The organism is Chryseobacterium sp. Leaf201 (assembly GCF_001421435.1).
In the GTDB taxonomy this organism is placed as follows: domain Bacteria; phylum Bacteroidota; class Bacteroidia; order Flavobacteriales; family Weeksellaceae; genus Chryseobacterium.
In genome coordinates this window covers 1-57,671 of the sequence record NZ_LMKA01000112.1, presented here as the reverse complement: position 1 = coordinate 57,671, position 57,671 = coordinate 1, and the positions used below count along the sequence as shown (strand labels likewise).

Genomic DNA, 57,671 nt, shown 5'->3' with positions numbered 1-57,671 from the left:
TAAATAAATCAATATGAACACTTTAACAGGTACAAAAGAGTTTTTTACAGGTATTGAAAAAATTCAGTTTGAAGGAAAAGAAAGCAGAAACCCGATGGCCTTCCGCTATTACGATGCAGAAAAAATCATCATGGGAAAACCGATGAAAGAATGGACCCGTTTTGCAATGGCCTGGTGGCATACCTTATGCGCAGACGGAAGTGATCCTTTCGGCGGACCTACCATCCATCACCCTTGGGATACCGGAAATGATGCTGTGACCAGAGCCATGCACAAGTTGGATGCCGGTTTCGAGTTTATGTCTAAAATGGGCTTCGGATATTACTGTTTCCACGATATTGATCTGGTAGAGCCTGCTGACAACTGGAAAGCGTATGAGAAAAACCTTCAGGCTGTTGTAGAATATGCAAAACAGAAACAGGCAGAAACGGGAATTAAGCTTTTATGGGGTACAGCCAATGTATTCACCCACGAAAGATACATGAACGGAGCTTCCACAAACCCGAACTTTGACGTACTGGCATGCGCCGGTACCCAGGTTAAGAATTCTATTGACGCAACCATTGCATTGGGAGGTGAGAACTATGTATTCTGGGGAGGCAGAGAAGGGTATATGAGCCTTCTGAACACCGATATGAAACGTGAAAAAGACCATCTGGCTCGCTTCCTTTCCATGTCCAGGGATTACGCCCGCCAGCAGGGTTTCAAAGGAACTTTCCTGATTGAGCCTAAACCGATGGAGCCTACCAAACATCAGTATGATTATGATTCTGAAACGGTAATCGGGTTCCTGAGACATTACGGACTGGATAAAGATTTTAAACTTAATATTGAAGTAAACCATGCAACACTGGCAGGCCATACTTTTGAACATGAGCTTCAGGTAGCCGTAGACGCAGGGTTATTGGGAAGCATTGATGCGAACAGGGGAGACCACCAGAACGGATGGGATACAGACCAGTTCCCGGTAGATTACTATGACATGGTTCAGGCGTGGCTGGTTCTTCTTCCTGCAGGAGGCCTGGGAACAGGCGGTGTTAATTTTGATGCCAAAATCAGAAGGAATTCTATTGATCCTGAAGATTTATTCATCTCTCATATCTCCGGAATGGATGTATTTGCAAAAGGCCTTCTGGCAGCAGCAGATATTCTTGAGCATTCAGATTATAAAAAACTGAGAACAGACCGTTATGCCTCTTTTGACAGCGGAAACGGAAAAGCATTTGAAGAAGGCACCCTTTCCCTCGAGGATCTTCGGAAAATAGCACATGAAATCGGTGAGCCTCAGCCAAAAAGCGGAAAACAGGAACTGTTCGAAGCTATCGTAAACATGTATATCTAATACAATAAAAAGGCTGCAGAATAAACACTGAGGATTTTACAATGTAATTATTAACAGCCTTTTTTATTCAATCCTAATATTTAAAAATAATAATTATGAACCGATTTCATTTTGCTAAAACCAATAAGGCTGCAATATTCTTTGCCATGGCTTTATTGCCTTCGGGCATGGCTTATTCCCAGGTTAAAAAAGATACGGTAACAAAAGAGAAGAAGATCGATGAAGTGGTTGTTATTGGATATGGTACCCAGAGAAAAGAATCTGTAACGGGTTCCGTAGCTACCGTAAAAGGAGACATGCTGCGTGAAGTACCTTCGGCAAACATTACGCAGGCTCTGCAGGGCAGGGCAGCAGGTGTAGATATTACCCAGACCTCCACAAAACCGGGAGCTGCCATGCAGATCCGTATCCGTGGAACGAGATCATTAACCGGAAGCAATGATCCCCTTGTTGTGCTTGATGGTATTCCGTTCGCTGGATCACTGAGCGACATAAGCTCAAGTGACATTAAAAGTCTTGATATCCTTAAAGATGCTTCTGCAACGGCAATCTACGGTTCCAGAGGAGCAAACGGAGTGATCCTGGTAACAACCAACCGAGGTTCAAAAGGACAGAAAGCAAGATTTACCTATAATACTTTTACCGGAGTGCAGACACTCTTTTCCCGATATCCTATGATGGACGGAGAGAAATTTGCCAGACTTAGGGCGTATGCTGTTCCGGCTGGTACCACTACACCATTATATAACAATGGGGTAGATGAAAGCAATAACATAAATACAGACTGGCAGGATTTATATTACAAACCGGCAATGATGACGAGTCATGATGTTGGAATTTCAGCCGGTACGGAAGGCGGAAACTATAATGTAGGACTTTCTTACTTCAAGCAGGATGCATTAATCCCGATCCAGAGCTATGAAAGGTTTGCTTTAAGGATGGCTATTGACCAGCAAATAGGTAAAGTATTCAAATTTGGTTTTACAACCAACACGAATTATTCTGTATCAGATGGAAACGGTTTGAATCCCGGAGCTATTTTAGGATACTCACCATTGGCAAATCCTTATAATGCTGACGGAAGTCTGAAAAGAACCATGACGACAGCAGGAGGGATAGATCAAACCTGGATTTATACACGCGAAGGGATAAACAGCTTAGGAGACAAATATATTGACGAAAGCAAATCTTTTGCATCTTATAATAATATGTACGGTGAGCTTAGCATTATAAATGGCCTTAAATACAGGTTAAATGTCGGGTTGGATTACCGCACATCCAACAGCGGGAATTATGCAGGAGTAGGTGTATTTAATACCAATCCATTAGGTCCCTCATCTGCCGGTAAAGGAAACAACCAGACCTATCACTGGGTATTGGAAAACCTTTTAACGTATGACCGTACATTTGGGAAGCATAAAATCAATGCTGTAGGATTATATTCAGCAGAAGGAAACAGGTTTGTCAGTTCTTATATGAGCGCAAGAAATGTTCCGGCCGACTTTTTTCAGTATTATAATCTGGGACAGGCTCCTCAGGCAGATATTTCTGTGAAACCTGAAGATCAGCAGTATATCCAGAACGGCCTTCTTTCCGCTATGGGAAGAGTGATGTATACTTTTGACAATAAGTATATGTTAACGGCTACTTTGCGTGCAGACGGTTCTTCAAGGCTGGCTCCCGGAAATAAATGGCATACTTATCCTGCAATATCCTTAGGATGGAATATTACCAATGAATCTTTCATGCAAAATGTAAAATTCATTAATCTTTTAAAGCTGAGAGCAGGCTGGGGGCAGACCTCCAATCAGGCAGTTGCTGAATATTCTACATTGGGTAGACTGGGAGTTGTACCGTATAATTTTGGCAATACAAATAGCACAGGTGTTTACGTAACTGAAGCACCGAATACCAATCTTGGCTGGGAATATTCTAAAACACAGAATTATGGTTTGGACTTTGCATTTTTCAGTAACAGGCTTACCGGAAGTGCCGAATACTACCGTACCCATACAGTAGATCTTTTAACCAGAAAGTCGCTTCCTATCTCATCAGGTATTGGATCTCAGACCGCAAATGTTGCTGAATCTGAGAATAAAGGAGTAGAATTTTCCTTAAACGGTATTATTTTCGATAATCCAGATGGGTTTACATGGGAAGCAGGCGTAAATTTTTACACCAATAAAAACAAAATCCTTTCACTGGCCTCAGGAACTGAGAAAGATGAAAATAATTTATGGTTTGTCGGACATAATATCAATGCTATTTACGATTATCAATATATCGGACTCTGGCAGGCAGGTGACCCTTACCAAAATATCCTTGAGCCGGGAACACCAGCTGACGTAATAGGTTCTATAAAAGTATTATATACAGGAGGATATAATGCAGATGGTACACCGGTCCGTGCGATAGGTCCTGCAGACAGACAGATCTTTGATACGGCTCCTAAATTTCAGGGAGGATTCAATATGCGTTTCGCATACAAAAACTTTGACTTAAGCACTGTTGGAGCATTTCAGCATGGGGGCATACTGATCAGCTCACTATATGGTTCCGCAAGTTATCTTAACAGACTGACAGGCAGAGGTAACAACGTAGATGTAGATTACTGGACTGAAGATAATACAGATGCATATTTCCCACGCCCGGGCCGCCATTTAAGTGGTGATAATCCTAAATATTCTTCCACCTTAGCTATGTTTGATGCTTCATACCTGAAATTGCGTACCATTACTTTGGGGTATAACGTAAATAAGGAATTCTTAAAAGATTTGAAAATCAATAGCTTTAGAATTTATTTCACGGTGACCAACCCTGTAGTATTGTTCTCTGCATATCATAAATTATCAGGAATGGATCCGGAACCTAACTCTGTAGGTAACCAGAATCAGGCAGTAAGCGGATATCAGGCACGCCAACTGATTATAGGAACAAATAATCCTTCCACAAGAAATTATTTAATGGGACTTAATTTAACTTTTTAACATTCTACAATCATGATACATTTCAATAAAAAATTGGTATTAGGAGCCATCTTTCTATCATTAACATTCACAGGATGTAATGAAATATTAGACGAAGAGCCGAGATCAAATTATACTGTTGAGTATTTTAATACCGAACAGGGAGTGAGTCAGGGTCTTACTTCATTATACAGGAATTTAAGGCTGTTGTATGGAAACGGATACTTTATGAGTAACTGCCAGACTGGTACGGATGAGTCTACCTGGGCACAAAGTGCAGACGGAAATTTCAGGGATCTGGATATGTCCGGAAACGGAAATATCAATTCTGCCACTTTTCCTACAGGCATGGTTTGGGGAGCTGTTTTCCCCTATATTAATACAGCCAATGGGATTATAGAAAAAGGACCGAATTTTGGAATTGCTGAATCTCTCATTTCAGAAGCCAGATTTTTCAGGGGATTTAATTATTTTATGCTGGCACAGACCTATGGAGGAGTACCTTTGGATCTGGGTTCGGGAGAGCTTGCTTTCAATACATCTGCAGCAACTACTTCTGTAAGAAATACAGTTCCGGAAGTATATACAAAAGCCGTATTTCCTGACCTTAAAAAAGCAGTTGATAATTTACCGGTTTCTCCAAGGGTAACAGGAGGAGTGACTAAAAATGTAGCAAGACTGTTCTTAGCCAAAGCTTATCTTACTTATGGATGGTGGCTGGAAAATCCAAACAGTATCCCAACCTATCCTGAAGCACCCAGAACAGATCCTGACGGGCATAACGCGCAATGGTATTTCCAGCAGGCCTATGATATAGCCATGGCCGGTATCAGTTCTCCGGCTCCTTACAGTTTACAGCCTACTTTTTATGATGTTAATGCAGGGCCTAATGATCGTAACAGCGAATGTATGTTATATGCAGATCACACGCAGGCAAGTGCATTCTATAATGAAAGTGACCCTGTAGGATTCGGTTCCGGATGGTCACCGGATAATTTTGCAGCCTGGATGCAGACCTGGAACTATACTGCCATAAGAAGCAGTACTTCCGCCTCATCATTTGCAGGAATAAGTTCTGTACAGCGTGCAGCAACACAATCTCTGGGACGCCCTTGGGTACGGATGGCTCCCACAATCGGAGTCATTAAAAATACATTTGCAGATAAAACCAATGACTCAAGATATGACGGGACGTTTGTAACAACTTATAGAGGAAATTGGGATAAAGCAGGGGTTTCCAATGCCGTATTATACAATGCCAACAGTCTGCCGGTACAACCGGGAGGAGCTATCCTTACATTCCTGAATGACGATACCCAGACACCTGCATATCCGTCAGGCTCAGGGCAGAACGGAGTAGGAGCCGGAACTTTACCGGGGAGGGCAGACTGGGTAGTTGCTCCCAATGGGATCAGCAGGATTGTATATCCGGGTCTGTGGAAAATCGGGACTTACCGTACTGATGATCCGAACGGATTAGGCTATCCGAATGCCGGTTTAACAAGACCTTTTAATGTAGCTAAGTTTTCTGAGTTTTATTTCATTGCCGCAGAAGCAGCCGTAAAAGGAGCTTCAGGAACTATGACAGCCAGAGATTTAATCAACGTTATCCGTGCAAGAGCCGGAAAATGGAAATTCAATAATGCTCAGAATGTAACCTATATAGCAGATAACAGTGCAGCCATGACTGCAGCTACGCCGGCAGCCATTACCATTGATTATATCCTTGCAGAAAGATCAAGAGAGTACTATGGAGAATTTTACAGATGGTACGATCTGGTACGTACCCAGAAGTGGGCAGAATATGCAGCAACTTATCAGATCGGCGGAGCTTCTTATGGAGCCCATACCCCTCAGACGGTATCCCGTAATATTCAGAAATTCCATTATCTGAGACCAATTCCTCAGGCACAGCTGGATGCAATGGAAGTTTCTGCAGATATCAAAGCCAAATATCAGAATCCGGGATATTAAATTTAAAACACATTTATATTCATATCAACACAAAGTAGGTGTCACAGGCACCTGCTTTGTTTAATGAAACATTTTAGATTATGGAAAAAACATGGCGTTGGTTCGGTAAAAAAGATAAAATACAGTTGGATATGCTACGCCAGATTGGTGTTGAAGGTATTGTTTCTGCCCTTCATGATATCCCAAACGGACAGGTGTGGCCTTCAGAAGCCATTACTGAATATAAAAAATACATAGAAAGTCACGGTCTTCGCTGGTCGGTAGTGGAAAGCCTTCCCGTAAGCGAAGCAATCAAGTACGGCGGTGAAGACCGGGACTCTTTAATAGAAAATTATATTCAGAGCCTGGAAAATTTAGGGAAAGCAGGCGTTACAACCGTATGTTACAATTTTATGCCGGTACTGGACTGGGCGCGTACCGATCTGTATTATCAGTGGGAAGACGGCGCTTCGTCGCTTTATTTTGATAAGGCAAAATTTGCCTATTTCGAAATCCACATCCTGAAAAGAGAAGGAGCAGAAAAAGATTATAATGAAGCTGTTCTTACCAAAGTAGAAGCCTTAAAAAACACCATTACCGAAGAAGCAGAGCAGGATCTTATTGATTCCATTATCGTTAAAACCCAGGGATTTGTTAATGGGAATATCAAAGAAGGAGATGAGCATCCAGTAGCTAAATTTAAAAGTTTACTGGCTCTGTATGACGGGATCGATAAAGACCAGCTCCGCCGGAACATGAAATACTTTCTGGAAAAAATTATGCCGGTATGCGAACAGTGGGACATCCAGATGTGTGTACACCCGGACGATCCGCCGTTTTCACTGCTGGGACTGCCAAGAATTGTGACCTGTGAAGAAGATATCGACTGGTTTTTAAGTGCCGTTGATAATCCGCATAACGGACTCACGTTTTGTGCAGGCTCACTGAGCGCCGGTCTTCATAATAATGTGCCGGAACTCGCTAAGAAATATGCTTCAAGAACAAAATTTGTCCATTTAAGAAGCACCAATGTCTTTGAAAACGGAGATTTTATCGAAGCGATGCATTTATCCGGCAGAGGGCAGCTTATTGAGGTGATCCGTGTATTTGAAAAAGAAAACCCGTCACTGCCCATGAGAGTGGACCACGGAAGACTTTTAACGGACGATATCGACAAGGGATACCATCCCGGATATTCATTTTTGGGAAGAATGCTCGCTTTAGGACAGATTGAAGGCGTCATGGCAGCTGTACAAAACGAAATGTCAAAACAGTAACATCAGAACCCGAAGGGCTCAACAACAATAGCCGCAGGTATTACCTGCGGGATTTATTATCATTGATCAATTATAAATCATGAACGAAATATTCAGCATAAAAGATAAAGTAGCCGTCATTACAGGTGCATCCGGCGTTTTGGGAGGAAGCCTGGCAAAGAGTTTTACAGAAGCCGGAGCCACGGTTGTTGCTTTAGGAAGAAACCAGGAAACGCTGGACAGCAGGGTAAAAGAACTGAAAGATCTCGGAGGGGAAGCCCTGGCCGTAGAAGCCAATGTAATGGATATTCAGAGCCTTGAAAAAGCCGCAGAAAAAATTAAGGAACAATATGGCAGGATTGATATTCTGCTGAACATTGCAGGAGGGAATATTCCTGCCGCCACTTTATCTCCGGAACAGTCGTTTTTTGATATGAAAATAGAAGGCTGGAATGAAGTTACCGACCTCAACATCAATGGTACCGTTTACCCGAGTTACGTTTTTGGGAAACTTATGGCAGAGCAGGGAAGCGGAAGTATCGTCAATATTTCTTCCATGGCAGCTTATTCAGCCATTACCCGCGTTGCAGGATATTCTGCAGCAAAAGCGGCCATTACCAATTTTACCCAGTGGCTTGCTTCGGATGTCGCTTTAAAATACGGAGATAAAATAAGAGTGAATGCCGTAGCACCCGGATTTTTTATCGGAGACCAGAACCGTGCTATTCTGCTGAACCCTGACGGTTCTTTAACCGATAGGAGCAGGAAAGTTATGGCCAAAACACCGATGCAGCGATTCGGGGAAGTGGAAGAGCTCAATGGTGCCGTGCAGTTTCTCTGTTCTGATGCCGCAAGCTTTATTACCGGGGCTTTACTGCCTGTAGACGGAGGCTTCAGTGCTTTCAGCGGAGTTTAACTAAACGGTTGTTGTATGTCATTTTCTTGATTAATAAGGGTTTAAAACTTTCTGTCTGCAAATAGAACTGACTTACGATTGACCTACACCAGCATACATCCGTAACAAAATCAAGATCATTACGCTTTAATTTTTTTAACTGAATCATGACGAACGCCATTAAAAATAAAGAAGTTTTCGGAGAATCGTTTTTGCTTGAATCATCAAAAGCAGAAAACCTGTATTTCGGGTACGCGAAAGACATGCCGGTTATTGATTATCACAATCACCTTGAGCCGGATGTTATCTCAAAAAACGAGCACTTCCTTTCCCCGACAGCAATCTGGCTTGACGGCGACCATTACAAATGGAGGGCCATGAGGAATTTCGGAATAGAGGAAAAATTTATCTCCGGAAATGCCGGTGACGAGGAAAAGTTCAGGAAATGGGCAGAAACAGTGCCTTACACCCTCCGGAATCCCTTGTTTCACTGGACCCATCTGGAGCTTAAAAATCCGTTCGGAATTACAGAATACCTTTCCGGGAAAAATTCGGAAACAGTTTATGCCGAAATGAATAATGCGCTACAGTCCGATGCTTTCCGTCCGCAGCAATTGCTGCAGCAGTTTAACGTAGAGGCACTTTGTACTACAGATGACCCTGCAGACAGTCTGGAATTTCATCAGGCATTAAAAAAATCAGGCTGTACCACCGGAGTATTCCCGGCATTCAGGCCTGATGCCTACATTGCTTTTACAGATGCTGAGGCGTACCGTAAAAACATTCGGAAACTCGAAAAAGCTGTGGGCACCGGCATCAGTTCAGCACCTGATCTGTTGGATGCTTTACAGTCAAGAATCAATTATTTTCATGAGCACGGAGCCCGGATTTCAGATCATGGTTTTGAGTCTTTTCCTGATACCACCAGATGGAACACGACATTAGATCATGAGTTCAGGGAATTCCTGAGCGGGGACAGGACCGGATTTTCAGATCCTGAAGCCTTAACCGGCTATCTGCTGAAACAACTCTGTAAAATGTATGCTGCAAAAGGCTGGGTTCAGCAGTTCCATATAGGTGCCACCCGCAACAACAATTCCAGAATGCTTCACAGGATCGGTGCCAATACAGGCTATGATGCGATTGGCGAATCCTATTTTGCCCAAAGGATGAGTGTGATGTTTGATGCGCTTAATGCTGAAGACAGGCTGGCTAAATCAGTGATTTACACCCTTAACCCTACCCTTAACGAAGTGCTGGCAACAATGGCCGGAAACTTTAATGAAGAAGGGATCAAAGGAAAAATACAGTTCGGTGCCGCATGGTGGTTTCTTGATCAGCTGGACGGTATGGAAAAACAGATGAATGCCGTTTCCAATCTCGGACTGATCAGTACTTTTATCGGAATGCTGACCGACTCCAGAAGTTTCCTGTCATTTTCAAGACATGAATATTTCAGAAGGCTGCTTTGCAATATGTTCGGCAATGAAATGGAAAAAGGGCTTCTTCCCAACGATGAAGAATGGATAGGCAGGATCATACAGGATATCTGCTATCACAATACAAAAAATTATTTCGGCTTTTAAAATTCACTTTAAAAACGTTTGAAATAAATCTAGTGAAAGGAGTTGTCGTGCAGGAGTCTTTACTAAAAAACTCCTGCAGATAACAAAAGTAAACTGAATCAATCAGGACTTAAAAGAGAAAACAGAAACAAGGCAGTACACCATATGACAGCTTCAAAAAAAATACTTTGCTTCGGGGAGCTCCTTCTCCATTTTGCTCCGGATTCAGATGGAAACTGGCTCAGTGAGCAGGCTCTCAGGGTTTTCGTGGGTGGTGCAGAATATAACGTTGCTTCAGCTCTTGCACAATGGAAAAACCCGGTAAAGCTTCTCTCCGCTTTGCCCGGAAATTTTGTGGGAAACCAACTGCAGTCTCAATTGAGAAATAAAGGAATTGAAATTCTCGCAGAAAAAAATAACGGCAGAATCGGGACTTTTTACCTCTCTTCGGATGGTGATATGCAGAATACATCGGTGGTTTATGACCGCTTTCCATCGGTTTTTACACAGTCGGATTTTAATGATTTCAGTCTGGATGAGGTATTTTCAGAAGTACAATGGCTGCATATCAGCACCATTACACCGGCTTTGAGTGAAAATGCCTGTCAGAAATGTTTGGAGTTAATGAAGGAAGCAGCTTCAAGAAACATCAAGGTTTCTCTTGACCTGAATTACCGCGCCGCACTTTGGCAGGGCAGGAACCCTTCAGATAAAATAAAATCTCTGATGCCTTTTGTGAATGTCTTGATGGGAAATATCTGGTCCGTTCAGCAATTCCTGAATATTCCTGTTGAATACGAATTGAATGGAGATTATGATGATAAAAACCTTTTAAAACAGGCAGAACAGTCAGCATCAGAAATTCAGAACATCTATCCCCGTGTTGAAATGATCGCGAATACATTCCGCTTCACGAGCGGGCAGGAAGTTAATTATTTTGCAACCTTATATGCTGATGAAAAACTTCTGGTTTCGCAGCAGTACCGGTCGGATAAAATTGAGGAAAGAGTAGGCAGCGGTGACGCATTTATGGCAGCACTCATCCACGGAACTTTAAAAACAAATCCTCTGCAACAGATTTTAGAAGATGCCACAAAAGTGGCTTTCAGAAAACTTTTTATAAAAGGCGATACCATTAATGACCGTATTAATATTGAAGAATTATGAATGCAATCATCCGGAAAATAAAAGAACAGAAAATCATTCCGCTATTTTACCACGAATCTTTTGAAGTTTCAAAAAATACAATAAAAGCTTTGTACGATGGAGGGATCCGTATAATCGAGTATACCAACCGTGGAGGCAAGGCACTGGAAAACTTTACCCGGCTGAAAGAAATTTCTTCCACAGAATTCCCTGGACTTTTATTAGGGATCGGAACTGTAAAAAATACAAAAGAAATGGATGATTATGCTGCTGCAAAAGCAGATTTTATTATTACACCGGTCATCAGCGAAGAACTTGCAGAACATGCTGCTGAAAAAAATATCAGTTTAATTCCGGGATGTTTCACGCCTTCTGAGGTCAATTCAGCTTATCAGAACGGGCTTCGGTTGGTGAAGGTTTTCCCGGCAGATGCCTTGGGTAAAAATTATATAAAATCCATTCAGCCGGTTTTCCCGGAGATGAATTTTATGCCGACCGGAGGCATCAGTGCTGATTTTGATGATATTACAGACTGGCTAGAAGGCGGTGCCATTGCGGTCGGTTTGGGAAGTTCTCTTATCAAAACAGATTTTACAGCAGGTCAGCTTACAGAAAAAGTTCAGAATTTACTACAACAACTTAATCAAAACTAATGCAGGCTCCTAAAAACCGCAACATCAGATGGTTTATGCTGTCTCTGGTCTTTCTCGCGACCACCATCAATTATCTAGACCGGCAGGTTATGGGATTACTGAAGCCTGTTCTTGAAAAAGAGTTCAGCTGGGACGAAAAAGACTACAGTTATATCGTGATGGCTTTTACCACCACCTATGCAATCGGATATCTTGCGATGGGAAGGTTTATCGACAGGGTAGGAACCAAAATCGGGTATGCCGTTTCGTTGATTGTCTGGAGTTTAGCTTCGATAGGACATGGTTTCGTGAAAAGTACGGTTGGATTTTTAATTGCAAGAAGTACACTCGGAATCAGCGAAGCCGGAAATTTTCCGGCAGCCATAAAATCGGTAGCAGAATGGTTTCCGAAAAAAGAAAGAGCCCTGGCGACAGGGATATTCAACTCCGGTGCCACGGTCGGAGCCATTTTGGCACCGCTGCTTGTGCCGTATATTCTGGGACATTACGGATGGCGGGAAACCTTCGTCTGGATTGGAGCTTTAGGTTTATTATGGATTGTCCTTTGGTGGAGATTCTATAAAATCCCGGAGAAAGCCAAAAACCTGAGCCAGGAAGAATTACAGTACATCAAAAGTGATCAGGACGGAAAAACACAGGAACAGTCCAAAGTTCCGCTGTCAGAAATATTAAAGCACAGAGTAACCTGGTCTTTTGCAGTAGGTAAAATAATGACTGATCCTATCTGGTATTTCTTTATGTTCTGGCTTCCGGCTTATTTTTCAGACGTATTTAAAATGGATATGACCAAACCTTCTGTTCCACTGATTATTATCTACAGCGGAACCACAATCGGAAGTATCGGCGGTGGTTACCTGTCTTCATTATTAATTAAAAAAGGCTGGGGAATCGGAAGAGCGAGAAGCTTCACGATGCTGCTTTTTGCATTGATGGTGGTTCCGGTAATGTTCTCAAAATACGTAGACAATGTGTGGCTCATTACCATGATCATTGCTTTGGCAACGGCAGCACACCAGGGGTGGGGAGCCAATCTGATGACAACGGTAGGAGATAAATTACCCAATAATTATGTAAGTTCTGTCATTGGTTTTGGCGGAATGCTGGGGTCGGCAGCAGGGATTATTTTCCCGCTGTTTATCGGAATTGTTCTGGACACCTTCAAGAAAGCAGGAAACATCAACGGAGGATACAACATTATATTTTTCATTGCCGGCATATCATACATTGCCGCCTGGGGAATCATCTGGTTCCTGAACCGGAAGAATATAAAGCCTGATGATAAGCTCAGTGTATGAAGTCTAGCATTATACCGGATAAAATTCCAGATCACTTTCAAAAAAATAAAAAATCCATATATGAAACAGAAAATAATGTACTCGATTTTTTTAAGAAATAAATTCACTTTAGCAGCGGCGGCTTCTTTGCTTTCCTTAAGCAGTTTTTCAGCGCAGACTTTCTCAGATTTTTCCTACCGTGGAAATGATAAAATATACACAAACAATCCTTTAAAAGAAAACGAGTTTTACACTCCAATTCTTCAGGGCTGTTACCCCGATCCGAGCATTACCAGAAAAGGAGACGATTATTACCTTGTCAATTCTTCATTTTCAATGTTTCCCGGGGTTCCGATTTTTACTTCTAAAGATTTGGTGAACTGGAAGCAGGTAGGGCACGTTCTGGACAGGCCTTCACAGCTTAAAGTTGAAAAAGGTGGCGTTTCTCAGGGAATCTATGCACCGGATATAAAATACAATAAATTCAACGACACTTTTTATATGATCACCACACAAATTGCGGGTGGAATCGGAAATATGGTCGTGAAAACGAAAGATCCTGCAAAAGGCTGGAGCGAAGTTCAAAAACTGAATTTTGACGGTATCGATCCTGCCATTTTCTTTGACGATGACGGAAAAGCCTATATCGTTCACAATGACGCGCCGCCAAAAGGAACCGAGCAGTACAACGGTCACCGTGTCATCAAAATGTGGGATTATGATCTGGAAAAAGACCAGGTAGTAGCAGGTTCGGATAAAATTATTGTAAACGGCGGTGTTGATCTTTCCCAGAAACCGATCTGGATAGAAGGTCCGCATTTATACAAAAAGAACGGTAAATATTTTCTGATGTGTGCCGAAGGCGGAACAGGAGGCAATCACAGTGAAGTTATTTTTATGGCTGATTCTCCAAAAGGTCCGTTTGTTCCTGCGAAGAATAATCCGATTTTGACGCAGCGGTATTTCCCGAAAGACAGGAAAGATAAAGTGGATTGGGCAGGTCATGCCGATTTGGTGGAAACGCCTGATGGAAAATATTACGGTGTATTTTTAGCCATCCGCCCCAACGAAAAAGGACGTGTGAACCACGGAAGAGAAACGTTCATTCTTCCCGTAGACTGGAGTGGAAAATATCCTGTTTTTGAAAACGGGCTGGTTCCGATGAAACCAAAATTAAAATTGCCGGAAGATGTAAAAAATCAGACCGGACAAAACGGGTTTTTCCCGAACGGAAACTTTACATACAATGATAAGCTGACTGATAAAAATCTGGATTTCCGATGGATCGCCATGCGCGGACCGCGTGAAAATTTTATTACGGCTACGAAAAATGGCGTAAAAGTGAATGCTATGGAAACGAATATCAAAGCTTTGGCTCCGGTTTCGGCATTATTCCACAGATTGCAGCACGAAGATTTCGAAACTTCCGTTACGCTTGATTTCAAACCTAAATCTGAAAAAGAATTAGCAGGAATCACCTGTTATCAAAGCGAAAGATTCAATTATGTTTTCGGAATCACCAAAAAAGACAAAGACTATTATATCGTTTTGGAAAGAACTGAAAAAGGAGAATCGAAACTGATTGCCAGTGAAAAAATTGCACTTTCAAAAACGATTAAATTACAGGTAGTTGGTGAAAAAGATGACCTTAATTTCAGCTACTCTTTGGATGGTAAAAACTTCAGAAATCTTGGTAGCCTGGTTTCCGGGGATATTCTTTCTACCGATGTGGCAGGTGGATTTACCGGAAGCCTGATTGGTTTGTACAGCACTTCGGCTAACGATATTGTACCTGATTAAATTTTAAAATCATATGATAACATTTATGGCAGCTTAATCCGCCGTAGTTTATCCTGAGCTTGTCGAAGGGCTTTCAATCTTTTTATTTTTTAGAAAAAAAACAAAAAGGATTTCCGCTCAAGTCGGGCTGCAACAATTCAACGTTCCAAACGTGTCATCAAGTGATTATTAAAACAAAATAACGTAGACATTAAATAGCAAAGTTTTGAAAATTAAAAAATCATTTTATATAGTTTCTTTTTATGGATTTATCGGGCTGAATCTTCTTTCGGCCCAGGTAAATCCTGTTCAGAACAAGCAGGCAACACCGTTTACCAATCCCATCATTTGGGCAGATGCGCCGGACTTATCGATTACCAGAAACGGAGATGATTTTTACCTCATCAGTACCACCATGCACCTGATGCCGGGAGCTCCGGTAATGCATTCCAGAGATCTTGTCCACTGGGAAATGGCAAGCTATGTTTTTAATTCTCTGAATGACAATTCCAAATATGATTTGATCGACGGAACCGTTTACGGCCGCGGTCAGTGGGCGTCTTCGATCCGTTATCATAAAGGAAAATATTACGTGCTGTTTTCTCCGAATGATGAGCCTTTCAAATCCTATTTTTATGTAACGGACAACCCTGAAAAAGGCAACTGGAAATTAATGACCAGAGCCAGGCATTTTCACGATGCTTCCTTGTTTTTTGATGATGACGACCGGGTTTATGTTTTCACTTCCAATAAAGTTTTTGAATTAAGTCCTGATTTTAAAGATGTGATAGGAAATCCCGATGGAACGGTAGTTTTTCAGAAAGATTCGTCAGAAACCGGGCTTCTCGAAGGCAATCAGATCATTAAAAGAAATGGCAAATATTATATGATGATGATTTCCTGGCCTAAAGGTGAAAAACGACGTCAGGTAGTCTACAGATCCGATAAAGTAATCGGGCCTTACGAGAAAAAAGTCATTCTGGAAGATAACTTTTTAGGATTTTCCTACGCCGGACAAGGTGCTTTGATCGATGATAAAAACGGCAACTGGTATTCGCTGATTTTTCAGGACAGAGGCGGAGTGGGGCGCGTTCCGCTTTTGATTCCCGTACAATGGGAAAACGACTGGCCGGTTTTGGGTGATAACGGGAAAGTCCCTTTGAACGGTGAAGTTCCGCTTCCTCCCTTTAAACCTAAAAATAATATGGTAGAAAGTGATGAGTTTTCAGATAAAAAATTAAAAATCCAGTGGCAGTGGAATCATAATCCTGTAAACGAAGCCTGGTCATTATCTGAAAGAAAAGGTTTTATGAGACTGAAAACGAATCGCGTGGTGGACAACCTTTACGCTGCTCCGAATACGTTGACGCAAAGAATGACCGGGCCGAAATCAAGTGCTGTTGTCGCGTTGGATTTAAAAGGAATGAAAGACGGCGATGTTACCGGTTTCAGTGCGTTTAACGGAGATTCCGGATTGCTCGAAGTTATAAAAGAAGGCAGTCAGAAATTTTTGACGTTTTCTACCAATGAAGTCAGTCTTGATAACAAGACAAAAGCCATTTTGAGTGTTAAAAAAGTAGAGAAAAAGCCTATTCCCCTGACTGCAGATAAAATTTATCTTCGTATTGAAGCTGATTTTAATCTTGGAAAAGACCTGGCAGATTTCTCTTACAGCACCGACCAGAAAAACTGGACGGTTATGGAAAAAGGATATAAGATGATTTTCGATTACAGGAGGTTATTTATGGGATCTAAATTTGCGGTTTTTAATTACGCCACAAAAAGTACAGGAGGCTTCATAGATGTTGATTTTTTCAGAATAACAGATTCCTCAATCATAAAATAAAATCCGATTAAGACATGAAATAACGAATAATGAACTGTTATTTTTTTATCCCAATTAATAAGTATTGAAAATACAAATAAAAAGTTATGAATAAATCAGTTGTATTCGCTTTAGGTTTTGTGTTATCAGGAATGTTTATTTCTGCACAAAGCTTTGATAAACAGGCACCGCAGGGTTTTGACATTCAAAATAAAGAAATTCCACACGGGAAAATTGATACTGTACAATATAAATCAGAAACGGTAGGAACCAGGAGAAAAGCTCTGATTTATACACCTCCAGGTTATAAAAAAGGCAATGAATATCCTGTTTTGTATCTACTTCACGGCATTGGCGGAGACGAAAAAGAATGGTTTAAAAACGGAAACCCTCAGATTATTCTCGACAATCTGTATGCCCGGGGAAAAGTGAAGCCGATGATCGTTGTTTTACCTAACGGCAGGGCAATGAAAGACGACAGAGCGACAGGTGATGTCATGGCAAAAGATAAGGTGGAAGCTTTCGCAGCGTTTGAAAAAGACCTGCTGAACGACCTGATTCCTTTTATAGAAAAAAAATATCCAGTAAAAAAAGACAGAGAAAACCGTGCGATTGCCGGACTCTCAATGGGTGGCGGACAAGCCCTGAATTTCGGATTAGGAAATATAGACAAATTTGCCTGGGTGGGCGGATTTTCTTCTGCTCCCAATACCAGAGAACCTCAACAATTACTTCCGGATCCGTCAGAAGCTAAAGAATTAAAGCTGCTGTGGATTTCCTGCGGAGATCAGGACAGACTGATGCCTTTTAGCAAAAGGACAAGCGATTATCTCACGGAAAATAATATTCCACACATTTTCTATGTAGAGCCCGGCGGCCACGACTTCAAAGTCTGGAAAAACGATCTGTATATTTTCTCACAGTTGTTGTTTAAACCTGTTGACAAAAGCAAGTTTTCTGAGTTTACCGTGGGAAATCATGACGAATCTGTAAAGCATTAATCTAAAATCAAAGTCATGAAGGAAAAGGTTTTACAATACACCCTGAATATCGGATTACTTTTAACGGGATTGTCGTTCTCTGCCCAGAATCCCATCATTCAGACTTCCTACACCGCAGATCCTGCCCCGATGGTTTACAACGGTCGTTTATATGTTTATACAACACACGACGAGGACGATTCCACCTGGTTTACGATGAACGACTGGAAGGTATTTTCCACCAATGATATGGTCAACTGGACAGACCACGGCGTAATTCTTTCCTACAAAGATTTCGACTGGGCAAAGCGAGATGCGTGGGCGGCACAATGTGTAGAAAGAAACGGCAAATTTTTTATGTACGTGCCGATGATTTCTAAAACCAATAACAAAGGCGCCATTGGAGTTGGAGTTGCTGACAGTCCGTTCGGGCCATTCCACGATCCGCTGGGGAAGCCTTTGGTTCAGAGCGAATGGGGAGATATCGACCCAACAGTGTTTATTGATGATGATGGTCAGGCGCATCTGTACTGGGGAAATCCGAAGCTTAAATATGTAAAGCTGAATGAAAATATGATTTCCTATTCCGGCGATATTGTTGAAGTTCCGATGACTGAAGAAGCTTTCGGCAAAAGAGACGGAAAAGAAAACCCTGAAAGACCGACAAAATACGAAGAAGGTCCGTGGCTTTACAAACGGAAAGATCTCTATTATCTGTTTTGGCCGGGCGGTCCGCTTCCTGAATTTATCGGTTATTCCACCAGCAAAAGTGCGCAGGGTCCGTGGAAGTACGGCGGAATCATAATGCCTGCGGAAGGAAAATCTTTTACCAATCACCCCGGCGTTATTGATTTTAGGGGGAAAACGTATTTCTTCTATCACAACGGCGCATTGCCGGGAGGAAGCGGGTTCACCAGATCCGTAAGTGTTCAGGAGATTAATTTCAATAAAGACGGCTCCATTTCACCTTTTAAAATGACCAACGGCATTACGAAAGCCATTGAAACTGTTAATCCTTACGCTTTCAATCAGGCGGAAATGATTGCCTGGTCGGAAAATGTAAAATCGTATCAGAATAAAACGGCGGGCGTTTTCATCAAAGCAAAGAAAAACGGTGCTTACTCAAGTGTGAAAAATGTCGATTTCGGAAAAGGCGGGACAAAATATTTTTCTGCAAGAGTAGGAACCACCCACAACAGCGGTGTCACCATGGATGTTCGTTTAGATAATCCGGACGGTCCAATTATAGAAACTGTAAAAGTTCCCCTGACCGGTGGCGATGACCGTTTTGAAACAGTTACAGTTAACGTATCCAACAAAATTACGGGCCTTCACAATCTGTATTTCGTATTCAACGGAAAAGCGGAAAAAGATATCATGTTCTTCGATTATTGGATGTTTTCAAAATAATTTAAAATGAAAAAAGTAATACTCATATTTCTGTTATTCATAAGCTTCTGTTTTTTATCGGAAGTGAAAGCACAGGCCGCCGAAATTTCCAGTCCGGACGGTAAGCTGAAGCTAAATGTATTTTCAGAAGGAGGAAAAGCAATGTATTCTGTAAGCTTTCAGGAAAAAACAATGCTTGACAAATCTCCGTTGGGACTGATCACTAATGAATCGGATTTTTCTGAGAATTTAAAATTCATCAACAGTAAAAAGGACTTTATTTCCAAAAAGTACAGCAACGAAAAAATAAAAAAATCAGAAGTTGAGTATAAAGCGAATACGTTGACTGTCAATTTCATGAATGCAGATCAGTTCAATATCGGGATTGAGTTTCAGGTAAGTGATAACAATATTGCTTTTCGCTACAGTATTGAACCAATGAAAGACCGCTTGAGCGTTGTAGTACAGTCAGAAATGACAGGGTACAGATTTCCGTCTCAAACCACGACTTTCCTCTCACCAATGATGAAGCCGATGACCGGTTTTGCCCGAACAGCACCAAGCTACGAAAGCGGTTATAAAGCCGATGCAGAATTGGGAACGAAAGCTGATTATGGTTACGTTTTCCCCGGACTTTTCCATATCGGAAACGATGGATGGGTTTTACTTTCGGAAACTGGCGTAAACAGCTTGTACTGTGCTTCTCATCTGGAAACCACGTCAGAAAAAAACCTTTACAAAGTGGCGTATCCAAATATGGCAGAAAACAACGGTTTCGGAAGTTCGGGCGCAGCGATTTCTCTTCCGGGAACAACTCCGTGGCGAACCATCACCATCGGCGATTCTCTGAAACCTATTGTGGAAACTACTATTCCGTTTGATGTGGTAGAGCCGCTTTACGAGCCTTCACAGAACTATCAGTTCGGACGTTCCACCTGGAGCTGGATTTTGTGGCAGGATAACAGCATGAACTATGATGACCAGACCAAATTTATCGATTTAGCATCAAAACTTAATTATGAATTCATTTTAATCGATGCGCTTTGGGATAAGAATATCGGTAAAGAAAGGATGAAAGAGCTCATTCAGTATGCAAAATCCAAAAATGTAGGAGTTTTGCTTTGGTACAATTCCAACGGTTCCGCCAATGACGCTCCGATGGGACCAAGAAACAAGATGAGTACTTCTGTAGAACGCAAAAAAGAAATGAAATGGCTCAAAGAAGCCGGCGTAAAAGGCCTGAAAGTCGATTTCTTTGGCGGCGACAAGCAGGAAACCATGCGTCTGTACGAAGATATTTTATCTGATGCCAACGATTTTGGGTTAACCATTATTTTCCACGGCGCCACTTTGCCTCGGGGCTGGGAAGTGATGTATCCGAATTACGCAGGCAGTGAAGCCGTTTTAGCCTCAGAAATGCTGTATTTTTCAGAAGATGTCCGCAAACAGGAAGCGTTTTTTGCCACTTTGCATCCGTTTATCAGAAATACAGTCGGAAGTATGGAATTTGGCGGAACTTTCTTTAATAAATACCTTACGAAATCCAATACGGAAAAGAATAAAAGACACACCACAGACGGTTTCCAGCTGGCAACAGCCGTTCTTTTTCAGAACCCCATTCAGATGTTTGCGGTAATGCCCAATAACCTGACCGATGTTCCAAAATTCCAGCTTGATTTTATGAAAGAAGTTCCCACGCTCTGGGACGAAACGGTTTTCATCGACGGCTACCCAGGAAAGTATTCGGTCATTGCGAGAAGACATCAGAATAAATGGTACGTGGCAGGAGTGAATGCAGAAAAAACGGTGAAAAAATTGAAGATTAATCTCCCAATGTTTGCCGGAAAAACGGTGAAACTCATCAATGACGATGCTCAGGGAAACTCATCGGAAAAAGAAGTTAAAGTCAATACAGAAGGAGAATTCAAAGTAGAAATTCAGCCAAACGGAGGGTTTGTTTTGAAAAACTAACACAGGAATGATTTGGGCAGCTTAATCCGCCCTCCGTTCCCGCTTTTTTGTTCCGCTTTGCTCCACAAAAAGAGCTCCACTCAGGTCGGGCTGCGGGAGATTCGACGCAACAGGAGAATCCGAAGGATTCAATATCAATAGCCACAGATGCAACCTGTGGAAAACAATAATCAAATAAACCTTATAGGTTTTCAAAACCTAAGGTTTCAATCAGATAAAATATAAAGATTATGAACAGATTACCATTACTATTTCTCTTTGTACTGCTGTTTGGTGCTTGTTTAAATGTACAGGCAACCGAACCATTTATCACAACGAAAAAAAGCTATGATGCCATTCTTCTGAAAGATAAATCAGTCAGCATTTCAATATTTACAAACAGTAATATCGACGCAGGAATATTAAGAGCTGTCAAAAACCTGCAGTCCGATTTCCAGAAAGTCATAGGTGAGCAACCAACAATTTTGAATCAGATTTCAGGAATGAATTCTCCTTTACTCATCATCGGAACGGTCGGAACAAAATCGGTGATTGATGATTTAATAAAACAGAAAAAGATTGACGGGAAATCTTTAGCAGGAAAAAACGAGAAATACATTATCCGGAATATCAGCAATCCGTTTCCCGGAGTTTCGGAAGCCATTGTGATTGCGGGAAGTGACAAAAGAGGAACCATTTACGGAATTTATGAAGTTTCGCAGCAGATTGGCGTTTCGCCCTGGAATTACTGGGCAGATGTTCCGGTTGAAAAGAAAGAAAATTTATATTTCAAGAAAGGAATTTATACTGATGGAGAACCTGCCGTAGAATACCGCGGGATTTTCCTCAATGACGAAGAACCTTCACTTGGAAGTTGGGCCAGAACAACTTTTGGCGGAATTAATTCTAAATTTTATGAAAAGGTTTTCGAACTGATCCTCCGTCTGAAAGGCAACTATCTCTGGCCTGCCATGTGGGGAAAAGCATTTTATGACGATGATGCTTTAAGCGGACCTTTGGCCAACGAAATGGGAATCGTGATGGGGACTTCTCACCACGAGCCGATGGCGCAGGCGCAGACCGACTGGCACCGGTATATCAAAAGAAACAGTCTTCCGAACGTCTGGGATTATTCTAAAAATGCAAAAGTATTGCAGGAATTCTGGAAAGCCGGAATGGTAAGAAGTAAAAACTGGGAAAAGCTGGTTACGGTCGGCATGCGTGGTGACGGCGATGAAGCGATGGGAGAGGGAACCAACATTTCTTTACTCGAAAATATCGTAAAAGACCAGCGTAAAATCATTGCTGACGTAACCGGAAAAAGAGCGGGAAGAACACCTCAGGTCTGGGCATTATACAAAGAAGTCCAGGATTATTATGACAAAGGAATGAGAGTTCCGGATGATGTAATTCTATTGTTTTGTGACGACAATTGGGGCAATGTGAGAAAGCTTCCGGATCTTTCAAAACCCTTGCATAAAGGCGGGTACGGAATGTATTATCATTTTGATTATGTGGGCGGGCCGAGAAATTCCAAATGGATCAATATCAGTCCGATTCAAAGGGTTTGGGAACAGATGAATCTTTCTTATGAGCATAAAGTTGATAAAGTTTGGGTGGTTAATGTAGGAGATTTAAAACCGATGGAATTCCCGATCAGTTTTTTCCTTGAAATGGCCTGGAATCCGAAACAGTTTAACTCAAAAAACCTTTTGGAATACACTGAAAAATGGTCGGCACAGCAATTTGGCGAAAAGTATTCCAAGGAAATTGCCGGAATGATTAACCTGTATGCCAAATACAACCGCAGAGTAACGCCGGAAACGCTAGATAGCAAAACATTCAGTCTCGAAAATTATAATGAATTTGAAACCGTTTTGAATGATTACAGAGCGTTGGCAGTAGATGCGTTACGTTTAAAAGACCAGATTCCGGCAGAATATCAGGATGCCTATTATCAGCTGGTTCTTTACCCGATTGATGCATGCAGCAATTTGTACGAAATGTATTATGCTGTAGCTAAAAATAAAGAACTGGCAGCAAAATATGACATCCAGGCCAATTATTATGCCGATAAAGTGAAAGAATGTTTTAAACGGAATGCGTATCTCGACCATAAATATAACCATGAAATTGCAGGCGGAAAATGGGCACATATGATGGATCAGATGCGTATCGGCTACACCAACTGGAATGACACTAAAGAAAACATAATGCCCGAAGTGACCTATGTTTACGATGATAATGCTTTAAAAAACAAAATCTTTCAGGAAAAAGACGGTTATGTTTCTATCGAAGCGGGAAATTTTGCCAGAATGAATAATTCAGACAAAATTCATTGGGAAACGATTCCTGACTTTGGAAAAACTAAATCCGGTATTACCACATTTCCACAGAATGCCTATCCAAAATCTGACGAAAATATCTATCTGGAATATGATATTAATTTTGAATCTAAAGGCGAATTTGAAGTTCAGCTTTTGCTGGCACCGACTTTAAATTATAATCACAACAAAGGACTTCGCTACGAGATTTCTTTCGACGGACAATCGCCACAAACCGTCAATTTCAACGGACATTACCGCGGAGAACTGGGGAAATGGCAGTCGGAACACATCATTAAATCAGTAACAAGACATCAGATTTCACAACCCGGTAAACATACGTTGAGATTCAGGGTGCTGGAACCGGGAATTGTTTTAGAAAAAATATTGATTGATACCGGAGGCCTCAAACCAAGTTATCTGGGAGCGCCTCAAAGTGATTATTCAGGAAAATAAATAAAGAGGGTAATTGTTGAAAATTGATGATGCTAAGTTTAATGAAGGGATAATTTTCAGAAAAAGAAGCTGGAATATTTTGGGTATCGCAAGCATAATTTAACAGATACATTAAACTTATTTATCACAATTAAACTATTTACTATTATGGACAAAATCTTCAGGTTTATGCTTGTAATGATTACAGGTATTACAATGTCAGTACAGCTGAAAGCACAGAACGTGCAGGCAAAAGTAAAAATCGATAAGACGATTGCTTATCAGAAAATAACGGGTTTCGGCGGCTTTGTCTGCAGCCCGCAGTTCGGGTACAACCACATGACGACCACAGAAATCCAGAAGCTCTGGGGTGCAGGCAGTGACGGAGGATATAATATCATGCGCCTTTACATTCCGGATCAGAGCAGCAACTGGAGCACGGCCCTTGCGACAGCCCAACTGGCAAAATCTATGGGACTTACCATATTCGCCAGTCCGTGGACCATGCCCGCAGAATGGAAAACCAATAACCACGTGAACGCAGTATATACCGACGCCAACGGTATACAGCAGATCGGTTATCTTAAGCCGGAAAAATATCAGGATTATGCCCTGTATCTCAACAGTTTTGTCACCTATATGCAGGATAACGGGGTAACATTGGATTACATATCCATACAGAATGAACCTGATGAAATGGCACAGTACCAGGGCTGTATCTGGACACCGGCACAGATTGCGAATTTTGTAAAAAACTACGGTCAGCTGATCAACTGTAAGGTCATTGCGCCCGAAAGTGTAGGTTTTACAGATAATTATGCCAATGCATTCTTAGATCCCGCGGTAATGGCAAACTTCGAGGTGTACGGAGGTCATCAGTACGGTTCTATGCAGTCTGTTTACAAGCAGTTTCAGAATTACAACAAAGAAATATGGCAGACGGAATATCTCATCAACTGGAATTCTTCAACCAGCCAGGCCCCGAGAGATTTTATATGGAATACGGACGGGTTTACTTTCGCAAAAAGTGTTAATAATGCACTGCTTGGAAATGTAAATGCATGGATTCATTATGCCTCAAAAAGATATTACGGACTGATGGGAGACGGAACATATGGAACCATTGCCGGAGACATGACCAAAAGAGGGTATATTTTATCCCAATATGCTAAAAATACCACAGGTAAAAACAGGATTGATGCGAAATGGGAAACCTCAGTCGGAACATTGGAAGGATCTTCTTATATTTCGCTGGACGGTAACCAGATTACCCTTGTTGTTATCAATTCTTCCTCCAACACGTATGATCTTAAAGTTGACCTGCCCTTCTTTACGACTTCAGGAGTAAAGACCACCACTTCGCAATCTGTGAATATGGCTTCATCACCTTTCTCTTTCAGTACGGCGAGTTTCCGCCCCACAGTTCAGGTGAGCCCTTCCAGTGTAATGACTTTTGTTTTTAATAAAAGCGGAGACAGGCCGGCATCATTAATGACGGGCGGTGATATTCATTATAATAAGATTGAATCCCAGGTTCCGACCAATTCAGCATTTGGTACTAATTACCAGCTGAGCGGAAAAACGGTTACATTCTACAATTCCACTCCATTGATAAGCTCAAACACAAATGCCAGTAATGGATATTTAAATCTGGATGACCGTTACAACAGGTTAATTTTTAATGTATTAAATTATACAACAAGCAACCTGCCGACTTCTTCCAATACCACATTGTATTACGTAGACAGCAATGGAACACTGCGAAATCACAATTACGGAAGTGTAGCGTTCCCAACACCGGGATCAGGAAGTTTTAATCTTGTTTTTGATATATCCAGATCCGTTCTGCCTTACGGATGCAAAGGTATTATTGGTCTCAGAAGTGGAAATTTCAGCTCCATTCTTACCCTTATGCTGGGTGATGTTTATTTCAATGTAGGCAATGAAAGGGCTTCAAAATTTGCAGCGGCTTACTCGCTTACCGACAGTAATCTTATGGATGCCCTGGAAAATGAATATTACACATCTGTAGATTTCAGGGATGTTACAGGAAACACACCGGCAGATACCTGGAACAGTGCTTCGGCCAATCGTAACAGTATTTTTTATGTTAACGGAAGTGTCAGCAACAGTAATGTCAATGTAGTTTCAGGAAATTCTTGTCAGAACCTTACGCTTTCAGATCTGGGTAAAGATTTTCAGGTGCCGTTTAATTTCAACGCAAGTTCTGCCACGTACACAAGAACTTTTAATGGATACGGGATCGTTCTTTTACCTTTCCAGTCAGCCATTCCTTCGGGAGTTACGGCATACATGATGCAGCCGGGTTCCGGAAGCGTAATTTGTACACCGATTTCCAATGGCGTAATTCCTGCCAATATTCCTGTGTTAATCAATGCTACAGGAAGTAAAACCTTCACGGGATCAGGGGCTGTATCTACCCCAAAAGCTATTACGGTCGATCAGATCAACGGAGTTTATCAGGCTGTAAAAGTGGCTGCAGGCGGATATGTACTGAAAACAGAAAACGGAGTTACAGGATTTTATAAAGTAACAGCCGGCAGTGAGCCAACCATTAACTCATTCCAGGGATACCTTACTGAAAATAATACCTATACGAATAGTGTTCTTCCGTTGAGCTTTGCCACACTTGGCGTTAATGACGTAACGGCGAAAAATAATGAAATCATCTTATATCCAAATCCGGCTAAAAATGAAATTTTTGTTGATTGGAAATCGTCTGATGCAGTGTATTCTATCATTGATGCAAAAGGAAGTACCGTTTCTTATAAATTAAAATTAACCAACGGTAAAAACAGGATTGATATCTCAGCACTGCCTACGGGAGTTTATTTTATTGAAATATCAGGCTCAGGAAAAAACATCACAGGTAAATTTATAAAACAATAATCCGGATCGTTTCAAGAGTACAATTACTTAAAGTTACCGGTTCATTCCGGTGACTTTTTTCTATATTGTTTATAATTAAGTGTAATATATACATTTATTAAAAATAGAATGTTATATTTGTCTTTATCACATAATAAAGAAATATTCAGTAATAATTTTTAAGATAATCTAATTGAAAACGGCTTTAAAATCAATCATATGAACAAAATTTTAATAACCATATCAGTTGTAGTCTGCGCTTTCAGTTTTGCTCAGAATTATAAATATCCGTTTCGAGATCCTAATCTTCCGGTTGAAAAGAGGATTGAAAACTTATTGGGATTATTAACCGTTGATGAAAAAATCGGAATGATGATGGATAATTCCAAAGCAGTGCCCCGACTGGAAATTCCGGCTTACGGATGGTGGAATGAAGCGCTTCACGGTGTGGCAAGAGCAGGAACGGCTACCGTTTTCCCTCAGGCAATCGGATTGGCGGCAACCTGGGACGTTCCGGAACATCTCAAAACTTTTGAAATGATCTCAGACGAAGCCCGGGCAAAATATAATAAATCTTTTGATGAAGCCGGTAAAACCGGACGTTACGAAGGTCTTACATTCTGGACTCCAAACATCAATATTTTCAGAGATCCGAGATGGGGAAGAGGTCAGGAAACCTATGGTGAAGATCCGTATCTTACTTCTGTTTTGGGTGTTGCTGCGGTAAAAGGCCTGCAGGGAAATGATCCTAAATATTTTAAGACCCATGCCTGTGCCAAGCATTTTGCCGTTCACAGCGGTCCTGAATGGAACCGGCATTCCTACAACGCTGAAATTTCCAGAAGAGATTTGTATGAAACTTATCTTCCGGCTTTCAAAGCATTGGTGTTAGAAGGCAATGTGAGAGAAGTGATGTGCGCTTACAATGCTTTTGAAGGTCAGCCTTGCTGTGCAAACAATACGTTGCTTAATGAAATTCTTCGTGGTAAATGGAAATATGACGGAATGGTCGTTTCAGATTGCTGGGCTCTGGCAGATTTCTACCAGGAAAAATACCACGGAACCCATCCCGATGAAAAAACAACCGCGGCAGATGCGTTAAAACATTCAACAGATCTGGAATGCGGTGATACGTACAACAATCTTAATAAATCTTTGGCAAGCGGATTAATCACCGAAAAAGACCTCGACATTTCAATGCGAAGAATTCTGAAAGGTTGGTTTGAACTGGGTATGCTTGATCCTAAATCTTCCGTTTACTGGAACAATATTCCTTATTCTACGGTAGATTCTAAAGAACACAAAGAGCAGGCATTAAAAATGGCGCAAAAGTCTATTGTCCTGATGAAAAATGAAAAAAATGTTCTGCCTTTACATAAAAATATTAAAAAAATAGCGGTTGTTGGTCCCAATGCCGATGACGGAATTATGCAGTTGGGAAATTACAACGGAACACCTTCTTCAACCGTGACGATTTTAGAAGGAATTAAAACCAAATTTCCAAATGCTGAAATTATTTACGAAAAAGGAAGCGAAGTGGCAGATCCATCATCCAGAAGATCTCTTTATCAGAATTTTGTAAGTCAGGAAAACGGTGAAAAAGGAATGAAGGTTGAGTTTTTTAATAATAACGAATTCAAAGAAAAACCGGTTAATACTTCCGTTAATAAAACAGGAATTACCTACAATAGTTTTGGTGGAACCCAGCTTGCACCGGGAGTTGCCCGGGAAAATACTTCGGCAAGAATATCAGGTGTTTTTAAAAGCAGTTATTCCGGTGAGGTTATATTTTCTGCTTCAACATCAGATATTTACACGCTTTTGATCGATGGAAAAGAAATCGCCACAAGAAAAGGTCCCGACGCCAGACATCCTTCGGAATTTCCGGTGAAAATGGAGAAAGGAAAAGAATATTTGGTAGAACTTCGACACAGCCAGAAAGGAAAATACGTAAGCATTGGCTTTGAAGTATACCGAAAAGATCCGGTGAATTTCAATTCAGTAAAAGAAAAGGTGAAAAATGCGGACGTAATTGTTTTTGTAGGCGGACTTTCCCCAAGTCTTGAAGGAGAAGAAATGCAGGTCAGTGCTGAAGGTTTTAAAGGGGGCGATAAAACATCCATAGAGCTTCCGAAAGTTCAGCGTGAATTGCTGGCAGAATTAAGAAAAACAGGAAAACCAGTTGTTTTTGTACTGTGCACGGGAAGTGCGCTTGGTTTACAGCAGGATGAAAAAAATTATGATGCTTTGCTGAATGCCTGGTACGGCGGACAATCCAGTGGAACTGCCGTTGCCGATGTTCTGGCGGGAGATTATAATCCTTCGGGAAAATTACCCATTACTTTTTACAGGAATCTTGAGCAGTTGGATAATGCACTTTCGACCACAAGCAAGCATCAGAGTTTTGAGAATTATGATATGAAAGGAAGAACCTACCGCTATATGACCGAAGATCCGTTATATGCATTTGGCCACGGTTTGAGCTACTCAAAATTCACTTTTGGTAATGCTGAATTAAGTAAAAGCAGCATCAATCCTGATGAGAATATCACGGTAACCATTCCGGTCACCAATACTTCAGCAAGAGACGGTGAAGAAGTGGTGCAGGTGTATGTGAAAAGGAATAACGATCCTTTAGCACCCGTAAAAACGTTGCGGGCTTTTGAAAAAGTTTTAATTAAAGCAAAAGAAACAAAACACATCCAGTTAAACATTTCCGGAGAATCATTCAAATTTTATGACGAAAAAGCGGATGATTTAATTTCAAAACCTGGTGATTATACCATTTTTTACGGTGGAACTTCAAAAAACTCAGATTTAAAAAGTATTCAGTTGAAAGTCAAATAAGCTATTCTCAATGTAGGAAACCTTATATGTTTTTAAAACCTATAAGGTTTATCAATAAAACAGAATAATACCATTCAATTCAAAAGTCCACTATCAGAGATGTCACACTGAACGTAGTCAAAGTGTCTGGTTGAATTAATCCCGAAAATAAATTATAATGAAAATTAAGAATAAAATTTTCACAGTTCTTCTCACAAGTTGTGTTGCATTTTCATCTGCACAAACGACAAAATTTACTTTAGATCTGGATGGAAGTCCTACCAACATCAAAATCCAGCCAACGATGTACGGGATTTTCTTTGAAGACATCAATTTTGCAGCTGATGGCGGAATTTACGCCGAGCTTATCAAAAACCGAAGCTTTGAATTTAATGAACCCTTAACGGGCTGGAAACAGGCTAATACGAAAACGCTTTCTCCAAATTTAGATTCCGGTTTTTTGACCATTTATTCTGAGCATTCTAAAACCAATAAAAATTACGCAAGAATCACCGTTTACAATGACAAAAATTATATTTTGGAGAACGAAGGTTTCAGAGGAATCGGGCTTCATCAAGGTGCAAAGTATGATTTCAGTTTCGACTTGGAAAATGTATCAGGAAATATTTCTGCTGTGAATGCAAGCTTGGTAGACGAAAATGAAAACATAATTTCTACAGTTCCGATATTGATTAAAGGAAAAGGTTGGCAAAAATATACCGCAGTTTTTTCACCCTCAGATACGGTTGAAAAAGCAAAACTTCAAATGACTTTTACCGGAAAAGGTGTGGTGAATATGGATATGATTTCACTCTTCCCGCAAGATACCTGGAAAGGCAGAAAAGGCGGTTTAAGAAAAGATTTGGTTCAGAAATTATACGATTTACAACCGGGATTTTTACGTTTCCCGGGTGGTTGCATCGTCGAAGGAAGAACTTTGGCAGAGCGTTATCAATGGAAAAAAACTATAGGAAAAGTCGAAGACCGTGAAAATCTCATCAACAAATGGAACAACGGGTTTGCCCACCGTCTTACGTCGGATTACTGGCAGTCTTTTGGACTCGGTTTTTATGAATATTTCCAGCTTTCGGAAGATTTGGGAGCTGAGCCATTGCCGATTCTGAGCTGCGGAATCGCGTGTCAGTTCAACACAGGCGAACTGGTTCACTTAGAAGAATTAAATCCTTTCGTTCAGGATGCTTTGGATTTAATTGAATTTGCCAACGGGGATATCAATACCAAATGGGGCAAAATCCGTGAAGAAATGGGACATCCCAAACCGTTTAATATGAAATACATCGGTGTTGGAAACGAACAGTGGGGCGAAGATTATATCGAACGGTACAAAATTTTTGAAAAAGCCATTCACTCCAAATATCCGGAGATTAAAATCATTTCAGGAAGCGGACCGTCGCCTGACGGAGAATTTTTCGATTACGGCTGGAAAGAGCTGCAAAAACTCAACGCACAGATCGTGGATGAACATTACTACAACTCGGCAAAATGGTTTCAGGAAAATGCTGCGAGATATGATAAATATGACAGAAACGGGCCTAAAGTTTTTGCCGGAGAATATGCCGTTCAGTCAGTAAAAACAGTAAGTCCGGACAATAAAAACAATTGGGAATCGGCACTTTCGGAAGCCGCTTTTATGACCGGACTGGAAAGAAATGCGGATGTCGTGACGATGACTTCTTATGCGCCGTTATTTGCTCACGCCGATGGTTGGCAATGGACGCCGGACTTGATCTGGTTCAATAACCTGCAGTCCTACGCAACACCCAATTATTATGTTCAGAAATTATTTTCAAATAATAAAGGAACGGATTTACTGAGGATTTACCACAATAAAAATGTAGTCAGCGGGCAGGAAAAATTGTATGCAACTGCAGTAAAGGACAGTCAAAATAATGAAGTCATTATCAAAATTGTCAACACAGATTCTCAGAAAAAGTCAATAGAAATTAATCCTAAAAATGTAAAACTGGGGCAAAAACTAACAAAAATGATCCTAACAGCTCCTGTACTTTCTGCCGAAAATAATTTTAAAACAGAAAGTATACAGCCAGTTGAAGAGGATTCTGTCATTAAAAAAGGGAAATTTTCAGTGGAAATTCCTGCTAATTCTTTGATTATTTTAAAGATTAAATAGTCTAAAGCTTTGTAAATAAAGAGAAAAATAAAATTAAGTGTATTTTGTACATTTATTTAGAATAGAATGTTATATTTGTTTTATCTCAAAAACAGATTTGTTAAAGTTTAATTAAAAATGATTCTTTTTAGTCATCAAATTAAATCTAAGCTTAAGCATTTAGCAGAAATATCATCCTGAGATTGTCGATGGGTCTATCAAAATATTATTAAACTAAATTCATTATAAAATGAAGAAATATGTTATCGGGTTGGATTATGGTACAGATTCCGTGCGCGCAGTCCTGATTGATACAGAAAACGGAGCCGAACTTGCAACATCCGTCAGCTATTACCAACGTTGGAAGCAGGGGAAATTCTGCCAGCCGGAAGAAAATCAGTTTCGCCAGCATCCGTTAGACCACATCGAAGGTTTAGAAAAAACCATTTCCACCGTTGTGAAAGAAAGTGGAGTAGCACCGGAACATATCGTCAGCATCTGCATCGATACCACCGGCTCATCACCGCTTCCGGTAAATAAAGAAGGAGTTGCGTTGGCCTTAACGCCCGGTTTCGAACAAAATCCAAATGCAATGATGGTTTTATGGAAAGACCATACGTCGATTGATGAAGCAGAAGAAATCAACCATTTGGCGAGAAATTGGAGTGGTGAAGACTATACCAGATTTGAAGGCGGAATCTATTCCTCCGAATGGTTTTGGGCAAAAATTCTGCACATCAACAGGCAAGATGAGAAAGTGAGAAACTCGGCTTACAGCTGGATGGAACACTGCGATTATATTACTTTTTTACTTTCCGATAATCAGGATTTAACGACATTCAAAAGAAGTCGTTGTGCAGCGGGGCACAAAGCCATGTGGCACGAATCATGGGATGGACTGCCGTCAAAAGAGTTTCTCAGTTTGTTAGATCCGTCTTTGGCTGAACTTCGTGACAGGTTGTACGACAAAACATATACTTCAGATCAGGTTGCAGGAAACTTAAACCAGGAATGGGCAACAAAACTTGGATTGACTACCAACACAGTTATTGCCGTAGGAACTTTCGATGCCCATTCGGGAGCGGTCGGTGCAAAAGTGGAAGAAAATATTCTGATCCGGATTATGGGAACTTCCACCTGCGATATTATGGTGGCACCCAACGATATTATCGGCGATAAAACCGTCAGAGGAATCTGCGGGCAGGTAAACGGTTCCGTTATTCCGGGCTTAATAGGTCTTGAAGCCGGGCAGTCTGCATTTGGTGATGCATTGGCGTGGTACAAAGATATTCTGACCTGGCCTGTTCACAATATTCTGATGAGTTCCAACGTGATTGATGACAACCAAAAGCAATTGTTAAAAGAAGAAATAGAAAACAATCTCATTCGCAATCTTACGCTGGAAGCAGAAAAAATTCCTCTTTCCGAAGCCGTTCCAATTGCCCTGGACTGGATCAACGGACGAAGAACGCCGGATGCCAATCAGGAACTGAAAGCGGCGATCAGCAATCTTTCGCTCGGTACAAAAGCGCCGCATATTTTCAAAGCATTGGTCAACGCCATTTGTTTCGGTTCCAAAAAGATTGTTGACCGTTTCGAAGACGAAGGTGTAAAAATCAATAAAGTCATCGGAATTGGAGGTGTGGCCAGAAAATCCCCATTTATTATGCAGACGTTGGCCAACGTCCTGAATATGCCGATCGTTGTAGCTGCATCTGACCAGGCTCCGGCTTTGGGAGCAGCAATTTATGCAGCGGTTTCGGCAGGCATTTACCCGAACATTCAGGAAGCAGGCCAAAAAATGGGTTCCGACTTCGAAGCGGAATATTTCCCGCAGACAGAACACGTGGAAAAATATGCCGAATTAATGAACCAATACCAGATTCTCGCAGACTTCACGGAAAATAATATCAAGTCAAAAAAGAAGTTGAAAGTTGACAGTTTGTAGTTGATAGGAAATTACAATCTGCTTTTGCCAGCTCCGTAGGAGCGCCCTGTTAATAGCAAACGATTTAGACGATACACATCAAGCCTCATAGAGGCGACCTGTTAATTAAATATAATTAAAACTAACAAACGTCTATAAACCAAAAACTAAAAACAAACAACTAAATTTTTTATGGCAGCTTTATCCGCCCTCCGTTCCCGCTTTTTTGTTCCGCTTTGCTACACAAAAAGAGCTCCACTCAGGTCGGGCTGCGTGCAATTCACCGTTAAAGCCTTGTCAAGGTTCAAAACCTTGACAAGGCTTACGAAAACCAATAGGAACGGGCTTTAACCCGAAGCAGCACCTGTAATTTTTAAATCATTTAATCTTTAATCATTTAATAAAAAATAAAATGAGCATCTATAAAGAACTTCAAAGAGAATGTTACGAAGCCAATATGCAGCTGGATGCCTTGAAGCTGGTCGTTTATACATTCGGAAACGTGAGTGCCGTCGACCGTGATAAAGGGATTTTTGCCATCAAACCAAGCGGTGTGCCTTATGAGATTCTAAAACCGGAAGACATCGTGATTTTAGATTACGATGCGAATGTTATCGAAGGAAAATTAAGACCGTCGTCAGACACCAAAACCCACGCTTACCTTTACAAAAATTGGGAAAATATTGGCGGGATTTCTCATACGCATGCCATTTATTCGGTAGCCTGGGCTCAGGCTCAGATGGATATTCCGATTTTCGGAACCACACATGCAGATCATCTAACGACAGATATTCCGTGTGCACCGCCGATGCGTGATGATTTAATTAAAGGAAATTACGAATACAATACCGGAATTCAGATTCTGGATTGCTTCAAAGAAAAAGAACTGTCTTACGAAGAAGTGGAAATGGTGCTTATCGGAAACCACGGACCGTTCACCTGGGGTAAAAACGCGGATAAAGCCGTTTACAACAGCAAAGTTCTGGAAACCATTGCCGAAATGGCTTATCGTACAAGACAAATCAACCCGTACGCACCGCGCCTGAAAGATTCACTCATCAAAAAACATTACGAACGTAAACATGGCAAAAATTCCTATTACGGACAGTAAATAGCTTCTGATAAGTTAACGTTAGCAAAACCTAACAGGTTTTTAAAACCTGTTAGGTTTGAAGAATGGCAAAAATGCCTACTACGGACAATAAATAGCATCATTCTGAAATTATTTATTAACGAAAAACAAAACCTTATAGGTTTCTAAAACCTATAAGGTTTGATAAAACAATTTATTTCAGACAGAACCCGAAGGGTTCAATACCAATAGCCGCAGGTAAAACCTGTGGAAAAATAAAAATAATCAATTATCATTTACAATATATGCTAACACCTCTCAACACCAAAGAAATCTGGTTCATCACCGGAAGCCAGCATTTATACGGCCCTGAAACATTGGCTCAGGTTGCAGAACATTCACAGAAAATTGTGGAAGCTTTTAATGAGTCTTCATTAATTCCTGTAAAAGTCATTATTAAGCCAACTGTAAAATCTACCGAAGAAATTTTTGAGACATTAACGGCAGCCAATCATGCGGAAAACTGCATCGGGATTGTAACCTGGATGCACACGTTTTCACCTGCAAAAATGTGGATTCGTGGCTTGACGGCTTTACAAAAGCCAATGCTGCATTTGCATACACAGTTCAACCAGGATATTCCGTGGGCTACAATGGATATGGATTTTATGAACCTGAATCAGGCCGCGCACGGTGACCGTGAATTCGGGTTTATGGTAAGCCGCCTCCGCAAAAACAGGAAAGTCGTTGTCGGACATTGGGCTGAAGAAAGGGTTCAGAAACAAATCGGTGACTGGAGTCGTGTAGCTGCAGGTTGGGACGACTGGCAGGGTGCAAAATTCGCCCGTTTTGGAGACAATATGAGATACGTTGCCGTAACCGATGGTGATAAAGTAGAAGCAGAAACAAAATTCGGATTTTCGGTAAACACCTGGGGAATTGGTGATTTGGTAAGCGTTGTCAATTCCATTAGTGACGGTGAAGTGAAAACGTTGATGGAAGAATATGAAAGTTCTTACAAAATGGCAAAATCTCTTCTATCCGGTGGAAGCAACAGAAAATCATTGGAAGCAGCGGCAAGAATAGAATTAGGACTGGAAAAATTCCTGAAAGACGGAAATTTCAAAGGTTTTTCAGATACTTTTGAAGACCTTCATGGGTTGGAGCAGCTTCCGGGAATTGCCGTTCAGAGGCTGATGGAAAAAGGATACGGTTTTGCCGGAGAAGGCGACTGGAAAACGGCTGCCTTAGTCCGTGCCATGAAAACAATGGGGCAGGGTCTGGCAGGCGGAAATGCCTTTATGGAAGATTATACCTATCATCTCAATCCTTCAAATCCTTCGGTTTTAGGCTCGCATATGTTGGAAGTTGACCCTGTTTTAGCGGTTGACAAACCGTCTTGTGAAATTCATCCGTTGGGAATTGGCGGAAAAGCCGATCCTGTTCGCCTGGTATTCAATTCAAGAGGAAATATCGATTCTCTGAACGCGGCTTTAATGGATTTCGGAAATCATTTCAGACTATTAATCAACAAAACAAGAGCATTGGAAATTACCGAAGAATTACCAAAACTTCCTGTGGCGAGAGTCCTCTGGAAGCCGCTTCCGGATTTATACACGGCTGCGGAAGCATGGATTCTGGCCGGTGGAGCGCATCACACATGTTACAGTGAAAACATCAGTGCAGAACAGCTGGAAGATTTTGCAGAGATCGCAGGCATCGAGTCATTGGTAATTGATGAAGATACCAAAATCCGTGATTTTAAAAATACCCTTCGGTGGAATGAAATATATTACCGTTAATCCTTCAGAAAAATAGATCAATTATGAAAAAAATAGGAGGAAGTTTACTCTTTTTGTTAACAGTTTTATGTATTTTCGGCTGTAATAAAAAAGAAACTAATCAAAAAACTCAATCAGAAAATATGAAAAATATTCAGGTTTCAGACTATGGGGTAACGGCAAAAGGCGATTCCGTTAAAAAATACACCTTAACCAATAAGAACGGGATGAAAGTGGAGGTCATCAGTTATGGAGGGATCATCACCTCTCTTACGGCTCCCGGTAAAAACGGTAAATATGAAGATGTTGTCCTGGGGTTTACAAAGCCTGAAGATTATTTCAGCGGGAACCCGTATTTTTTCGGAGCCCTGATCGGAAGATACGGCAACAGGATTGCCAATGCAGCGTTTACTTTAGAAGGGAAGACCTATGAATTGGATAAAAACGACGGCCCGAACAGCCTCCATGGCGGTAGAAACGGATTTGATACCAGAATCTGGACTGTTGAACCTGTGGAAAATGCTCAGCTTCCTACCCTTAAGCTGACGTATGTAAGTGCAGACGGTGAAGAAGGATTCCCGGGAAAACTTACCACCACTGTATTCTACACGCTTACCGATGATGATGCACTGGAAATTTCATATGAGGCAGAGACGGATAAGGCTACTGTTGTCAATCTGACCCAGCATTCTTATTTTAACCTTTCAGGGGATTTCACAAAACCCGTTACCGATCACGAAATGCAGATCAACGCAGACCGGTTTCTGCCTGTGAATAAGACCGTTATCCCAACCGGAGAACTGAAGCCGGTAAAAGGGACTCCGTTTGATTTTACCGTTTCAAAACCAATCGGCAAAGACATTGATTCCGATGACGAACAGCTCCGGTTAGGCGAAGGTTATGACCATAACTGGATCCCGAACGGGAAAGGCCTGAGAACCATTGCAACCGTCCATCATCCGGAAAGCGGAAGAGTGATGGAGGTAATGAGTGACCAGCCCGGCGTTCAGTTCTATTCCGGAAACTTCCTGGATGGGAAATATGAAACCAAAACCGGCGGTAAATATGAAAAAAGAAGCGGGTTCTGCCTGGAGACCCAGCATTATCCGGATTCCCCGAACCAGCAGGCTTTCCCTTCTACAGAACTGAAGCCCGGACAGAAATACCAGACTAAAACCATTTATAAATTCTCTGTTAAAAATTAATTATGGGAAACTTATCAACTATTGACGTCATTATATTTCTTATTTATTTTGTGGTGGTCGCAGGATACGGGATCTGGATTTATAACAGGAAAAAATCTGCGGCTACCGGCAGTAAAGATTATTTTCTGGCAGAGGGATCGCTTACCTGGTGGGCAATCGGGGCCAGTTTAATTGCTTCCAATATTTCCGCAGAGCAGTTCATCGGGATGAGTGGCGAAGGCTTTTTTGTAGGGATTGCCGTGGCAGCTTACGAATGGCTCGCCGCTGTTGCGCTCATCATTATTGCCATCTGGTTTATTCCGATTTATCTTAAAAATAAAATTTACACCATGCCCCAGTTTCTGGAAACCCGTTACAACAAATCGGTTTCCCTGATTATGGCGGTTTTCTGGCTGTTTCTCTATGTAATTGTCAACCTTACCTCCATTTTGTATCTCGGAGCTTTGGCCATCGATACGCTGTTGGGAGGCGATAATCTTCATATCATCATGATCGGGCTGCTTCTGATGGCTTTGCTGATCGGTCTGGGCGGGATGAAAGTAATCGGATATACCGATGTAATCCAGGTCGCTGTTTTGATTATCGGAGGTTTTGCAACCGTTTATATGGCACTGCAGATTGTTGACCAGAGGATTAACGGTGCGGCTGTAGGAAATGCTTTCGCAGGTTTTCAGACCTTGATGAATGAAGCACCGCAGCATTTTAAATTAATGCTTGACAAACCAACGACAACCACCACAACCCTGGCAATGCCGGAGAACCTGAGTGTTCAGAAATATGTGGTTCTGCCAGGATTGGCGATGTATTTTGCAGGACAGTGGATTGTTAACCTGAATTACTGGGGATGCAACCAGTACATCACGCAGCGCGCTTTGGGAGCTGATTTAAAAACCGCAAGAACCGGGATTTTATTTGCCGGATTTTTGAAGTTATTTATGCCGGTTATCGTTATGCTTCCGGGGATTGCAGCGTATGTTTTATATACAAAAGGCCATCTGCCGGGATTCAATGGGGTAAAAGACGGCGCGTATTCAGCTATTTTAGGATTTCTGCCAACCGGGCTGAAAGGCCTGGCCGTTGCAGCACTGACTGCCGCAATTGTAGCTTCTCTAGCAGGGAAAGTAAACAGTATTTCAACGATTTTCACGTTGGATATTTACAAAAAATACCTGAAAACAGATGCTACCGAAATCGAGATGGTAAGAACCGGGCGCTGGGCAATTATTATCGCCATGTTCGTTGCACTGGCATTTACGTGGACGGATGTGCTGGGAATCGGAGGGGAAGGAGGTTTCACATTCATCCAGAAATATACAGGATTTATCAGTCCCGGGGTTTTTGCGATGTTCCTTTTGGGGATGTTCTGGAAGAGAACCACAGGAACGGCAGCGTTGGTTGGAGTTCTTCTGGGCTTTTTACTTGCAATTTTCTTCAACAGTTTTGCAGTCGGTATTTTCGGGAAAGAAACCTGGCTGTATACGGCTTTCACCTATGAAAAATTAGAGAACGGCGCTGTTCAGACCATAACAGAGATTCCGTTTCTCATTAATATGGGATGGTCATTCTTTATCACAGTTGCCGTAATGGTGATGATCAGTCTTGCAGGCCCGAAGGTCAATCCGAAAGCTTTTGCAATCGATGCCTCCATGTTCAGAGTGGATAACAGGACCGTGGTAATGATTGTCATTACATTATTACTGCTTACGGCACTTTATGTAAGGTTTTGGTAAATAACAGGATATATCAAATAAATTTAAACAGACAGGATGCCTTTGGGTCATCCTGTTTTTTTATGAGAAGAGCAGGGGAAAATAGTAAATGCAGAATTTGGAGAGGCTTAAGAATAAAATATAAAAGCAGCCGGTGTAACAATCTTTCGGTAAGCAGTACTAATATAAAATTAAAGCTATGAAATTATTAAAACTTTTATCCGTAATACTTGTATTCCAGTCTGCCTTTTCCTACACAGAGGCGCAGTCCCTGCAGACGCCGGGAAACAACCAGGTTAACCTGTCACTCATTAAAAGTGAAGACTATTCCATGACCTGGTATGCCCTGAAGGACACCTCAAAAATAGAAATGGCAAAGATTGATACGAAAATTCTGAAAACCGGTACCCGTATTAATGTTACCACAACCGTTAAGATGAAAAACATGCCGGACTGGACAGACGAAACAGCAGTGGCTTTTCCCGGTCTTGCTCCCGTAAAGCACAGCTCATTCAATACCCAGCGGGAGATGCTGCTGGATTTCGGGAAAAAGAATAGGGTAACAGGATATTATCTGGATAAGATCCAGAATAAGAAAACTGAGATCAGTGAAGAAACAAACGGAAAGTTTTTTGACAGCAATTTTTATCCGCAGCTGATCCGCTGGCTTCCGCTGAAAGAAAATTACACCGTAGAAATTGCCCTGTTTGATTACAATCCGAAATCTGCCATAGGCGTCATCAAAGCCTATATTACCGGAACCCGAAAAGGTACCCTGAATAATAAGCCGGTATGGATCGTTTCCGCAACCGATGATATCTCAGAAAAAAAGGCAATAAGTACGTATTATATGGATGTAGATACCCGTGACGTACTGAAACAGGAAATTGATATGGGCACAAGAAAAATGGTCATGGAAAGATTATAATATACACTGTGCCATTCTAAAAACCTCTTAAAAGCTATAAGTTTTAAGGGGTTTTGTATATAATATGGGAGGGCAATCTACATCTTAAACATAAATCCTTTCGAAATCCGCTTATGGTACTTCTCTTCATCAAACCGGTATAAAAAAGAACCCTTTTTAGAAGAAGTCATGTCTTTGTCATCGGTTCTCACCAAAATTCCAAGGCTGTTAATTTTGCTGATAAAATTTCTTTTATCATATTCTTCGCCGGAGATTGCCTCATATAGGTTTTGCAGGTCTTTCATGGTAAACCGTTCCGGCAGGAGCTCAAATCCTATGGGCTGTGTAGAAGCACGGTACCGCAACCGGGATACTGCATCCTGCACCATTTCGTTGTGGTCAAAAATCAGGTGCGGAAAATCTTTCACGTCAAACCATTGGGCACTGTACCGCTCATTGATCTGAATGTCTTTTTCGATATTGATCAGCGCATAATAAGAAACGGATATGATTCGGGCAGTAGGTTCACGCTCTGTTCCACTGTAGCATTTCAGCTGTTCAAGGTATATATTCTCAATTCCCGTCAGTGTATTAAGGACCCTGGAAGCGGCCTGATCCGAGGTTTCATCAGAATTAATAAAGCCACCCATCAGAGACCATTGCCCTTTTTCAGGCTCAAAATCCCTTTTGATCAGCAGGATCTTAAGATTTTCCCCGTCAAAACCGAAAATAATACAGTCAACTGCAACCAAATGTCTGGGATAGTTTCCGTAGTCTTTTACCATCTGAATCAATTTATGCAAAGGTACTGTTTTAGCGCTGATAAAAGCAGGCCGTAAAATAAATGTGGCATATACACTTTATATAGGCCGGAAATATCTATTTTCTCAATTCCGGGATTTCAACATCATTTAAGGGGATTACTAAAGCTGTAATTGATGAGATTTATCTATAAAATAATCCATATACATATTAATTTAACGTTAAAATTATGTTAAAGTTTAAATATAAATTAAAATACCTTCTCATAAGCTTTGTTTTGATGGATATTATTAAAAATACGATAAGCATTCGTTAAAAAATCAGCTGATGGCCCTCATGCTTTCATGAATGGTTTGATAACAGCCCATTGTATCCGGTAAAGATATAAAACATCCCTTTTTCGATATTCTTACATTTTATGATAAGGAGGATAGTTTTGTTCGTGTTAACGGACTTTTTATCGTGTTGAATACGTTTTATAAACAGGCCGCAGCCTAAAATTGCTTTTATATATAAATACTTTCTTTTATTTTTAAAAAATATAGGAATCAGTAAAATTATGAACAGAACAGCACTGGCCGTATTTTTAAGTTGCGCATCATTTTCATTTGGGCAGACAGATAAGAAAATAAGTTATTTTCCCCTGGGCGATGTGCGTTTATCAGAAAGTGTTTTCAGTGCTGCGATGGATACCGATAAGAAATACATCATGTCCATGAACCCCGACAGGCTGCTGTCCCCCTATCTTAAAGAAGCCGGCCTGCCGCCAAAAGCAGACAACTATCCGAACTGGGAAAACACAGGGCTGGACGGGCATATCGGCGGGCACTACCTTTCCGCACTGTCATTAATGTATGCTTCTACAGGGGATACCAAAGTAAAAAACCGCCTGGATTATATGCTTGATGAGCTGGAACGCTGTCAGGATACATCTGGGAAAGGATACATGTCCGGAGTTCCGGGTGGAAAAAAAATATGGAAGGAAATTGCTGAAGGAAACATACGGGCTTCGGGCTTCGGACTGAATGACCGCTGGGTTCCGCTGTATAATATCCATAAACTCTATTCAGGGCTGCGTGATGCCTATTGGTATGCAGGCAGTGAGAAAGCAAAAAAAATGCTGGTAAAACTTACCGGCTGGATGGCAGATGAGGTTTCAGGCCTTTCTGATGAGCAGATTCAGGAGATGCTCCGCAGTGAGCACGGCGGACTGAACGAAGTTTTTGCTGATGTGTATGATATTACAGAAAATCCGGAATATCTGAAGCTCGCCCGTCGTTTTTCTCATCTCGCTGTTTTGAATCCGTTGCTGGAAAGTGAAGATAAACTTACGGGAATGCATGCCAATACACAGATTCCGAAGGTAATAGGATACAAAAGGATAGCAGATTTAGAAAACAACAAAGCATGGAGCCGTGCCGCTGATTTTTTCTGGGCCAACGTTACACAAAAGCGTTCGGCGATTATCGGGGGAAACAGTGTCAGCGAACATTTTAATCCGACAGATGATTTCAGCGGAATGATTAAGAGCATCGAAGGTCCCGAAACCTGCAATACCTATAATATGCTGAAGCTCTCCAGAGAATTGTATGCAACCAATCCGAAATCCTCTTACGTAGATTATTACGAAAGGGCTTTGTACAACCATATTCTTTCCACACAGAATACCGGAAAAGGTGGCTTTGTGTATTTTACGCCGATGCGTCCCGGCCATTACAGGGTATATTCCCGGCCGGAAAGCGGTTTCTGGTGCTGCGTGGGTTCAGGCATGGAGAATCACGCCAAATACGGAGAAATGATTTATGCACATTCTGATAAAGATCTGTATGTTAATCTATTCATTCCGTCAACATTAAAGTGGCCGGAAAAGCAGATTATGCTGAGACAGGAAAATAATTTTCCTGCAAATCCTGAAACAAAGCTTGTTTTTGATCTGGCAGGGAAATCAGTGGTAAACCTGAAATTAAGATCTCCGGAATGGGCAGAACCATCGGAGGTGAAAATTCTTATCAATGGAAAACAGCATCATATACAGCCTGATGCCGACGGCTATTTTAACCTTTCAAAAAAATGGAAAAAAGGCGATGTGGTGGAAATGAAACTGCCGATGCATCTTTCAGCCGAGCAGCTCCCGGATCATTCAGATTATTTTGCATTTAAATACGGGCCGGTTGTTCTGGCTGCCAGATACGGTACGCAAAACCAGACCGGATTGTTTGCTGATGAAAGCAGGGGCGGACACATCGCACACGGCCCGCAGATCCCTCTAAACGAAATCCCTGTTATTTTGGGAAGCCAAGCATCAGTTATAAGCCATTTGAAAAAGGTTAACGCAAAGGACCTTACCTTTAAATTAAACGGCTTGTATCCTCAGGATAAATTCAACAACGGCCTGGAGCTGATTCCCTTTTATAAAATTCAGGAAGAGCGGTATATCATTTATTTTCCTCAGGCAGACCAAGGGAAAATTGAAATAATTCAGAAGCAGAAAGCTGAGGATGAAGCAGCAATAAGAAAACTGGACCGCATTACCGCGGATAAAATTCAGCTGGGCGAGCAGCAGCCGGAATCCGATCACTTTTTTGAAAGCAAAGATTCCAACACTGGTTATATGGAAGACCGTCATTTCCGCGAAGCAAAGGGATGGTTCAGCTATCAGATGAGAAACAGAGATAAAAATGCAAAATACCTGTATCTTCTTTATTTCGATGCCAATAACAACCGAACGCTGCATGCAGAAATTAATGGAATAAAAGTGATTTCTAAAGATTTCGACGGAAAACCGGGCAGCTCTCCACAATCACTGTTAATCCCGATTCCTGAATCTGAAAGTCATAAGGAAATCCTTACCGTAAAATTTAATTCAGGTGAGAAATCGCTTACCCCGAAAATTATTGAAGTAAGATTGCTGTCAGAAACGCCAGAATAAATTTAAAAATGAAAAAGCTAAATATAAATTTGTTTTTGGGCAGCTTTATCCGCCTTCCGCTCCCGCTATTTTGTCATTGCGGGCGAAGTAAAGCAATCCTTATAACCATTCAGCAGTCGCAATGAAAAAATGAGCTCCGCTCAAGTCGGGCTGCGGGTAATACAACGTTTAAAACTGATTAAAATATTTTATATAAATATGAATAAGAAAAAATTGACCAAAGTTCTGGTTTTGCTCCTCTGCACATTCTGCATTTTCATGGAGGCCAAAATCAAGCTTCCGGCCCTGGTTTCGGACGGCATGGTTCTCCAGCGAAATCAGAAACTGAAAATCTGGGGCTACGCGGATGCAGGAGAGAAAGTAAGCGTTGCATTCCTGAATAAATCCTATACCGCCATTGCAGACAAAAACGGAAACTGGAATATTATGCTCCCCGAGCTTAAAGCAGGCGGGCCTTTCATCATGACGGTTAATGAAATTATCCTTAAAAATATCCTGGTAGGCGATGTCTGGGTAGCTTCCGGACAGTCCAATATGGAACTTCCGATGCGCAGGCTGAAGCCATTATATGCAAACGAAATCAAAAATGCCGGTAACCAGAATATCCGGTTTTTCACGGTTCCTCAAAAATATAATTTTAAAGCCCCGCAGACTGAACTGGAGGGCGGTAAATGGGAAGCCACAGATCCGCAGACCATTCTTAACTTTTCGGGTGTTGCCTATTTTTTTGCCAAAGAACTGAATGAAAAAAATAAAGTTCCGGTAGGAATTATCCACACCAGCCTGGGAGGTTCCCCGGTACAGGCCTGGATGGACGAAAAGTCCCTGAAAAAATATCCTGAGTATCTGGATGAAGCCAAAAAATGGCAGAATGATGCGTTAATTAAATCAACAGAATCTGATGAGCAGGCCTTAAGCAAAGCCTGGTATACCGAACTTGACCGGACAGATTCCGGGCTGAACCAGCATTGGGAAAACTTTGATCTTGATGATTCCGGATGGAAAACCATGACGGTACCGGGATCATGGGAAGACCAGGAAGGTTCATTTGACGGATCCGTATGGCTGAGAAAAGAAATTATGCTACCCAAAGGTTCAGCAGATCAGCCTGCATTTTTAAATCTGGGAAGGATTAAAGATGCCGATGTCACCTACATTAACGGTGTAAAAGTAGGAAATGTAACCTATGAATATCCGCCGCGGTGGTACGATATTCCGGCTGGTGTTTTAAAAGAAGGCAAAAATGTTATTGCCGTGAGAATTACCAACGGAAGCGGAAAAGGGCAGTTCATTGCTGATAAGCCTTATTATCTGGAAATCGGCGGCCGTAAAATTGACCTGAAAGGAGAATGGAAATATAAAGTAGGGGCTAAAATGGGGAAAATGGCTCCGGGCCAGACTTTTATCCGCTGGAAACCGACCGGGCTGTACAATGCCATGATCAGCCCGCTGGTTAATTATAAAGTTAAAGGGTTTCTCTGGTATCAGGGAGAAAGCAATACCGGGAAACCGACAGAATACGGAGACTTACTGACCACGATGATCACCGACTGGCGTTCAAAATGGAATGAAAAAGAAGCACCGTTCCTGATTGTTCAGCTCGCTAATTTTATGGAACCGAAAAGCCAGCCCGTTGAAAGCAACTGGGCAGAGCTGAGAAACCAACAGCGGACCGTTTCACTAACCGTTCTGAATACGGGGCTTGCTGTAGGCATTGATGCAGGGGAGTGGAATGACATTCATCCTTTAAATAAAAAAACCATAGGTGACCGGCTCGCTTTACAGGCATTCAGGATTGCCGGTAAAAAAAATATCACGGCAGACGGACCTGTTTACGAATCCATGAAGAAAGAAGGCAGTACAATTATTCTTTCCTTTAAATCCGGAACAGACCATCTGACCCCGGTTTCAGAACTGAAAGGTTTTGCTGTTAAAGGTCCAGATGGAAAATATGAATGGGCAAAAGCAAAAATTGAAGGCAATAAAATCAAGGTCTGGAATGACCGCATCAGCAATCCGGTTGCAGTACGGTATGACTGGGCAGATAATCCGGATGGAAACCTCACCAACAAAAGCGGGCTTCCGGCTTCACCGTTTACCACAGAACAATATTAAAATCAACACATAAAAATAAAAATAAGGACAGGCAGATTTAATCTATAAACTATTTGCCTATCCTCTAACATCTAATTCATATGAACAATCATCCACAAAAAATATCAGTAACAGAGAAAATAGGCTATAGCTTAGGTGATCTTGCTGCCAATCTTGTTTTTCAGACCCTGGTGACCTACCTCGCTTATTTTTATACCGATATTTACGGACTCAAACCTGAAGATGCTTCCATCATCACCCTTATTGTAGGGCTGATTGCCGGATTCGGATTTAACCCGGTAATCGGGGCACTGGCAGACCGTACCCGCACCAAATGGGGGAAATTCCGTCCGTGGATCTTGTTCACAGCAGTTCCCTTGGGCATTGCCGCGCTGCTTGCTTTCAGCACGCCCGGCTTTTCCTACAAAGGAAAAATGATCTATGCGGCGGCAACCTATTCACTGCTGCTGTTGCTGTATGCAGCCAACAATTTACCGTATGCTGCATTAAGCGGGGTAATTACCGGTGACATGGGGGAACGGAACAGTATTTCATCCTACCGTTTTGTGGCCGTTATGTTTGCACAGTTTTTTGTACAGGTATTTATGCTCCCGATTATTTTATCCGTAGGAAACGGGGATAAGGCAGCGGGTATTGAAACGGTGATGACCTGGCTGGCCGTTATCGGATCTGTGATGCTGCTCATTACATTTTTTACGACCAGGGAAAGGATTGTTCCTACCTCTGAACAGAAATCCAGCTTGAAGGAAGACCTTAAAGACCTCTCTAAGAACAAGCCGTGGATCATTATGCTTACCGTAACCGCACTGATCTTCATTACCCTGGCCATGAAAGGAGGTTCCTATGTATATTATTTCAATAACTATGTAGATGAAGATGCACTTACCTCATTTATCTCGCCGATTACCGCTTTTTTCAATTCCGTTGGGATGAATTTTTTTGGGGAAGACCCTAAATCTGCAGGATTCGGTCTGTTCAATGCCGGAGGGATCATCATGATGATTGTGGGGATTGCATTCTCTAAAAAGTTTGCGGATAAATACGGGAAAAGGGATACATTTATCGCTTCATTGTTCATTTCTACCCTGTTTGTGCTGTGCTTTATCCTGTTCCCGCCCAAAGCAGTCGGGTTAATGTTTACATCACAGATCCTTCACGGATTCTTTTACGGGATCAGTACCCCTTTGCTGTGGGCAATGATTGCAGACGTAGCCGATTATTCCGAGTGGAAAAACAACCGCCGCGCAACCGCTATTATTTTCTCTGCCATGATGGTGGGATTAAAGGTAGGCTTAAGCATCGGCAGTTCACTGGTGTCGTCAATCATCGGGCATTACGGGTATATTTCATCAGAAGGTGCGCAGAATGTTATTCAGCCCGAAACGGTGGCGGCAGGTGCCAAAATGCTGGTCAGCATCTTTCCGGCTGTACCGTTCTTCCTTTCCTGCGGCCTGCTTTTATTTTATAAAATCAACAAAAAGATGGAGGTTCAGATTGAAAAAGACCTGGCTGAAAGAAGAAAATCATCCGGGATCAAACAAAATTAATTTAAACAAAATATATGAAACGGCTTTTTATATTCTTGGGGGCAGCAGCCATTACAGCTTTAACTCCCTGTAACATAAATGCGCAGCGCAGTAATGCAACCCTGAAAACCGCTTTTAAAGATACATTCTACATCGGGACAGCCATGAGCCTGCCGCAGATTTATGGCAAGGACCGCAAATCCGTTGAAATCATTAAGAAACAGTTCAGTTCCATTGTAGCGGAAAACTGTATGAAATCCATGTTCCTGCAGCCGGAAGAGGATAAGTTCTTCTTTGATGATGCTGACAAATTCGTAGCTTTCGGTGAGAAGAACAACATGTTTATCATCGGGCATACGCTGATCTGGCATTCACAGCTGCCGAAATGGTTCTTCACTGAAAAAGACGGCCGGGATGTTTCCCCGGAAGTATTGATGCAGAGAATGAAAAACCACATCACCACTGTGGTTTCCCGCTACAAAGGAAGGGTGAAAGGATGGGATGTGGTGAACGAAGCGATCATGGAAGACGGCTCTTACAGAAAAAGTAAATTCTACGAAATCCTGGGCGAAGATTTTATTCCGCTGGCTTTCCAGTATGCCCATGAAGCTGACCCTGATGCGGAACTGTATTATAATGACTACAATGAATGGTATCCCGGAAAAGTAGCCACCGTTATCAAAATGGTAAAAGACATAAAAGCAAGAGGCATCCGGATTGACGGTGTAGGCATGCAGGCTCATGTGGGCATGGATACGCCGTCAGTAAGCGAGTATGAGACAGCCATTTCCGCTTACGCCCAATCCGGTGTGAAAGTAAACATTACAGAACTGGACATCAGTGCCCTGCCTTCGCCGTGGGGAACGTCTGCCAATGTTTCTGATAAAATAGCATACGACGAAAAAATGAATCCCTATAAAAAAGGGCTTCCCGCAGATGTACAGGCCGGTTGGGAAAAACGGTATGAGGATTTTTTCAGATTATTTCTGAAACATAAAAACAGCATCAGAAGGGTCACATTATGGGGCGTAACCGACAGCCAGTCCTGGAAAAACGATTTCCCGATCAAAGGCAGAACCGATTATCCGTTATTGTTTGACCGCCAGTACAGAACAAAACCTGTAGTAGGGAAAATCATTCAGCTGACAAAAGAAAAATAATACAGCCTGAAACCTATAATATAAGGTTTAAAAAGATTAAAAACATTTATCCACCAATCTATCATCTATCAGTCTATTATCTATCAGTCCATTATCTAAACATCTATATTAAAAAATGAACAAATCAAAATATCTATTCCCAAAAGACTTCATGGCAGATCCTTCCGTACATGTTTTTGAAGGAAGGCTTTATATCTACCCGTCCCACGACCGCGAAAGCGGAATTGAGGAAAATGACAACGGCGACCATTTTGACATGAATGATTACCATGTTTTTTCCCTTGATGATGTGGAAAATGGCGAAATCCAAGATCACGGTGTCGTACTTTCGGTAAAAGATATCCCGTGGGCAGGAAGACAGCTCTGGGATTGTGATGTTGCCTGTAAAGACGGCAAATATTATATGTATTATCCGCTGAAAGATAAAAATGATATCTTCCGCATCGGCGTTGCGGTAAGCGACAGACCTTACGGGCCTTTCATCCCTGAAAAGCATCCGATGCTGGGAAGCTACAGCATTGACCCGTGTATTTTTGAAGACAACGGCAGGCATTATATGTATTTCGGAGGGATCTGGGGCGGACAGTTACAGCGTTACAGAAATAACAAAGCGCTGGAATCTGCAGTTCTTCCCGATGAAAATGAACCTGCAATTTCTTCAAAAGTTGTTGCTTTGAGCGATGATATGCTGGAATTCGGGGAAGAAGCCAAAGATGTTCTGATTCTTGATGAAAAAGGCAGTCCTTTGCTTCACGGCGACAAACACCGCTTTTTTGAAGCTTCATGGATGCATAAATACAACGGCAAATATTATTTTTCATATTCTACCGGAGACACCCATCTGATATGTTATGCAACGGGGGACAATCCTTACGGGCCGTTTACTTTCCAGGGGGAAATCCTGACGCCTGTTGTAGGATGGACCACCCACCACAGTATTGTGGAATTTAAAGGGAAATGGTACCTGTTCTTCCATGACTGTGTTCCGAGCGAAGGAAAAACATGGCTCAGAAGCATGAAAGTGGTTGAGCTTGAATATGACAGCGACGGTAAAATCAAAACCATTGAAGGCCAGGAATAGGTAAGGGGCTTATAATAAATCCAATACAGAGATTATTCTGTTACAATAAAAGCTTTCAAGAGAATCCGGAGGGTTCAACAACAATAGCATAGGTGCAACCTGTGCAATATCAATAACCATAGGTCAGTCTATGGATAAAAAACAGTTCCAGATGCAGCATTTCAGAGTATACATCATATTATTTTTAATGATTCCGTTAACGGCTTTTGCAGAAGACGGAAGCCGGCTCTGGCTTAGATTTCCGGCAAAAAACGGAATTTCAGCAGATCAGATTATTTCCAGAGGGAATAGTCCGACGTTGACTATTGCAAGAAAAGAGTTAAGCAGTCACTGGCAGGGACAGACCGTCGAACTCCGTACAGACCGGTCATTAAAAAACCTGAAAGGCGGCTATACCATAAAAACGGTTCAGAATAAACTGGTTATTTCTGCTGAAAAAGAAATCGGGCTGTTGTACGGAGTCTATCATATTTTACGCCTTCAGCAGACAAAATCAGTTGTAACAGGTCTTGATATTACGGAAAAGCCTTCTTATGATGTAAGGATCCTCAACCACTGGGACAACCTGGACGGCAGTATTGAAAGAGGCTATGCCGGAAGATCATTATGGAAATGGGAAGATTTACCGGGAAAGATTTCGCCGAGGTATGAAGAATATGCACGCGCGAATGCTTCCATAGGAATTAATTCGGTGGTGCTTAACAATGTGAATGCTTCACCCAACATGCTCCGCAATGACTATCTGGTTAAAGTGAAAGCACTGGCAGATATTTTCCGTCCTTACGGGATTAAAGTATATCTCTCGGTTAATTTTTCATCCCCGAAAGTTCTCGGCGGACTGGAAAATTCAGATCCGCTGGATAAAAATGTCCGGAAGTGGTGGAAAGATAAAGCCGCTGAAATCTATAAACTGGTTCCTGACTTCGGTGGTTTTCTGGTTAAAGCCAATTCGGAAGGGCAGCCCGGACCTCAGGATTACGGAAGAACGCATGCTGATGGCGCCAATATGATGGCGGATGTCCTGAAGCCTTACAACGGAATTGTTATGTGGAGGGCTTTTGTGTACAGTCCGAGCAAAGAAGACCGCGCCAAACAGGCCTATCTGGAGTTTGTGCCGCTGGACGGCAAGTTCCGGGATAATGTGATCATCCAGATTAAAAACGGACCGGTTGATTTCCAGCCGAGAGAAGCATTCAACCCGTTGTTCGGGGCTTTAAAAAAGACTCCTGAAATGGTTGAATTCCAGATCACGCAGGAATATCTGGGGCAGTCTAACCATCTGGCATATTTAGCCCCGTTGTTTAAAGAAACCCTGGAAAGCGATACCTATGCAGAAGGAAAAGGGTCTACCATCGCCAGAATTACAGACGGTACGCTACGTATGCAAAAGCTTACGGCAGTTTCCGCGGTGGCGAACATCGGGGAAGATACCAACTGGACCGGCCATCAGTTTGCTCAGGCCAACTGGTACGCCTTCGGAAGGCTGGCCTGGAACCATGACCTTACCCCGGAACAGATTGCCGCTGAATGGATAAAAATGACCTTTACGGATGATAAACGTTTTCTGGATCCGGTAAAAAATATGATGCTCACTTCAAGGGAAACCGTGGTGGATTATATGATGCCTTTAGGACTGCACCATATTTTTGCAGGAGGCCATCATTACGGCCCTGAACCGTGGGGCGATTACAAAGGCGGCAGGCCGGACTGGTCTCCCGTATATTATCATCAGGCCAATGCGGAAGGAATCGGGTTTGACAGGACCAGGACAGGAAGCAATGCGGTTTCACAATATAATCCGCCGCTGAACGAAATCTACGGAAACATCAATACCTGCCCGGAAAATCTTCTGCTGTGGTTTCACCATGTTCCCTGGAATTATAAAATGAAGGACGGAAAAACATTATGGGAAGAACTGTGTTATAAATATGATACGGGTGTTAAAAATGTACGCGGTTATCAGGTTACCTGGGACCGGATGCAGCCTTATGTTGATGAACAGAGGTTTGCGGAAGTACAGTATAAGCTTAAAATCCAGTCAAGAGATGCAGTGTGGTGGAAAGATGCCTGCCTGCTGTATTTTCAGACTTTTTCTAAAATGCCGGTTCCTTACGACATCGAACGTCCGGTTCACGAACTCGAGGATTTGAAAAAAATTAAGCTTGATATGGGACACCATAATTAAAAAAATGAGGCAACTCTTTCTCCGTGATTTAAGAAAAGAAGAGCTACCTCAAAACTGACTGTACGTAAAATTGTTATTCCCTTTAATTCAGGAATGTATCTATAATTTAGTTATGGATCTTGTTAAAGAGTGATGACTTTGTTAAAAACACTTCCTCCCTGTTCAACCCGGATGATATAAGTGCCGGAAGTTTCCGGATTAAGATCAAAAGTCAGGTCAAGTGCTCCTTCAGCAGATTTTTTACTGCTTGTGTAATAGGCTGTATTGGAGTCATCATAAACAGAAATCTGTACAGGCATGGTAGCTTCAGCAAGATGAAGTTTCACGGTATGGCCTGAAATGGTAAATTCGGGCTTGCTTACGGAGCTCACCGGTGTTTTTTCCATTTTCACCATGTTATTCTTATCAATGCTTATCTTATACTTTTCTATCCTGGATTCAGATTCTGCAATCAGGTAATACGTTCCCGGGGAAAGTGCCTGAAGATCATAGGATTTCGCTATATGCGCTTCCGAACCCAGGTTTTCAGAATACAGTTCACCTTCCGTATCATTGTAGATGAATATTGACATATTCTTAGCATTCGATACTTCAAAATGTACAGTTTTTGCTGTTATGTTTCCTACAGACACAGAAAAATCCCTGTCTTTACTCATCAGGCTGGCTGACATCAGTGAGAATCCCAAAAGAATCCCGGTTTTTAAGAATGTATTCATGATAATGTTTTTGTTATCAATAATTTATAGGGCAAAGATACAGCAGTAATCTACTGCAGTCTACCATACAATTTTCATATATATGTCTTATATTAACCCTGTGTGTATGTTAATTAAATATTAATTGTTAATTTTGTGTATAATTTAGTCAATATAGCATTATATTATTGTTATGAAACATTCACATCCCGCCTTTGAAGCCATACATCCTACCATAGGAAGCAGCTTTACCAGCCTGAAATTCCTTACCAATGAAAACATCAAATCCCATGTCTGGCATTACCATCCGGAGATTGAACTGATCTATGTCTGTAAAGGTTCGGGGAAAAGGCAGATCGGGAGTAATATCTCTTACTTTTCGGATGGCGACCTGGTACTTATCGGCAGTAATCTTCCGCACTGCGGGCTTACGAATGAACAAACCAACAATGATTATGAAATGGTAGTCCAGTTCAAGCCTGATTTTTTAGGCGAAGCGATCTGGAAAGCCCCGGAAATGCAGCGGATTGTCGCATTGCTGGAGAAATCAAAAGCCGGGATTGTATTCGGTGAAAATACCAAGAAAGAGATCGGGAAAAAAATTACAGACATGCACGAGTCATCATCCCTGGACCGGCTGATCAGGTTTCTGGGCATTCTGGATGAACTGGCTTTTACCCAGGACTGCAGGATTCTGAACGCCGGAAAATATTACCTCCAGACCCAGGTGGAAGACAATGACCGGATTAATATTATTTTTAATTATGTGAAAGACCATTTCAGGGAACAGATGACCCTGGAAGAAATCGCTGATCTCGCGAATATGAAAGTCCCTTCATTCTGCCGCTACTTCAAGAAAATCACCAACAAGACCTTTACCCAGTTCGTGAATGAATACAGGATTACCCATTCATTAAAGCTTCTGTCTGAACAGCCGTTAAGCATTACCGAAGTCTGCTTTGAATCCGGTTTCAATAATTTCAGCTATTTCAATAAGACATTTAAAGAATACATCAAAAAAAGCCCTTCGCAGTACAGGAAAGAATTTAATTACCTGATTGAATAGGTTTTTAATTGATTTTTAATATAAAACTCTCTGCCTGCCTGGATTTGAAATACAATTTTAACATTTCTGAATTGATTTTATTATTATTTCCTGGCCGGAAAATTATAAATTGCATCTATCTATGCATACTACCTTAATCAACGCTGCAAAAGCAGCATTTCAGTCAGCATTTCAGTCGGAGCCTGAACATATTTTTCTTTCTCCCGGAAGAATCAATATCATCGGGGAGCATGTAGATTACAATGACGGTTACGTACTTCCGGCTGCCATCGACAAGTACATCTGCTTTGCCGTTAAAAAACAGCAGGACTCCGAAACCTGTACGTTTTTCGCTGCAGACCTTAATGAATCCTTCAGTTTTAATATCAGTGAAAAACAAAGTCCGGTCGGGCAGATGTGGGTTAATTATCTGCTGGGCGTGGTTGATGCCATTCAGGAAAGCGGGAAAACAGTGGGTGGGTTACAGATCGCATTCAGCAGTACCATTCCCATGGGATCAGGATTGTCTTCGTCCGCAGCACTGGAATGTGGTTTCGCCTATATTTTAAATATCCTGTTTGATCTTCAGTTTTCAAAGAAAGAAATTGCACTGATCGGCCAGAAAGCAGAGCATACTTTTGCAGGCGTACAATGCGGGATCATGGATCAGTTTGCTTCGGTCTTCGGAAAGGAAAATAAAGTTATGATGCTGGACTGTAATTCACTGGAGCATCAGTATTACGATGCGCAGCTGAACGGCTACAGCCTGGTACTGTTTGACAGCTGTGTAAAACATACCCATCTCACTTCCGGTTATAACGACAGAAGAAAAGATGTTGAGGTGGGAAAGGAAATCATTAAGTCCCATTATCCAGGGATTCTTAATTTCCGTCAGGTTACTGAAGAAATCCTTACAGAGCTGAAGGAAGATATGGGCGATCTGGCTTATAAGCGGTGCCTGTATCTGGTTAAAGAAATAAAAAGAGTAGAAGAGGCGGTAAAGGCCCTGTCAGAAAACAATCCGGAATACCTTGGCCGTCTGATGACCGAAACCCATACCGGGCTTTCACAGGAATATGAGGTAAGCTGTAATGAAATTGACTTTCTGGTGGAAGAGGCACTGAAGGAAGAAAGCGTTTTGGGCGCACGGATGATGGGCGGCGGTTTTGGCGGCTGCAGCATCAATCTGGTAAAAGAAGATCAGGCAGACCGGATCAGCAGGAATATTGAAGAAAAATACCGGAAGGCATTCGGTATTGATATGAAGGTTTATAAAATTAATATTTCCGAAGGAATAAAAGAATATACGGACAATGAATTCATCATTTGACAGTAAAAAGCATCCGCACAGAAGGTATAACCCGTTATTGGACGAATGGATTCTTGTTTCACCACAGAGGGCCAACCGCCCGTGGCAGGGGCAGACCGAAGGCTCTGAGCAGGAACATCTCCCGAAACATGACCCCGGATGTTATTTATGTGCAGGAAATCTCCGGGTTAACGGTGAGAAAAATCCGGATTATAAAGGTGTCTATGTTTTTGACAACGATTTCGGATCTCTGATGAATGAAGAAGTGGAAATTTCAGAAAATAAAACCGGTTTTTTTTCAATGCATCCCGAACGCGGTATTAACAGGGTCATCTGCTTCTCTGAAAACCACAGCCTTACTTTACCGGAAATGGAAACGGAAGACATCAGAAGGGTAGTTGATGTCTGGCAGCAGCAGTATGAAGAACTGGGGACTCAGGATTATATCAACCATGTCCAGATCTTTGAAAATAAGGGAAGAATTATGGGATGCAGCAATCCGCATCCGCACGGTCAGATCTGGGCGCAGTCTTCCATTCCCACCATGATCCGCAAAACCCAGGAAAATTTAAAAACGTATTTTGATAAAAACGGAAAGTCGCTTTTAGAGGATTACCTTCAGCAGGAAATGGAGGCCGGGGAAAGGATTATTCTGGAAAACAGTGATTTTGTGGCACTGGTTCCTTTCTGGGCATCATGGCCTTATGAAACAATGGTCATCAGTAAGCGGAAAGCTGAAAACATTTCTCAGTTTTCAGAAAAGGAAAAAAATGCACTGGCGGAAATTTTAAAAAACCTTACGACCAAATACGATAACATTTTTAATATCTCATTTCCCTATTCTTCCGGGATCCACCAGGCACCTACAGACGGTGAAAACCATCCGGAATGGCATTTTCATATGCATTTCTATCCGCCGCTTCTGCGAAGTGCCGAGGTGAAAAAATTTATGGTGGGCTATGAAATGCTTGCCGAAACGCAGCGGGACCTTACGCCGGAACAGAGTGCGGAAGTTCTTAAAGACAGGTCAACCGTTCATTATAAAATTCAATTTCAAAACAGTTAAATTTATACGATTCTTTAAGAAACCTATGCATAGCATGGATATTATAATGATTTTGTGGCATTAGGAACATAATTCACAATTACATAATAGATATGTAACATATCATGATTTATTAAGATAATGTAATTAAAAAACTTATTTTTATAAAATGATTATGTGAAAATTTTCTTATCGTTGTACTATGTATGTAATAACAGATCAGTTAAAAAGTATAGGGTTTAGTGTCAACCGTCTGGATAATATTGTTAAGCGAAATAATTACAACAGAAAGTTCCATACAATGGAATATTACTGTATTTATATATTTATGGAAGACGTTGATGTAGAGGTAGAAAACATCCCGTATTCCATCAAGGCCGGAAATATTGCTTTTCTAGGACCTGAAAAACAGATTGTGTTCGGCAATGCAGACGGGCACCAGATATTGGTCATTGCTTTTTCATCCAGTTTCTATGAAAGATCTTCCAAGGACAGCCTGTTCCTGAACTCGCAGCTTTTTTTCAATTATGAAGCGGATCTTTTCATAGCTCCCTTCCTGAATATTGAGCATATGAGAGTCATTTTCATGGAACGTATGGAAGCTTTTCAGCAGAAAGATGAAAACCTTTATGTATCTGCGGCACATAATGCTATTGAACGGCTGATTTTGGATGCATTTTTGTATATACCTAACGAAGAGATAAAAAAAGATATTAAATTTGATTATCTCCATTATGTAAACCGGTTTAAAATTCTTCTCCAAAGGGATTATAAAACTGCAAAAAAAGTTTCACATTATGCCAGTGAACTTAATATCACATCCAGAAGGCTTACAGAGATGACGGAATATGTTTTGGGGAAAACTGCGAAGGGAATTATTATTGAAAAGATAATAACTGAGTTTAAAAGAGCCTTGGTTTTCACAAATTTTACCATTTCGGAAATTTCTTATGACCTGGGTTTCAATGATGAAGGGAATTTCAGCAACTTTGTAAAAAAACATACTGGAAAAAATCCCTCAGAAATGAAATAAATAAAAAAAATATTGTACTTTTACATTAAGTAACAACTCAGTGAAAAATCTAGGTGATATGTGTGCCAAACTTTTTTTATTCAGTATTTTATTCTTTGCTTTCATAAATGTTTCAGGACAGAATGACGGTGTCTATCTTAACACGCGTCTGCATCCTGTACAGGTTCTTTCAATCGGTGACCTCCGGAATGAGCAGCCGGCAGGAAATATCGATGAAAAAAAATATTTTGCCATATCCAGTACAGCCGGATTTGAAGTGAACATCCATCAGGTAAATGATGATGATAAAATGAATATCATCAACAGCAGCAGAGGGACAGTACAGAAAACGTACACCATAGATCAGAAGATGCGCAGACTGATGAGCGAAATGTATACCGCCTCATCTGCAAAACCGGATTACCTTGTCTTAACTCTAATTTCTCAATAAAAAAATAAGCTGAAAAATACAGTATTAATTATGTTTTGAATAATAATATATTGTAAATTTTATGATTATTATAGGCGGTAAAATTGATTTAATAAGCTGAAAAATACAGTATTAATTATGTTTTGAATAATAATATATTGTAAATTTTATGATTATTATAGGCGGTAAAATTGATTT

Annotated in this window: 37 protein-coding genes; 35 read left to right on the top strand and 2 right to left on the bottom strand. The window is 41.4% G+C overall.

The genetic code is table 11. The features are described 5' to 3' along the window. The first annotated feature begins 13 nt into the window (after nucleotides 1-13). The 24 genes from xylA to ASE55_RS16685 all read left to right on the top strand — a co-directional run bounded on the left by xylA (nucleotide 14) and on the right by ASE55_RS16685 (nucleotide 40,200). Nucleotides 14-1,342: a xylose isomerase gene (gene xylA / locus ASE55_RS16800; RefSeq protein WP_056222338.1), complete on the top strand. Its 1,329-nt coding sequence runs from the start codon at nucleotides 14-16 to the stop codon at nucleotides 1,340-1,342. A gap of 95 nt (nucleotides 1,343-1,437) precedes the next feature. Continuing rightward, nucleotides 1,438-4,329 (top strand): SusC/RagA family TonB-linked outer membrane protein, encoded by a 2,892-nt coding sequence (locus ASE55_RS16795; RefSeq protein WP_056222336.1) that lies wholly within the window; start codon nucleotides 1,438-1,440, stop codon nucleotides 4,327-4,329. Nucleotides 4,330-4,341: 12 nt separating this feature from the next. Continuing rightward, complete coding sequence (locus ASE55_RS16790) at nucleotides 4,342-6,282, top strand: RagB/SusD family nutrient uptake outer membrane protein (RefSeq protein ID WP_056222334.1); 1,941 nt, start codon at nucleotides 4,342-4,344, stop codon at nucleotides 6,280-6,282. 80 nt (nucleotides 6,283-6,362) lie between these two features. Further along, nucleotides 6,363-7,538: a mannonate dehydratase gene (uxuA, locus tag ASE55_RS16785; protein WP_056222331.1), complete on the top strand. Its 1,176-nt coding sequence runs from the start codon at nucleotides 6,363-6,365 to the stop codon at nucleotides 7,536-7,538. Nucleotides 7,539-7,617: 79 nt separating this feature from the next. Further along, nucleotides 7,618-8,433 carry an SDR family oxidoreductase gene (locus tag ASE55_RS16780; protein ID WP_056222329.1) on the top strand — a complete coding sequence of 272 codons (816 nt, stop codon included), beginning with the start codon at nucleotides 7,618-7,620 and terminating at the stop codon, nucleotides 8,431-8,433. A gap of 146 nt (nucleotides 8,434-8,579) precedes the next feature. Next, a complete protein-coding gene (uxaC, locus tag ASE55_RS16775) occupies nucleotides 8,580-9,998 on the top strand; it encodes a glucuronate isomerase (RefSeq protein ID WP_056222326.1) in 1,419 nt (472 codons plus the stop codon). 144 nt (nucleotides 9,999-10,142) lie between these two features. Then, nucleotides 10,143-11,144, top strand: coding sequence for a sugar kinase (locus ASE55_RS16770; protein ID WP_056222323.1), 1,002 nt, complete (start codon nucleotides 10,143-10,145; stop codon nucleotides 11,142-11,144). Next, entirely contained in the window at nucleotides 11,141-11,776 is a 636-nt protein-coding gene (locus ASE55_RS16765; protein WP_056222320.1) for a bifunctional 4-hydroxy-2-oxoglutarate aldolase/2-dehydro-3-deoxy-phosphogluconate aldolase, read from the top strand. The genes ASE55_RS16770 and ASE55_RS16765 overlap by 4 nt, the downstream gene beginning before the upstream one ends. Continuing rightward, the gene (locus ASE55_RS16760) at nucleotides 11,776-13,071 is read left to right on the top strand and encodes an MFS transporter (RefSeq protein WP_056222318.1); all 1,296 of its coding nucleotides are present in this window, start codon (nucleotides 11,776-11,778) and stop codon (nucleotides 13,069-13,071) included. The genes ASE55_RS16765 and ASE55_RS16760 overlap by 1 nt, the downstream gene beginning before the upstream one ends. A gap of 60 nt (nucleotides 13,072-13,131) precedes the next feature. Further along, the gene (locus tag ASE55_RS16755; protein ID WP_056222315.1) at nucleotides 13,132-14,850 is read left to right on the top strand and encodes a glycoside hydrolase family 43 protein; all 1,719 of its coding nucleotides are present in this window, start codon (nucleotides 13,132-13,134) and stop codon (nucleotides 14,848-14,850) included. A 205-nt stretch (nucleotides 14,851-15,055) separates the two neighbouring features. Then, complete coding sequence (locus ASE55_RS16750; protein ID WP_056222313.1) at nucleotides 15,056-16,675, top strand: glycoside hydrolase 43 family protein; 1,620 nt, start codon at nucleotides 15,056-15,058, stop codon at nucleotides 16,673-16,675. 86 nt (nucleotides 16,676-16,761) lie between these two features. Next, entirely contained in the window at nucleotides 16,762-17,655 is an 894-nt protein-coding gene (locus ASE55_RS16745; RefSeq protein ID WP_056222311.1) for an alpha/beta hydrolase, read from the top strand. Nucleotides 17,656-17,670: 15 nt separating this feature from the next. Beyond that, complete coding sequence (locus tag ASE55_RS16740) at nucleotides 17,671-19,044, top strand: glycoside hydrolase family 43 protein (protein WP_056222308.1); 1,374 nt, start codon at nucleotides 17,671-17,673, stop codon at nucleotides 19,042-19,044. Nucleotides 19,045-19,050: 6 nt separating this feature from the next. Then, nucleotides 19,051-20,994, top strand: coding sequence for a glycoside hydrolase family 97 protein (locus ASE55_RS16735; RefSeq protein WP_056222305.1), 1,944 nt, complete (start codon nucleotides 19,051-19,053; stop codon nucleotides 20,992-20,994). A gap of 230 nt (nucleotides 20,995-21,224) precedes the next feature. After that, the gene (locus ASE55_RS16730; RefSeq protein ID WP_056222302.1) at nucleotides 21,225-23,753 is read left to right on the top strand and encodes a glycosyl hydrolase 115 family protein; all 2,529 of its coding nucleotides are present in this window, start codon (nucleotides 21,225-21,227) and stop codon (nucleotides 23,751-23,753) included. Between the two features lie 147 nt (nucleotides 23,754-23,900). Further along, the gene (locus ASE55_RS16725; protein WP_056222299.1) at nucleotides 23,901-26,642 is read left to right on the top strand and encodes a T9SS type A sorting domain-containing protein; all 2,742 of its coding nucleotides are present in this window, start codon (nucleotides 23,901-23,903) and stop codon (nucleotides 26,640-26,642) included. Nucleotides 26,643-26,840: 198 nt separating this feature from the next. Further along, nucleotides 26,841-29,468: a glycoside hydrolase family 3 C-terminal domain-containing protein gene (locus tag ASE55_RS16720; RefSeq protein ID WP_056222297.1), complete on the top strand. Its 2,628-nt coding sequence runs from the start codon at nucleotides 26,841-26,843 to the stop codon at nucleotides 29,466-29,468. 157 nt (nucleotides 29,469-29,625) lie between these two features. After that, nucleotides 29,626-31,599 carry an alpha-L-arabinofuranosidase C-terminal domain-containing protein gene (locus tag ASE55_RS16715; protein ID WP_056222294.1) on the top strand — a complete coding sequence of 658 codons (1,974 nt, stop codon included), beginning with the start codon at nucleotides 29,626-29,628 and terminating at the stop codon, nucleotides 31,597-31,599. A 229-nt stretch (nucleotides 31,600-31,828) separates the two neighbouring features. Next, nucleotides 31,829-33,526: a ribulokinase gene (locus tag ASE55_RS16710; protein ID WP_056222291.1), complete on the top strand. Its 1,698-nt coding sequence runs from the start codon at nucleotides 31,829-31,831 to the stop codon at nucleotides 33,524-33,526. A gap of 391 nt (nucleotides 33,527-33,917) precedes the next feature. Continuing rightward, entirely contained in the window at nucleotides 33,918-34,616 is a 699-nt protein-coding gene (locus tag ASE55_RS16705) for an L-ribulose-5-phosphate 4-epimerase (RefSeq protein WP_056222288.1), read from the top strand. Between the two features lie 266 nt (nucleotides 34,617-34,882). Further along, nucleotides 34,883-36,379 carry an L-arabinose isomerase gene (gene araA / locus ASE55_RS16700; RefSeq protein WP_056222284.1) on the top strand — a complete coding sequence of 499 codons (1,497 nt, stop codon included), beginning with the start codon at nucleotides 34,883-34,885 and terminating at the stop codon, nucleotides 36,377-36,379. 23 nt (nucleotides 36,380-36,402) lie between these two features. Further along, complete coding sequence (locus ASE55_RS16695) at nucleotides 36,403-37,563, top strand: aldose epimerase family protein (protein WP_056222281.1); 1,161 nt, start codon at nucleotides 36,403-36,405, stop codon at nucleotides 37,561-37,563. A gap of 2 nt (nucleotides 37,564-37,565) precedes the next feature. Beyond that, on the top strand, nucleotides 37,566-39,293 hold the full coding sequence (locus ASE55_RS16690; RefSeq protein ID WP_056222279.1) for a sodium:solute symporter family transporter: 1,728 nt from the start codon (nucleotides 37,566-37,568) through the stop codon (nucleotides 39,291-39,293). Between the two features lie 178 nt (nucleotides 39,294-39,471). Continuing rightward, entirely contained in the window at nucleotides 39,472-40,200 is a 729-nt protein-coding gene (locus ASE55_RS16685) for a hypothetical protein (RefSeq protein ID WP_056222276.1), read from the top strand. A gap of 77 nt (nucleotides 40,201-40,277) precedes the next feature. Here ASE55_RS16685 and ASE55_RS16680 read toward each other — a convergent pair whose 3' ends face one another. After that, nucleotides 40,278-40,964: an NUDIX hydrolase gene (locus ASE55_RS16680; RefSeq protein ID WP_056222273.1), complete on the bottom strand. Its 687-nt coding sequence runs from the start codon at nucleotides 40,962-40,964 to the stop codon at nucleotides 40,278-40,280. 536 nt (nucleotides 40,965-41,500) lie between these two features. Between ASE55_RS16680 and ASE55_RS16675 the strand changes: the two genes are divergently transcribed. The 6 genes from ASE55_RS16675 (at nucleotide 41,501) to ASE55_RS16650 (ending at nucleotide 51,937) form a co-directional block, all read left to right on the top strand. Continuing rightward, nucleotides 41,501-43,870: a glycoside hydrolase family 127 protein gene (locus ASE55_RS16675; RefSeq protein WP_056222270.1), complete on the top strand. Its 2,370-nt coding sequence runs from the start codon at nucleotides 41,501-41,503 to the stop codon at nucleotides 43,868-43,870. 198 nt (nucleotides 43,871-44,068) lie between these two features. Further along, entirely contained in the window at nucleotides 44,069-45,985 is a 1,917-nt protein-coding gene (locus ASE55_RS16670; protein WP_082474635.1) for a sialate O-acetylesterase, read from the top strand. Between the two features lie 80 nt (nucleotides 45,986-46,065). Then, complete coding sequence (locus tag ASE55_RS16665; protein WP_056222267.1) at nucleotides 46,066-47,532, top strand: MFS transporter; 1,467 nt, start codon at nucleotides 46,066-46,068, stop codon at nucleotides 47,530-47,532. A gap of 14 nt (nucleotides 47,533-47,546) precedes the next feature. Beyond that, the gene (locus tag ASE55_RS16660; RefSeq protein ID WP_056222265.1) at nucleotides 47,547-48,671 is read left to right on the top strand and encodes an endo-1,4-beta-xylanase; all 1,125 of its coding nucleotides are present in this window, start codon (nucleotides 47,547-47,549) and stop codon (nucleotides 48,669-48,671) included. A 115-nt stretch (nucleotides 48,672-48,786) separates the two neighbouring features. Continuing rightward, the gene (locus ASE55_RS16655) at nucleotides 48,787-49,752 is read left to right on the top strand and encodes a glycoside hydrolase family 43 protein (protein WP_056222261.1); all 966 of its coding nucleotides are present in this window, start codon (nucleotides 48,787-48,789) and stop codon (nucleotides 49,750-49,752) included. Nucleotides 49,753-49,903: 151 nt separating this feature from the next. Continuing rightward, nucleotides 49,904-51,937: an alpha-glucuronidase gene (locus ASE55_RS16650; protein ID WP_056222459.1), complete on the top strand. Its 2,034-nt coding sequence runs from the start codon at nucleotides 49,904-49,906 to the stop codon at nucleotides 51,935-51,937. A gap of 122 nt (nucleotides 51,938-52,059) precedes the next feature. Here the strand turns inward: ASE55_RS16650 and ASE55_RS16645 are convergent, their stop codons facing one another. After that, nucleotides 52,060-52,653 carry a hypothetical protein gene (locus ASE55_RS16645; protein ID WP_056222259.1) on the bottom strand — a complete coding sequence of 198 codons (594 nt, stop codon included), beginning with the start codon at nucleotides 52,651-52,653 and terminating at the stop codon, nucleotides 52,060-52,062. A gap of 172 nt (nucleotides 52,654-52,825) precedes the next feature. On the opposite strand from ASE55_RS16645, the gene ASE55_RS16640 reads away from it, so the two are divergent. From ASE55_RS16640 to ASE55_RS16620, 5 genes are all read left to right on the top strand, one after another. Beyond that, nucleotides 52,826-53,698, top strand: a complete 873-nt coding sequence (locus ASE55_RS16640) for an AraC family transcriptional regulator (RefSeq protein WP_056222257.1) — start codon at nucleotides 52,826-52,828, stop codon at nucleotides 53,696-53,698. Between the two features lie 121 nt (nucleotides 53,699-53,819). Further along, nucleotides 53,820-55,007, top strand: a complete 1,188-nt coding sequence (gene galK, locus ASE55_RS16635; RefSeq protein ID WP_056222254.1) for a galactokinase — start codon at nucleotides 53,820-53,822, stop codon at nucleotides 55,005-55,007. After that, on the top strand, nucleotides 54,991-56,052 hold the full coding sequence (locus ASE55_RS16630) for a UDP-glucose--hexose-1-phosphate uridylyltransferase (RefSeq protein WP_056222251.1): 1,062 nt from the start codon (nucleotides 54,991-54,993) through the stop codon (nucleotides 56,050-56,052). Before galK ends, ASE55_RS16630 begins: the two co-directional genes overlap by 17 nt. Nucleotides 56,053-56,233: 181 nt before the next feature. Continuing rightward, entirely contained in the window at nucleotides 56,234-57,064 is an 831-nt protein-coding gene (locus tag ASE55_RS16625; protein ID WP_082474631.1) for a helix-turn-helix domain-containing protein, read from the top strand. 58 nt (nucleotides 57,065-57,122) lie between these two features. Beyond that, nucleotides 57,123-57,494 (top strand): hypothetical protein, encoded by a 372-nt coding sequence (locus ASE55_RS16620; RefSeq protein ID WP_056222245.1) that lies wholly within the window; start codon nucleotides 57,123-57,125, stop codon nucleotides 57,492-57,494. The last annotated feature ends 177 nt before the right edge of the window (nucleotides 57,495-57,671 follow it).

What these genes read in the sequence shown, in the direction of transcription:
- galK (WP_056222254.1), top strand. Translation starts at nt 53,820, where the DNA reads ATGCATACTACCTTAATCAACGCTGCAAAAGCAGCATTTCAGTCAGCA.
- ASE55_RS16660 (WP_056222265.1), top strand. Translation starts at nt 47,547, where the DNA reads ATGAAACGGCTTTTTATATTCTTGGGGGCAGCAGCCATTACAGCTTTA.
- ASE55_RS16650 (WP_056222459.1), top strand. Translation starts at nt 49,904, where the DNA reads ATGCAGCATTTCAGAGTATACATCATATTATTTTTAATGATTCCGTTA.
- ASE55_RS16620 (WP_056222245.1), top strand. Translation starts at nt 57,123, where the DNA reads ATGTGTGCCAAACTTTTTTTATTCAGTATTTTATTCTTTGCTTTCATA.
- ASE55_RS16730 (WP_056222302.1), top strand. Translation starts at nt 21,225, where the DNA reads ATGAACAGATTACCATTACTATTTCTCTTTGTACTGCTGTTTGGTGCT.
- ASE55_RS16665 (WP_056222267.1), top strand. Translation starts at nt 46,066, where the DNA reads ATGAACAATCATCCACAAAAAATATCAGTAACAGAGAAAATAGGCTAT.
- ASE55_RS16790 (WP_056222334.1), top strand. Translation starts at nt 4,342, where the DNA reads ATGATACATTTCAATAAAAAATTGGTATTAGGAGCCATCTTTCTATCA.
- uxaC (WP_056222326.1), top strand. Translation starts at nt 8,580, where the DNA reads ATGACGAACGCCATTAAAAATAAAGAAGTTTTCGGAGAATCGTTTTTG.
- ASE55_RS16680 (WP_056222273.1), bottom strand. Translation starts at nt 40,964, where the DNA reads ATGGTAAAAGACTACGGAAACTATCCCAGACATTTGGTTGCAGTTGAC.
- ASE55_RS16745 (WP_056222311.1), top strand. Translation starts at nt 16,762, where the DNA reads ATGAATAAATCAGTTGTATTCGCTTTAGGTTTTGTGTTATCAGGAATG.
- ASE55_RS16645 (WP_056222259.1), bottom strand. Translation starts at nt 52,653, where the DNA reads ATGAATACATTCTTAAAAACCGGGATTCTTTTGGGATTCTCACTGATG.
- ASE55_RS16715 (WP_056222294.1), top strand. Translation starts at nt 29,626, where the DNA reads ATGAAAATTAAGAATAAAATTTTCACAGTTCTTCTCACAAGTTGTGTT.
- ASE55_RS16780 (WP_056222329.1), top strand. Translation starts at nt 7,618, where the DNA reads ATGAACGAAATATTCAGCATAAAAGATAAAGTAGCCGTCATTACAGGT.
- ASE55_RS16795 (WP_056222336.1), top strand. Translation starts at nt 1,438, where the DNA reads ATGAACCGATTTCATTTTGCTAAAACCAATAAGGCTGCAATATTCTTT.
- ASE55_RS16770 (WP_056222323.1), top strand. Translation starts at nt 10,143, where the DNA reads ATGACAGCTTCAAAAAAAATACTTTGCTTCGGGGAGCTCCTTCTCCAT.
- ASE55_RS16690 (WP_056222279.1), top strand. Translation starts at nt 37,566, where the DNA reads ATGGGAAACTTATCAACTATTGACGTCATTATATTTCTTATTTATTTT.
- ASE55_RS16675 (WP_056222270.1), top strand. Translation starts at nt 41,501, where the DNA reads ATGAACAGAACAGCACTGGCCGTATTTTTAAGTTGCGCATCATTTTCA.
- ASE55_RS16720 (WP_056222297.1), top strand. Translation starts at nt 26,841, where the DNA reads ATGAACAAAATTTTAATAACCATATCAGTTGTAGTCTGCGCTTTCAGT.
- ASE55_RS16725 (WP_056222299.1), top strand. Translation starts at nt 23,901, where the DNA reads ATGGACAAAATCTTCAGGTTTATGCTTGTAATGATTACAGGTATTACA.
- ASE55_RS16670 (WP_082474635.1), top strand. Translation starts at nt 44,069, where the DNA reads ATGAATAAGAAAAAATTGACCAAAGTTCTGGTTTTGCTCCTCTGCACA.
- ASE55_RS16695 (WP_056222281.1), top strand. Translation starts at nt 36,403, where the DNA reads ATGAAAAAAATAGGAGGAAGTTTACTCTTTTTGTTAACAGTTTTATGT.
- ASE55_RS16685 (WP_056222276.1), top strand. Translation starts at nt 39,472, where the DNA reads ATGAAATTATTAAAACTTTTATCCGTAATACTTGTATTCCAGTCTGCC.
- ASE55_RS16630 (WP_056222251.1), top strand. Translation starts at nt 54,991, where the DNA reads ATGAATTCATCATTTGACAGTAAAAAGCATCCGCACAGAAGGTATAAC.
- ASE55_RS16625 (WP_082474631.1), top strand. Translation starts at nt 56,234, where the DNA reads ATGTATGTAATAACAGATCAGTTAAAAAGTATAGGGTTTAGTGTCAAC.
- ASE55_RS16735 (WP_056222305.1), top strand. Translation starts at nt 19,051, where the DNA reads ATGAAAAAAGTAATACTCATATTTCTGTTATTCATAAGCTTCTGTTTT.
- ASE55_RS16705 (WP_056222288.1), top strand. Translation starts at nt 33,918, where the DNA reads ATGAGCATCTATAAAGAACTTCAAAGAGAATGTTACGAAGCCAATATG.
- ASE55_RS16640 (WP_056222257.1), top strand. Translation starts at nt 52,826, where the DNA reads ATGAAACATTCACATCCCGCCTTTGAAGCCATACATCCTACCATAGGA.
- ASE55_RS16765 (WP_056222320.1), top strand. Translation starts at nt 11,141, where the DNA reads ATGAATGCAATCATCCGGAAAATAAAAGAACAGAAAATCATTCCGCTA.
- uxuA (WP_056222331.1), top strand. Translation starts at nt 6,363, where the DNA reads ATGGAAAAAACATGGCGTTGGTTCGGTAAAAAAGATAAAATACAGTTG.
- ASE55_RS16655 (WP_056222261.1), top strand. Translation starts at nt 48,787, where the DNA reads ATGAACAAATCAAAATATCTATTCCCAAAAGACTTCATGGCAGATCCT.
- ASE55_RS16760 (WP_056222318.1), top strand. Translation starts at nt 11,776, where the DNA reads ATGCAGGCTCCTAAAAACCGCAACATCAGATGGTTTATGCTGTCTCTG.
- ASE55_RS16755 (WP_056222315.1), top strand. Translation starts at nt 13,132, where the DNA reads ATGAAACAGAAAATAATGTACTCGATTTTTTTAAGAAATAAATTCACT.
- ASE55_RS16740 (WP_056222308.1), top strand. Translation starts at nt 17,671, where the DNA reads ATGAAGGAAAAGGTTTTACAATACACCCTGAATATCGGATTACTTTTA.
- araA (WP_056222284.1), top strand. Translation starts at nt 34,883, where the DNA reads ATGCTAACACCTCTCAACACCAAAGAAATCTGGTTCATCACCGGAAGC.
- xylA (WP_056222338.1), top strand. Translation starts at nt 14, where the DNA reads ATGAACACTTTAACAGGTACAAAAGAGTTTTTTACAGGTATTGAAAAA.
- ASE55_RS16710 (WP_056222291.1), top strand. Translation starts at nt 31,829, where the DNA reads ATGAAGAAATATGTTATCGGGTTGGATTATGGTACAGATTCCGTGCGC.